The 57671-nt window shown below is 64.8% G+C and carries 48 protein-coding genes, 3 tRNA genes and 1 pseudogene (1 of these 52 running past the window's edge); 29 read left to right on the top strand and 23 right to left on the bottom strand.

All coding sequences use genetic code 11. The features are described 5' to 3' along the window. Positions 1-1099: the 5' portion of a phosphomannomutase/phosphoglucomutase gene (locus J7E80_RS07065; protein ID WP_215050774.1), read on the bottom strand. Its footprint begins 320 nt before the window's first position; the window shows 1099 of its 1419 coding nt (coding positions 1-1099); its start codon is at positions 1097-1099; the stop codon falls past the left edge of the window. 112 nt (positions 1100-1211) lie between these two features. On the opposite strand from J7E80_RS07065, the gene J7E80_RS07060 reads away from it, so the two are divergent. Further along, a complete protein-coding gene (locus tag J7E80_RS07060) occupies positions 1212-3413 on the top strand; it encodes an ATP-dependent DNA helicase RecQ (protein WP_215050773.1) in 2202 nt (733 codons plus the stop codon). Here the strand turns inward: J7E80_RS07060 and J7E80_RS07055 are convergent. The 4 genes from J7E80_RS07055 to J7E80_RS07040 form a co-directional block, all read right to left on the bottom strand. After that, complete coding sequence (locus tag J7E80_RS07055; RefSeq protein WP_396020730.1) at positions 3358-4764, bottom strand: MFS transporter; 1407 nt, start codon at positions 4762-4764, stop codon at positions 3358-3360. The two genes, J7E80_RS07060 and J7E80_RS07055, sit on opposite strands and share 56 nt — an antisense overlap. A 134-nt stretch (positions 4765-4898) precedes the next feature. Next, positions 4899-6527: an NAD(P)/FAD-dependent oxidoreductase gene (locus tag J7E80_RS07050; protein WP_215050771.1), complete on the bottom strand. Its 1629-nt coding sequence runs from the start codon at positions 6525-6527 to the stop codon at positions 4899-4901. A 163-nt stretch (positions 6528-6690) separates the two neighbouring features. Next, positions 6691-6778, bottom strand: a tRNA-Ser gene (locus tag J7E80_RS07045). Positions 6779-6916: 138 nt separating this feature from the next. Further along, positions 6917-9265 (bottom strand): prolyl oligopeptidase family protein, encoded by a 2349-nt coding sequence (locus J7E80_RS07040; protein ID WP_215050770.1) that lies wholly within the window; start codon positions 9263-9265, stop codon positions 6917-6919. A 60-nt stretch (positions 9266-9325) separates the two neighbouring features. Between J7E80_RS07040 and J7E80_RS07035 the strand changes: the two genes are divergently transcribed. Next, positions 9326-11308, top strand: a complete 1983-nt coding sequence (locus J7E80_RS07035; RefSeq protein WP_215050769.1) for an FAD/NAD(P)-binding domain-containing protein — start codon at positions 9326-9328, stop codon at positions 11306-11308. Positions 11309-11421: 113 nt separating this feature from the next. Here the strand turns inward: J7E80_RS07035 and J7E80_RS07030 are convergent. From J7E80_RS07030 to J7E80_RS07020, 4 genes and pseudogenes are all read right to left on the bottom strand, one after another. Beyond that, a pseudogene (locus J7E80_RS07030) lies at positions 11422-13674 on the bottom strand (5'-nucleotidase C-terminal domain-containing protein); the annotation flags it as partial. Positions 13675-13996: 322 nt separating this feature from the next. Beyond that, positions 13997-14812, bottom strand: a complete 816-nt coding sequence (locus J7E80_RS07025) for a VOC family protein (RefSeq protein ID WP_215050768.1) — start codon at positions 14810-14812, stop codon at positions 13997-13999. Between the two features lie 103 nt (positions 14813-14915). Next, positions 14916-15047, bottom strand: a complete 132-nt coding sequence (locus tag J7E80_RS24220) for a hypothetical protein (RefSeq protein ID WP_285291825.1) — start codon at positions 15045-15047, stop codon at positions 14916-14918. A gap of 273 nt (positions 15048-15320) precedes the next feature. Beyond that, positions 15321-15408 (bottom strand) — tRNA-Ser (locus J7E80_RS07020). Between the two features lie 114 nt (positions 15409-15522). Here J7E80_RS07020 and J7E80_RS07015 point away from each other — a divergent pair. The 8 genes from J7E80_RS07015 to J7E80_RS06980 all read left to right on the top strand — a co-directional run bounded on the left by J7E80_RS07015 (position 15523) and on the right by J7E80_RS06980 (position 22134). Next, entirely contained in the window at positions 15523-16506 is a 984-nt protein-coding gene (locus J7E80_RS07015) for an NAD(P)H-quinone oxidoreductase (protein ID WP_215050767.1), read from the top strand. After that, positions 16506-17042, top strand: a complete 537-nt coding sequence (locus J7E80_RS07010; protein WP_215050766.1) for a PadR family transcriptional regulator — start codon at positions 16506-16508, stop codon at positions 17040-17042. The genes J7E80_RS07015 and J7E80_RS07010 overlap by 1 nt, the downstream gene beginning before the upstream one ends. Before the next feature lie 145 nt (positions 17043-17187). Beyond that, positions 17188-19488, top strand: coding sequence for a carbon starvation CstA family protein (locus J7E80_RS07005; protein WP_215050765.1), 2301 nt, complete (start codon positions 17188-17190; stop codon positions 19486-19488). A gap of 13 nt (positions 19489-19501) precedes the next feature. Continuing rightward, positions 19502-19693 (top strand): YbdD/YjiX family protein, encoded by a 192-nt coding sequence (locus tag J7E80_RS07000; RefSeq protein WP_215050764.1) that lies wholly within the window; start codon positions 19502-19504, stop codon positions 19691-19693. A gap of 2 nt (positions 19694-19695) precedes the next feature. Then, on the top strand, positions 19696-19938 hold the full coding sequence (locus tag J7E80_RS06995; protein ID WP_215050763.1) for a hypothetical protein: 243 nt from the start codon (positions 19696-19698) through the stop codon (positions 19936-19938). Positions 19939-20012: 74 nt separating this feature from the next. Beyond that, positions 20013-20690 (top strand): bacterial proteasome activator family protein, encoded by a 678-nt coding sequence (locus J7E80_RS06990; protein WP_215050762.1) that lies wholly within the window; start codon positions 20013-20015, stop codon positions 20688-20690. Positions 20691-20697: 7 nt separating this feature from the next. Beyond that, a complete protein-coding gene (locus J7E80_RS06985; RefSeq protein ID WP_215050761.1) occupies positions 20698-21141 on the top strand; it encodes a hypothetical protein in 444 nt (147 codons plus the stop codon). 147 nt (positions 21142-21288) lie between these two features. Then, positions 21289-22134 carry an aldo/keto reductase gene (locus J7E80_RS06980; RefSeq protein ID WP_215050760.1) on the top strand — a complete coding sequence of 282 codons (846 nt, stop codon included), beginning with the start codon at positions 21289-21291 and terminating at the stop codon, positions 22132-22134. A 249-nt stretch (positions 22135-22383) separates the two neighbouring features. Here J7E80_RS06980 and J7E80_RS06975 read toward each other — a convergent pair whose 3' ends face one another. Both J7E80_RS06975 and J7E80_RS06970 read right to left on the bottom strand, forming a co-directional pair. After that, a complete protein-coding gene (locus tag J7E80_RS06975; RefSeq protein WP_215050759.1) occupies positions 22384-22563 on the bottom strand; it encodes a hypothetical protein in 180 nt (59 codons plus the stop codon). Between the two features lie 39 nt (positions 22564-22602). Further along, on the bottom strand, positions 22603-23631 hold the full coding sequence (locus J7E80_RS06970) for a hypothetical protein (RefSeq protein ID WP_215050758.1): 1029 nt from the start codon (positions 23629-23631) through the stop codon (positions 22603-22605). A gap of 351 nt (positions 23632-23982) precedes the next feature. On the opposite strand from J7E80_RS06970, the gene J7E80_RS06965 reads away from it, so the two are divergent. Beyond that, positions 23983-24285, top strand: coding sequence for a hypothetical protein (locus J7E80_RS06965; protein ID WP_215050757.1), 303 nt, complete (start codon positions 23983-23985; stop codon positions 24283-24285). A gap of 271 nt (positions 24286-24556) precedes the next feature. Here the strand turns inward: J7E80_RS06965 and J7E80_RS06960 are convergent, their stop codons facing one another. Continuing rightward, positions 24557-24931 carry a response regulator transcription factor gene (locus J7E80_RS06960; protein ID WP_215050756.1) on the bottom strand — a complete coding sequence of 125 codons (375 nt, stop codon included), beginning with the start codon at positions 24929-24931 and terminating at the stop codon, positions 24557-24559. Between the two features lie 168 nt (positions 24932-25099). After that, complete coding sequence (locus J7E80_RS06955) at positions 25100-25249, bottom strand: hypothetical protein (RefSeq protein ID WP_215050878.1); 150 nt, start codon at positions 25247-25249, stop codon at positions 25100-25102. A 463-nt stretch (positions 25250-25712) separates the two neighbouring features. Here J7E80_RS06955 and J7E80_RS06950 point away from each other — a divergent pair, with 463 nt between their 5' ends. Next, entirely contained in the window at positions 25713-25976 is a 264-nt protein-coding gene (locus tag J7E80_RS06950; RefSeq protein WP_215050755.1) for a GlsB/YeaQ/YmgE family stress response membrane protein, read from the top strand. 227 nt (positions 25977-26203) lie between these two features. Here J7E80_RS06950 and J7E80_RS06945 read toward each other — a convergent pair whose 3' ends face one another. The 5 genes from J7E80_RS06945 to tmk all read right to left on the bottom strand — a co-directional run bounded on the left by J7E80_RS06945 (position 26204) and on the right by tmk (position 30399). Further along, the gene (locus tag J7E80_RS06945; RefSeq protein ID WP_251036589.1) at positions 26204-26524 is read right to left on the bottom strand and encodes a GNAT family N-acetyltransferase; all 321 of its coding nucleotides are present in this window, start codon (positions 26522-26524) and stop codon (positions 26204-26206) included. Positions 26525-26749: 225 nt separating this feature from the next. After that, positions 26750-26822 (bottom strand) — tRNA-Thr (locus J7E80_RS06940). A 139-nt stretch (positions 26823-26961) separates the two neighbouring features. Next, complete coding sequence (locus tag J7E80_RS06935) at positions 26962-28536, bottom strand: alpha/beta hydrolase (protein WP_215050869.1); 1575 nt, start codon at positions 28534-28536, stop codon at positions 26962-26964. Between the two features lie 67 nt (positions 28537-28603). Further along, positions 28604-29746, bottom strand: a complete 1143-nt coding sequence (locus tag J7E80_RS06930; protein WP_215050754.1) for a DNA polymerase III subunit delta' — start codon at positions 29744-29746, stop codon at positions 28604-28606. Continuing rightward, the gene (gene tmk / locus J7E80_RS06925; protein ID WP_215050753.1) at positions 29743-30399 is read right to left on the bottom strand and encodes a dTMP kinase; all 657 of its coding nucleotides are present in this window, start codon (positions 30397-30399) and stop codon (positions 29743-29745) included. Before tmk ends, J7E80_RS06930 begins: the two co-directional genes overlap by 4 nt. 91 nt (positions 30400-30490) lie before the next feature. On the opposite strand from tmk, the gene J7E80_RS06920 reads away from it, so the two are divergent. Both J7E80_RS06920 and J7E80_RS06915 read left to right on the top strand, forming a co-directional pair. Further along, positions 30491-31675, top strand: coding sequence for a PLP-dependent aspartate aminotransferase family protein (locus J7E80_RS06920; protein WP_215050752.1), 1185 nt, complete (start codon positions 30491-30493; stop codon positions 31673-31675). A gap of 9 nt (positions 31676-31684) precedes the next feature. Continuing rightward, positions 31685-32041 (top strand): DUF2516 family protein, encoded by a 357-nt coding sequence (locus J7E80_RS06915; RefSeq protein WP_215050751.1) that lies wholly within the window; start codon positions 31685-31687, stop codon positions 32039-32041. Positions 32042-32060: 19 nt separating this feature from the next. Here J7E80_RS06915 and J7E80_RS06910 read toward each other — a convergent pair whose 3' ends face one another. Continuing rightward, a complete protein-coding gene (locus J7E80_RS06910; RefSeq protein WP_215050750.1) occupies positions 32061-32894 on the bottom strand; it encodes a class I SAM-dependent methyltransferase in 834 nt (277 codons plus the stop codon). Positions 32895-32964: 70 nt separating this feature from the next. Here J7E80_RS06910 and J7E80_RS06905 point away from each other — a divergent pair, with 70 nt between their 5' ends. Next, on the top strand, positions 32965-33711 hold the full coding sequence (locus J7E80_RS06905; protein WP_215050749.1) for a phosphoglyceromutase: 747 nt from the start codon (positions 32965-32967) through the stop codon (positions 33709-33711). Between the two features lie 66 nt (positions 33712-33777). On the opposite strand, the gene phoU is transcribed toward J7E80_RS06905, so the two are convergent. Continuing rightward, positions 33778-34443, bottom strand: a complete 666-nt coding sequence (phoU, locus tag J7E80_RS06900) for a phosphate signaling complex protein PhoU (protein ID WP_215050748.1) — start codon at positions 34441-34443, stop codon at positions 33778-33780. Positions 34444-34647: 204 nt separating this feature from the next. Here phoU and J7E80_RS06895 point away from each other — a divergent pair, with 204 nt between their 5' ends. Both J7E80_RS06895 and J7E80_RS06890 read left to right on the top strand, forming a co-directional pair. After that, a complete protein-coding gene (locus J7E80_RS06895) occupies positions 34648-35829 on the top strand; it encodes a cell wall metabolism sensor histidine kinase WalK (RefSeq protein WP_215050868.1) in 1182 nt (393 codons plus the stop codon). Then, entirely contained in the window at positions 35826-36506 is a 681-nt protein-coding gene (locus tag J7E80_RS06890) for a response regulator transcription factor (protein WP_215050747.1), read from the top strand. The genes J7E80_RS06895 and J7E80_RS06890 overlap by 4 nt, the downstream gene beginning before the upstream one ends. Positions 36507-36750: 244 nt before the next feature. Here J7E80_RS06890 and J7E80_RS06885 read toward each other — a convergent pair whose 3' ends face one another. After that, on the bottom strand, positions 36751-37314 hold the full coding sequence (locus tag J7E80_RS06885) for a hypothetical protein (RefSeq protein ID WP_311380774.1): 564 nt from the start codon (positions 37312-37314) through the stop codon (positions 36751-36753). A 313-nt stretch (positions 37315-37627) separates the two neighbouring features. Between J7E80_RS06885 and J7E80_RS06880 the strand changes: the two genes are divergently transcribed. The 6 genes from J7E80_RS06880 (at position 37628) to rlmB (ending at position 42536) form a co-directional block, all read left to right on the top strand. After that, positions 37628-38110 carry a CarD family transcriptional regulator gene (locus J7E80_RS06880; RefSeq protein ID WP_026266570.1) on the top strand — a complete coding sequence of 161 codons (483 nt, stop codon included), beginning with the start codon at positions 37628-37630 and terminating at the stop codon, positions 38108-38110. Between the two features lie 120 nt (positions 38111-38230). Next, entirely contained in the window at positions 38231-39013 is a 783-nt protein-coding gene (ispD, locus tag J7E80_RS06875; RefSeq protein ID WP_215050746.1) for a 2-C-methyl-D-erythritol 4-phosphate cytidylyltransferase, read from the top strand. A gap of 38 nt (positions 39014-39051) precedes the next feature. Next, positions 39052-39537, top strand: coding sequence for a 2-C-methyl-D-erythritol 2,4-cyclodiphosphate synthase (gene ispF / locus J7E80_RS06870; protein WP_215050745.1), 486 nt, complete (start codon positions 39052-39054; stop codon positions 39535-39537). An 89-nt stretch (positions 39538-39626) separates the two neighbouring features. Then, a complete protein-coding gene (locus J7E80_RS06865) occupies positions 39627-39953 on the top strand; it encodes a hypothetical protein (protein ID WP_215050744.1) in 327 nt (108 codons plus the stop codon). A gap of 32 nt (positions 39954-39985) precedes the next feature. Further along, complete coding sequence (cysS, locus tag J7E80_RS06860) at positions 39986-41440, top strand: cysteine--tRNA ligase (RefSeq protein ID WP_215050743.1); 1455 nt, start codon at positions 39986-39988, stop codon at positions 41438-41440. 103 nt (positions 41441-41543) lie between these two features. Then, positions 41544-42536, top strand: a complete 993-nt coding sequence (gene rlmB / locus J7E80_RS06855; protein WP_215050742.1) for a 23S rRNA (guanosine(2251)-2'-O)-methyltransferase RlmB — start codon at positions 41544-41546, stop codon at positions 42534-42536. Between the two features lie 421 nt (positions 42537-42957). Here rlmB and J7E80_RS06850 read toward each other — a convergent pair whose 3' ends face one another. After that, positions 42958-43767, bottom strand: a complete 810-nt coding sequence (locus J7E80_RS06850) for a carbon-nitrogen hydrolase family protein (protein WP_215050741.1) — start codon at positions 43765-43767, stop codon at positions 42958-42960. A gap of 116 nt (positions 43768-43883) precedes the next feature. Here J7E80_RS06850 and glgX point away from each other — a divergent pair, with 116 nt between their 5' ends. Genes glgX through J7E80_RS06835 form a run of 3 tightly spaced genes read left to right on the top strand, consistent with a single transcriptional unit; the run spans position 43884 to position 46875 of the window. Beyond that, positions 43884-46001, top strand: coding sequence for a glycogen debranching protein GlgX (gene glgX, locus J7E80_RS06845; RefSeq protein ID WP_215050740.1), 2118 nt, complete (start codon positions 43884-43886; stop codon positions 45999-46001). 42 nt (positions 46002-46043) lie between these two features. After that, positions 46044-46514, top strand: a complete 471-nt coding sequence (locus J7E80_RS06840; protein ID WP_215050739.1) for a ribonuclease domain-containing protein — start codon at positions 46044-46046, stop codon at positions 46512-46514. Between the two features lie 4 nt (positions 46515-46518). Beyond that, positions 46519-46875: a barstar family protein gene (locus J7E80_RS06835; protein ID WP_215050738.1), complete on the top strand. Its 357-nt coding sequence runs from the start codon at positions 46519-46521 to the stop codon at positions 46873-46875. A 12-nt stretch (positions 46876-46887) separates the two neighbouring features. Here the strand turns inward: J7E80_RS06835 and glgP are convergent, their stop codons facing one another. Continuing rightward, positions 46888-49506, bottom strand: coding sequence for an alpha-glucan family phosphorylase (gene glgP / locus J7E80_RS06830; RefSeq protein ID WP_215050737.1), 2619 nt, complete (start codon positions 49504-49506; stop codon positions 46888-46890). A gap of 188 nt (positions 49507-49694) precedes the next feature. On the opposite strand from glgP, the gene J7E80_RS06825 reads away from it, so the two are divergent. Genes J7E80_RS06825 through J7E80_RS06815 form a run of 3 tightly spaced genes read left to right on the top strand, consistent with a single transcriptional unit; the run spans position 49695 to position 57273 of the window. Beyond that, a complete protein-coding gene (locus J7E80_RS06825; RefSeq protein WP_215050736.1) occupies positions 49695-51710 on the top strand; it encodes an alpha-1,4-glucan--maltose-1-phosphate maltosyltransferase in 2016 nt (671 codons plus the stop codon). A gap of 6 nt (positions 51711-51716) precedes the next feature. Further along, the gene (gene treS / locus J7E80_RS06820; protein WP_215050735.1) at positions 51717-53513 is read left to right on the top strand and encodes a maltose alpha-D-glucosyltransferase; all 1797 of its coding nucleotides are present in this window, start codon (positions 51717-51719) and stop codon (positions 53511-53513) included. A 1-nt stretch (position 53514) separates the two neighbouring features. Beyond that, on the top strand, positions 53515-57273 hold the full coding sequence (locus tag J7E80_RS06815) for a 1,4-alpha-glucan branching enzyme (RefSeq protein WP_215050734.1): 3759 nt from the start codon (positions 53515-53517) through the stop codon (positions 57271-57273). The last annotated feature ends 398 nt before the right edge of the window (positions 57274-57671 follow it).

Raw genomic sequence — 57671 nt, 5'->3', positions numbered from 1 at the left:
CGTGCATCGCGGCAAGCATGCCAGTATCTGCATTCCAGAAGTCACGGAAGTAGAAATGGGCGGAGTGCTCGCCGCCGAACACCGCGCCTTCCTTGGCCATGACTGCCTTGATGAAGGAATGGCCGACGCGGGTGCGGACCGCGCGGCCGCCGTCCTGCGCCACGAGCTCGGGGACAGCACGCGACGTCAGCAGATTGTGGATGATGGTGGGCGTTTCCTCACCCTGGGTTTTGGCGCGCGCGATCTCGCGGCGGGCCACCATGCCGGTGATGGCCGACGGCGATACTGCGTCGCCGTTTTCGTCGATGACGAAGCAGCGGTCCGCGTCGCCGTCGAATGCCAACCCGATATCTGCCCCGTGTTCGACGACGGCGGCCTGGAGGTCGCGCAGGTTTTCCGGCTCCAGGGGGTTGGCCGGGTGGTTCGGGAAGGAGCCGTCCAGCTCAAAGTACAGCGGGATGATGTCAAAAGGCAGCTTCGGCAGCAGTGCGTCACCGAGGACTGCGGGGGTGGTGAGTCCGGCCATGCCGTTGCCGGCGTCGACCACTACCTTCAGCGGGCGGGAACCGGAGAGGTCCACGAGTTTGCGCAGGTACTCGGCGTAGCCCTTGAGGACGTCCTGGACGCCGATCTGGCCGCGCGTTGCGGCGGCGGGGATGGATCCGGCATTGAGGTACTCTTCCGCGAGGGCCTGGACCTCTTTGAGTCCTGATTCCGAGGAGATGGGCACGGCGCCGGCCTTGGCCATCTTGATGCCGTTGTATTCGGCAGGGTTGTGGCTGGCGGTGAAGGTGGCGCCGGCCGCGTTGAGGGCGCCGCAGGCGTAGTAGAGCTCGTCCGTGGAGATCAGGTCCAGCAGCTGGACGTTGGCGCCGCGGGTGGCGGCGCCGTTGGCGAACGCCTTGCTGAACTCGGGGGAGGAGGGACGCATGTCGCCTCCGACCAGGACCGTTTGGCCTTCCAGCTCCAGCACGTCGACGAACGCGGCCCCCACGGCTTCGACGATTTCAGCCGTGATGGACTCGCCGACGATGCCGCGGACGTCATACGCCTTGAATGAGGCTGAAAGGTCAAAAATATTGGTCTGGTTGCTAGTCACGGGATTTATCTTACGTTGAAGCGCCAAATGGCTTGGGGAGGAGAAGTCACGCATTCTCCACATGGCGGGGCCGGTGCTTTGGAGTGTCAGAGGCGGCTGGGATACTGAATCAATGGCCACTAACCAGCACGCCGCAGTTCGTCCGTCCGTATCCAGCACCCAAACCGGCACTGAAACGGCGGTTTCGGGGAGCAGGGGCCAGGCCCTCGAGGTGCTGCAGGAGCTGGTGGGCCACCCCGCGGCTGACTTCCATGACGGCCAGTTCGAAGCCATCGAGGCCCTGGTCGATGGCGGCCGGCGGGCGCTCGTGGTGCAGCGGACAGGCTGGGGGAAGTCAGCGGTCTACTTCGTGGCGTCCTTGCTGCTCAGGCGGCGCGGCGCAGGGCCCACCCTCATAGTTTCGCCGCTCCTGGCACTGATGCGGGACCAGGTGGCTGCCGCCGCCCGTGCAGGGGTCCGGGCGGTCGCCATTAATTCCGCCAACCAGCTCGAGTGGGACACAGTGCGTGAGCAGCTCGCCGCGGACGAGGTGGATGTCCTGCTGGTTTCGCCTGAGCGGCTGACCAACCCTTCATTCCGGGAAAACCAGCTGCCCGAGCTGATCCGCCGCACCGGGCTCCTGGTCATTGACGAAGCCCACTGCATTTCGGACTGGGGACATGATTTCCGTCCTGACTACCGGCGGATCGCGGATCTCATCACCCAGCTTCCGGACACCGTTCCCGTTCTGGCCACCACGGCAACGGCCAACTCCCGGGTGGTCCACGACATCGAAGAACAGTTGGGTGCTGCCGTGCTCACCATCCGCGGCGCCTTGGGCAGGGAATCACTGCGGCTCGGCGTGCTCACGTTGCCCGATTCCCGTGAGCGGCTCGGCTGGCTGCTGACGCACCTGGCGGATTTACCCGGCAGCGGAATCATCTACACCCTGACGGTTTCGGCCGCCGAGGACACCGCCCGCCTGCTGGCCGAGGCAGGCCACGAGGTGCTGGCGTATACCGGCCGCACTGACCCCGCCGACCGTGAACGCGCTGAAAAGCTGCTCAAGGACAACGAAGTCAAGGCGCTTGTCGCCACTTCCGCGCTGGGCATGGGCTTCGACAAGCCGGATCTCGGCTTCGTGGTCCACCTCGGTGCGCCCTCCTCGCCGGTGGCGTACTACCAACAGGTGGGCCGTGCAGGCCGTGGCGCCGCCAATGCAGACGTCCTGCTGCTTCCCGGCGCCGAGGACCGCGACATCTGGCAGTACTTTGCCACGGCCTCCATGCCTTCGGAGGAGAAGGCCGCCGCAGTGCTGTCCGCGCTGGCGGAGGCCGGGACGGCAGTATCAACGGTGGCACTGGAAGCGCGGGTGGACTTGCGCAGGACTCCGCTGGAACTGCTGCTGAAGGTTCTTGCCGTCGATGGCGCTGTGGAGCGCGTGGGCGGAGGCTGGCGCTCCACCGGAATGCCCTGGACTTACGACGCCGAACGCTACCGCCGCATCGCGGAAGCCCGGGTGGACGAGCAGGATTCCATGGTCATCTACCAGGACACGGCCGGATGCCGGATGGAGTACATCACGTCAGTGCTGGATGACGAGACTGCCTCCGCCTGCGGGCGGTGCGACAACTGTGCAGGCCGGTGGTTCCCCGCGGTTATCGCGTCCTCGGCCACGGAGGCTGCCGGGCAAACGTTGAGCCGTGCCGGGATAGTGCTGGAGCCGCGGCTGCAGTGGCCGAGCGGAATGGACCGGCTGGGTGTGCCAGTCAAGGGAAAGATCAAGCCGGACGAAAACCTGGCCGACGGCCGAGTGCTGGCCCGCCTGACTGATCTGGGCTGGGGCGGGGCGCTGCGGGAGCTCTTCGCGGCGGGCGCGCCGGACCGCTCTGTGGATCCTGGAATGCTGCAGGCCTGCGTCCAGATGCTGCGCGAGTGGAGCGCCGGTGACGCACGCGTCCCGGGCTGGAGCGGGGCGGGCCGGCCGGCGGCAATCGTCAGCATGCCGTCGCGCGGCAAACCGGCCCTGGTGGAATCACTCGCGCGCGGCATCTCCGAGATCGGCCGCATCCCGTACCTGGGCCCGCTGGACATGGACCACGGCGGGCCCACCGGCGGCCGCGGCGGCAACAGCGCTTACCGCCTCGCCGGGGTATGGGACCGGCTGGTGGTGGGACCCGAGCTGGAGGCGGCCATGGCTGGCCTGGGCGGCCAGAGCGTGATGCTTATTGACGACCTCGTGGACAGCCGCTGGACCGTCACCGTGGCGGGCAGGGCCCTCAGGCGGGCCGGCGCCGGGGCCGTTCTGCCGCTGGCGCTCGCCCAGGCCGGCTGACCTCGGCGCCGGCATGCCGGTGCAGCGTCAGGCTGTCGGCTGTGCTGAGGAGCATCAGCAGGGCGATGGCGAGGAAGGCGCCGCGGTAGGCGGCCACGCCGTCCCCGTCCGGTCCGGCGCCGAGCAAGCCGCCTAACCCGGTGCCCAGCAGCGGGGCCGAGTCGAACATGCGGAGGAGGAGGGCGCCCACGGCGATCCCCGCTCCGGTGGCGAGCTGGACGAGGGTGGCCGAGACGGCGTTCGCCGAGGCCAGCTGTCCAGGCACGATGTCCGCGTACTGGACGGAGGCGTAGGCGGAGAACCCGATCGAGCGGAACGCTCCGCTGCAGGCGAGGAGCGCAAAGATCAGCGGCTCGGGCGTTTCCGGAGTGAGCAGGGCGCACAGCACGAAGGTCACTGCCGAGGCCAGGGAGGCGAAGACGAGGACAGGCTTGAACCCGAAGCGCCTGATCAGCGGCGTGGTCGCAGGCTTGATGCCGATGTTCCCGATGAACACCCCCGCCACCATGATGCCTGCATGCAGGGGACTCCAGCCGAAGCCCTCCTGGAACATCAGCGGGAGGAGGAAGGGCACGGCGCTGATCGTCAGCCGGTAGATGAAGCCGCCGGTGTTGGTCGCCCGGAACGTCCGCGTGGAAAAGACGGTCAGATCGAACAGCGGATTGGCTGCCCGGAGCATCCACAGGACTGCTGCAGCCAGGGCTGCCGCTCCGGCCGTTACGCTCAGCATGGTCCAGGGACCCTCCGGGTGGACGGTGGCCAGCTCCAGGCCCACCACCAGGGCGCCTACACTGAGGGTGGTGAGGACTAGCCCCAGCCAGTCGAGCCGGCGCTCCCGGTCACCCGACACCCGCGGCACGAGGCGGAGGGCGGCCAGGAAGGCCGCGGCACCAAGGGGCAGGTTGACCAGGAAAATCCAGTGCCAGGACAGGTACGTCGCCAACGCCCCGCCAATCATCGGGGCGAGCACCGGGGCCAGCAAGCCGGGCCACACGAGGTAGGCCGTGGCCCGCAGCAGCTCCGATTTGGGCGTCCCGCGGAGCACCACGAGCGTGCCAACGGGAACCATCATGGCGCCGCCGGCACCCTGCAGGATGCGGCTCAAGGTCAGCATCGTCAGGTCCTGGCTCACGGCGCAGAGCAGGGAAGCCGCTGTAAACAGTGCAATGGCGAGGCAAAAGATGCGGCGTGCTCCGACCCGTTCGGCGAGCCAGCCGCTGAGCGGGATACCCATGGCTACCGTCATCAGGTAGGCGGTCATGGTGATGTTGACCGCCGCGGCCCCCACGCCGAAGTCTGCGGCAATGCTGGGGATGGCTGTTGTCAGCACCGTCCCGTCCAGGAACTCCATGAAGAAGGTCGCGGCCACGAGCAGTGCCAGCCGGGGGTTCCACGGATGGGCCGCAGGGGCCTGACGGGGCGGTGGAGAGCCGCCTATGGGGTTGCCTTTCGGTACCTCCCGCCCTGGGTCGTTGGTCGCTCGGCTCATGCGTCCCGTGCCAGTTCTGCGTCCCGTGCCAGTTCCAGCACCGCCATGGCGGCATTGTGTCCTCCAATGGCGCTGACGGCTCCGCCACGGCGCGCACCGGAGCCGCACAGCAGAATGCGTTCGTCTCGGGTGGCTACGCCCCAGCGGAGGGCAGCGCTGTCCAAGGGCGTCCCGTCCTCGACGAACGGCCAGTCGAGGCCGCCGTGGAAGATATTGCCGCGGGGCATGCCGACGGCCCGCTGGATGTCCAACGTTGTCTTGGTTTCGATACAGCGGCTGCCGTCCGGTGCCGTCATGATGAGCGGTTCGATGGGCTCGGCGAGGACCGAATTCAGGGACCTCAGCACGGCCGCTTGGAGCTCAGCACGCCGGTCGTCGTTGTTCTCCTCTGTGATGAGGCGGTTCGGGACGTGCAGGCCGAAAACCGTCAGTGTGTGCGCTCCTGCGGCCTGGAGCTGCGGCGATAAGATACTGGGATCCGTCAGGGAGTGGCAGTAGATCTCGCAGGGCAGAGGCTCGGGGATGAATCCGGATTCTGCTGTCCGATAGGCCTGGTCCAACTGGTTCCACGTCTCATTGATATGGAACGTCCCGCCGAATGCGGACTCCGGGCTAACGGCCTTATCCAGGAGGCGCGGCAGTCTCGTGAGCAGCAGGTTCACCTTGACCTGCGCACCTTCGCGGAGGTGGTTCGGATTTGACGGTCCGGTGCCCGAACCGACGGACGGCGCCCGCAGCCGTTCCAGCACGGCCGGGGCAACGTTGGCGAGCACCCAGCTTGCCGTCGCCGCATGGTCTGCGCCCGCGTGGCGGTAACTCACGCATCCGGCAGGGTCGATCGCCGTCACTTCCGCGCCGGTGAGGAGGGCGGCGCCTGCATCGCGGGCGGCACGCTCCAGTTCTCCCGATACTGTCCCCATGCCGCCGATCGGCACGTCCCAGTTGCCAGTGCCCCCGCCGAGCAGGTGGTACAGGAAGCAGATGTTCTGCTGCAAGTCTTCCCCGCCCGCCTCCGCGAACGTGCCGATCAGCGCATCGGTCAGCACCACGCCGCGCACCAGGTCATGCTGCAGGGCGCCGGCAATGGCTTCGCCAATTGGCCGCTCCATCACGGCGTCCCACGCCTCTGACGCCCCGGCGGCCGCCGCCAGCCGCCGTGCCTCCGATCTCGTCGGTAACGGGGAGATCATGGTGGGCCACAGCGCTTCGGTGAGCTTGCGGCAGCTGGCATAGAACCTGCCGAAAGCTTCCGCTTCACCCATGGGGGCGCCGATGGCGGCGAATGAGGCTGCGGTGGACGCACCGTCGCCGTTGTCGATCAGGAGGCCACGCCCCGGGTGTGACGGGTCCGGTGTGTAGGAGGAATAACGACGGCGGGCCAGCCGGATCCGGAGCCCGAGGTCGTCGATGACCTGCTGGGGCAGGAGGCTGACCAGATACGAGTACCGTGACAGGCGGGCCCCGACGCCCTCGAAGGCCTGGGCTGAAACGGCGGCACCGCCGGTGTGATGGAGTTTTTCCAGCACCAGCACGCGGTGGCCTGCCTGCGCCAAGTAGGCCGCCGCCGCCAGGCCGTTGTGTCCGCCGCCTACGACTATGGAGTCGTATGCCTCGTTGCCAGTCATGCGATTATCCTGCCACTGGGGAGGGCAGGCTGCGCGATGAGTCCGCTTCCCGGACGGAATGCCCACACAAATCCCGGGAAGGCACAACCCGGGTCGGCACAACCCTTGCCTCAAAGGACCACAGACACGCAAAAGGCCCCGGTCCAAGGACCGGGGCCAAAAGCGGAGACGGGGGGATTTGAACCCCCGGTGGAGTTGTGCCCCACACTTCATTAGCAGTGAAGCCCATTCGGCCGCTCTGGCACGTCTCCAATTGCTATTCCTAGCCCACCAAGGATACGCAGAACGGGCCATTCAGTGCAAAACGAGGTCAGGCCGGCGCCCGGGCATGCCCCGTCCGGCGCCCCCCATGCCATTCCGGGACAGCCCAGCCTCAGGCCAGCCCCGGGTCAGTCAGCCCCGCCCGCCAGCGACGTCCAGAGAAAGTGCTGGCTGCGGCTCTGCAGTGCAGCAGACTGCCTGTTGTCAGAGGCTCCCGCGTGCCCGCCTTCGAGGGCCTCGTGGAACCAGACGTTGGGGATGCCCATGGCCTGCATGCGCGCGGCCATCTTACGTGCCTGCACGGGGCCCACCCTGTCGTCCGACGTTGCGGTCCAGATGAAGGTTTCCGGGTAGTCCACCTCATCCTTCAGCAGATGGTACGGCGAGAAGGTTCTGATGAATTCCCAGTGCTCGGGGACGTCCGGGTCTCCATATTCGGCGATCCACGAATGGCCGGCGGAGAGCCTGGTGTACCGGCGCATGTCCAGCAGGGGCACGCCGCAGGAGACCGCGCCGAAGAGCTCGGGGTACCGCGTCAGCATGTTGCCCACGAGGAGTCCGCCGTTGGAGCCGCCCACGCAGCCGAGGCGCTCCCGGCTCGTCACACCGCGGGAGATGAGGTCCTTGGCGACCGCGGCGAAGTCCTCATAGGCGCGGTGCCGCTTATCCTGCAGGGCCGCCCTGTGCCAGGACGGGCCGTATTCTCCGCCGCCGCGGATATTGGCCACGACGTACACGCCGCCGCGGCTGTGCGGTCCAGCTCCGTCGATGCCGGCCGATTCCGCCGTGCGCCGCTCAAGCCAGGCCCGGCCCACCGCGCCGCTGTAGGCAGGGGTACGGGAGACCTCGAAGCCGCCATACCCTGACAGCTGGGTGGGGTTCTGGCCGTCGAGCACGAGGTTGCGCGCCGCGATCTGGAAGTAGGGCACGCGGGTGCCGTCCTCGGACACCGCAAAGTGCTGCTGCACCTCATAGCCGTTATCGTTGAAGAACGACGGCGACCGCTTGATGACCGCATGACTGCTCACCACGCCTGCGTCCCGGCTTTCTTCCACGTTGCCGCTGCCGGTGTCGGTGCCGCTTCCGGTCACTTGGCGTACACGGGTCGGGTTTTCGCGGGTGAGCGTTCCGCGCATCAGGGTTGTGGGGGTGGTGAAGCCGGTGGCGACGAGCCAGAAATCGTCACCGGCTCCCTTGGGGCTGCCGGGAGAGCGGTGGTCGCCATCAGAGCCGCCTTCGGCTTCGTCCTCGTCGTCCACGGCGAAAGCGTTGACGTCGTGGAGGGGCGGGCAGGCATCCAGCTGGGAGGACGCCCACGCCCCGGTGCCAAGTCCGGTCCCTGCCCCGATATTTAAGGCGGGCTGCGAAGGATCCAGCACCCGGATTTCCGACGAAACATCACACAGCAGATTCAGCAGCAGGAAGGTCCGCGTCCAGCTCCACGACTGCAGAGAGGTGTGGGCATCCGGCGTAAAGAGGACGGTCAGCCCGCGCTCGCCATTAGTGAAGCGGTCAAAGTCCGCCGCGAGCAGCGAACCGGCCGGGTAGCTCGTTCCGTCCACGGTCCACTCGCCCTGGGGCCGGAAGAGCAGCCATTCCCGGTGTGCGCTGAGGTTGACGTCCGTGGGTACGTCGATGGACGTCCACGTCCCGTCCTGCAGCACCGACGTTGTCCGGTTGAAGAAGTCGATCCAGTCAACGGCGAGTGTCCGCTCGAATCCAGGAGTGGAGTCGTGGGCCACGATCGCCATCATGTGGTCCTTGGGGATCTCGAAGATCCGGGGCGCGTCGGCCAGGGACTGGCCCCGGTGCAGCCGCACCGCCGTGCGTGCGTAGGAGGACGCGGTCTGAGGCAGCTCCTCCGCCGTACTGGCAACCAGCAGCGTGTCCGCATCCAGCCACGACACGTTGCCCTTCGCCGTCGGAAGGTCAAAGCCCCCTGTGACGGGGTCAACGAAACGGCGGGTCTCGACGTCGAACTCGCGGTAACGGTTGGCGTCGCCGCCGTCGGGGGAGAGGGCCAGCAGGGCCAGCCGGTAGGGCTGGCCGGGTTCCGGCCGGAGGAAGTTCGCCCCGTGGAAGACCCATTCCTCCCCCTCCGCCGCGGCAAGGGCGTCCACATCCAGCAGCACGTCCCATTCCGGAGCATCGCTGCAGTAGCTCTCCCACGTGGTCCGGCGCCACAGGCCCTTCGGGTTCTGCCGGTCCTTCCAGAAGTTGTAGTACCAGGCGCCGCGCTTGGTCACCATGGCGATCTTGTCCGTGGAGTCCAGCACCTCGAGGATCTCCCCCTCGAGGCGGGCGTAGTCCGCGTCCTCCAGCAGGTCCTCCGTCCGGGCGTTCTGCTCACGGACCCAGGCCAGCTGTTCCTCGCCGTAGATGTCCTCCAGCCAGATGTTTTCGTCGGTGGGCTCGGGCGCGGTTGCAGGGAGAACGGCGCCGGAGGCGAATGCAGCATCGGCTGCGGTGGTGGTCATGCTTCATCCAAACAACATCCCGGCTCAGCTAGCAAGTCACATGCCGATACTCTGGATGCCGTGGTCACATCGCAAAGCATCCGGACGGCACTGATAGGCGCCGGTCCGAGGGGTACCAGCGTGCTGGAGCGGCTGCTCGCCAACTGGGCCGCCGTCACCCCGTCCGGAACTGCTTCGTCCGGAACTGCTTCGTCCGGTTCTGGCCCGGCCAACCCGAAGACCCGCCTGCACATCGATGTCATCGATCCTTATCCGGCGGGTCCGGGCCACGTGTGGCAGCCCGGGCAGTCGCGGCTGTACCTGATGAACACCCAGTCGTTTTACCCCACACTCATCCCTGAGGACCCCCGGCTTGCCGCCCCGCTGGCCGGCACAACGTTCGATCGCTGGCGGACCCGCCAGCAGCACGATCCCCTCCCTGTCCTGACTGACGACGAGCGCGCGGAACTAGCGGTCCTCGAGCCCGGCGACTTCCCCAGCCGCCCCTTGTACGGGCGGTACCTCCGCTCCACCCTTGAAGACCTGCTTGCCGTCCTGCCCAACGGCGTCACAGTGGACTTCCACGAAACGTCGGCCACCGCCGTGCGCCCCTCACCGGACGGAACGTTCGACGTCGAACTGGCCGGCAGCGCGACGCTCACCGCAGACTCCGTGGTGTTCGCGCTGGGCCACCTGGACTCCCGGCTCAGCCCGGAGCAGCGGCAACTGCAGGCAGCTGCCACCCAGTTTGGGCTCCGCTACTTTCCACCGGCCATTCCTGCCGACGTCGACTGGACGGCCGTTCCGGCGCAGGAACCGGTGCTTGTCCGCGGGATGGGCTTGAACTTCTTCGACGTGATGGGCCAGCTCACGGAGGGACGGGGCGGCAAGTTCGTGGACGCGGGGGACAGGCTTGAATATCGCCCATCGGGCCAGGAACCGTTGATCATCGCGGCGTCCCGGCGCGGCACGCCGTACCGCTCCAAGGCCACGCTTGAAGGCTATTACCCGGCCTCGGTGAAGCTGCGGTATTTCACCGAGGCGGCCCTGCGGCGCTTTACCTCGGCCGGCATCGTTCCGGCCTTCGACCACGACCTGTGGCCCCTCCTGCACCGTGACGCCCTGTGGGCCTACTACTCCACGCTGATGCGCGCCGAGCCCGGTGCCGTGAGGGATCCGGGAAAGTTTCTCAAGGAACTGGATGAGGCGCTGCACCCGCACGCCCACACCACCGCCAACTGGGAAGAGACGGCCAAGGCCACCATTGAAGCCCATGTCCGGCCGGACAGCAGGCTGGACCTGCTGCGCCTCGCGGCGCCGCTGTCGGGACGGTCATTCAACACCCGTGCTGAACTGGACGCCGCCGTCGTTGACTATCTCCTGGATGATGCCCGCCGTTCAGCCCTTGGCGAGGACGACCCCGTCAAGATGGCCATCGGCGCTCTGCACCACGGCCGTGCCTTGCTGAAAACAGCGGTGGCCGACGGCGGCATCACCGACGAATCGTGGGTCGCCGGGCTGCGCGGGTGGTTTGAGTCGTTCGTGGAGGGCCTCGCCAGCGGTCCGCCTGCGCTCCGGGCCGAGCAGTTGGCGGCGCTGGCCCGCGCCGGCGTGGTCAGTTTCGTCGGGCCGGATCCCAAGTTCGGGCTCGACCGAAAGTCCGGGTTTTTTACCGCCGCCTCGCCGTGGGTGGACGACGCTCCCGCGAAGGCCCGCACCCTCGTCGAGGCGCTTGCTCCGGCCAACCGGGTGACCATCAGCGCGTCACCGCTGATGGAGCAGCTCCTCGCCGACGGGCTGGTACGGCCGCGGATGATGATGTCGGTGGAAGGAACCCCAGTGCAGTCCTCGGGGCTGGACGTCAGCCCGCACCCGTACCGGCCGGTGGCGGCCAACGGAGTGACTGCCGAGCGGCTCTTCGTGCTGGGGCTTCAGCTCTCGGCCACCCAGTGGGGGACGGCGATTGCCGCCGAAGCCGTGCAGAAGGCAGGCCCGGTCTACGCAAGCGGGCAGCGCACCCTGCGGGATGCTGATGAGATTGCCCGCGCCGTCCTGGGTCTCTGATTCGACCCTCCTGCAGTTTCTGCCGCCTTTCCCGCGACCCTCCCGCAGTTTCTGCCGCCTGTCCGTCAACCCTCCCGCAGTTTCTGCCGCCTGTCCGTCACCCCTCCCGCAGCTTAAGCGGAGAATCCCCCCGCCCCCGCGGGGAGCATACTCTGTGGGGTTTGGGAGTTAGCCCCCAAGCAGTTCCGATACTCCGTCCAGGCGATGGCGTACCTGATCCAGCCCGCGAGGTCGTACCATGCCGTGGGCGGGACCGGTGGGGTGCAGACCGGCCGCACAGGCCCGCTTGCTGCGACTGTAATCGCGGTTTTGACCACCGTTCCCGACTCCACCGCCGTGAGTGTCAGCGTTCCCGCTCCCGGGGAAACTTTGGCGGGAACCGTGAGATTCACGGTGGCCGCTCCGCCGGAGACCGGAACCGTGCCCAGCGCGGCAGCCGTGCCGGCGGCGTCGGTGAATACCGCGTCCAACGACCTGTTGACTGGGCTGCCCAGCGAGGTGAGGTCCAGCTTGGAGACGGTCAGTGTCATGGCGTCGCCGCGCTTGAGCTCGGCTGCCGTGCTGTTGACCAGGGCCACTGTGCGGCGGGCGAAGTCCGGCGAGACCGGATTGTGCTCCTGAAGGTACTTGATCCAGGCGTCCCGGTCCACGAGTCCCGAGTCCTCCGTGCCGGTACCCTCCTTGAAGATCCGGAAGTTGTCACCGCCGGTGGCAAGAAAGCTGAACGTGCCGATCCGGTAGGACTTCGCCGGATCCATGAAGGCCCCGTTCACGCGGACAGAGGTGATGCGGTCGCCGGCGGGGCGGGCTGCGTCGTAGGTGTAGTTGACGTTCTTGGACAGCCCCAGCTGCTGGTAGGGGCGGCTGGGAACGGTGCCGTCCGGATTGGTCTGCCATTGCTGTTCCAGCAGCGTCTTGAACTGTGCGCCGGTCAGGGACGTGGTCCACAGGTTGTTCACGAACGGCAAAACAGAATTGGCCTCGGCATAAGTGATGGTTCCGTCGGGTGCGAAGTACAGCTCATTCCGCAGCCCGCCGGGATTCACGACGCCGATTTCGGCGCCGCCAGCATCCGGCGCCTTGAGTGCGTCCACGAGGGAGTCCGCCACCAGGTTGCCCAGGGTGGACTCACCGGCGCGGTCGTCCCTCTTGGCCGGCGTTGTCTCGGTGGCGGGCGTGAACGCCGTCGTGATATCCGCCGTCACCCTGCCTACCGGCTCGTTGCCGATCTCAGCGGCGGCCGCGAGAGCCTTCGTCACGATGTCATCGACGGCGGCGACCCGGGGGTACAGGGCGATCAGCTCCGCGGCTGCGTCCGTGGTGCGTTTGACGTTTGCGGCGTTGTACCCGGTGACCCTCTTGGTTGCAGTGTCGATGGTCAACTGGATCTGGCCGATGTTCTCGCCGTAGTTGCCCGTCTGGACGATAGGCCGGGTTTTGCCTGGGACCCCGGGAACAGGGGCGTCCCAGGCGTACTCCTTGTGGGTATGGCCGGTGAAGATGGCGTCCACGTCGGCGGAGGTTTCGGTGACCAGCTTGGCGAAGGGGCCGCCGGCGGCGACTTCCTGTTCCAGGGTGCCGCCTTCGGGCGTACCCGAACCGGCGCCGTCGTGGTTTTCCGCAATGATGACGTCCGCAAGGCCGTCCGCCTTGATCCTGGCCGCGACGCGGTTGATGGCATCAACGGGATCCCCGAAATCGAGTTCCGTGATCCCCGCGGGCGTGACGAGGGTGGGCACTTCCTCGGTCACGGTACCGATCACGGCCACCTTGATGCCGTTCATCTCCAGGACGGTGAACTCCGGAAGGACGGGGTCGGTGGTGCCCTTCCTGTACACGTTGGCCCCCAGGTACGGGAACCTGGTGCCCGCGGCGATGCGGTCCCGCAGGTCGGCCCAGCCGCCGTCGAACTCGTGGTTGCCCACTGCGGACGCCTTGACCTCGAGTGCGTTCAGGACGTCGATGGTGGGCTGGTCCTTCGCGACGGCAGAGGCGAACAGCGAGGCACCGATGTTGTCTCCGGCGGAGAGGAAGGCCGTGGCCCCCGGAGCGGCTGCGGCGCGCAGCTTCTCGACTGTGCCGGCGAACAGGACGGTGTTCGTATCGATGCGGCCGTGGAAATCGTTGATGCCCAGGAAGTTCAGGTCAATGGTGGCCGGTGTCTCGGGTGCCGCCGGAAGATTGAGCCCAACTACGACGGGGTCATGGTCGCTGGCCCGGTACTGGTCGGGCGCATAGTAGTTGGTCACACTGCTGTTATACCTGCTGTATTCCAAAGCGACGGATTCCACCGAATTGATGTTCCAGATGTCGGCGCCCGCCACTGCCGAGTCCGCAGCGGGGGACGCCATGACGTGGTCAAGCGAGCTCCACTGACAAAGCTGCGCCCAGCGTGAATTTTCAAGGTTTGGGGTACATCCGCCCTGACTTTCACCTAGGTGTCCCGGTAAGGGACCCAATCGAATGTGTCCGGGTCGTGCCAGCAGACAGACCGGACAGCTTCTCTTGAGGCAGTTCCGGCCCATCAGAACAGGGCCGGATGAACACGGGGTGATGGGGCGTGCATTCGGCGGAACGCGCCCCAGCGGAACGGTCTGCCTCCGGCCAGCAGAAAGACTGCCGGCCAGTAGCTTGAGTGGAAGCTACTGGCCGGCATATTTTTCGGAGTATCTGCGATACGGAATGGCCTCAGGCCTCAGCGGGCTGCCCGGCTTCAGGCCTGGGCGCCCTGGCCGTGTCCGCGATGATCTTGAACATGGCCCCGGTGGGATCAGTCAGAGTCGCCAGCCGCCCAAAGGGTGTGTCGTCGGGTCCGTCGACGAGGCTGGCGCCCATGCTAACGGCTTTGTCGATGGCTGCGTCGGCATCTTCCACGGCGAAATACACCTCCCACTTGGACGGGACTTCAGCAGGGAGATAGGACGAGGCATCCATGATGCCGGCCTTCGCCTCCCGGCCCGCGCCGAGCGTCGTGTAGCGGAACTCCGGCGTGTCGCTCATGACGTCCGTGTCCCACCCGAAGACCTCTTGGTAGAACTTCACCGCGGTGTCGTACTCCTTGGTGTGAAGCTCGTGCCAGGCAGCGGTGCCGGGTTCGGCCACCAGCTCGTAGCCGCGCATTTCGCGGGGCTGCCAGACGCCGACAGCAGCGCCCGAGGGATCGCCGAAGAATGCCATGTGGCCTTGCTCGGGGACGTCCATGGGCTCCATGTACACCTGGCCGCCGTTGGCAGTGACAGCCGCGGCTGTGGCTGTCACGTCGTCCGTGCGCAGGTAGGTGGACCACGTGTCCGGCATGGTGGCCTGGTCCTCCTGCTTCTGCATGATTCCCGCGACCTTCTTGCCGTTCTTGTGTGCGGTGATGTAGCCGGCGTATTTTTCCTGGTCGCCGGTCTGGAAGTCCCAGCCGAACAGTTCGCCGTAGAACTGCTTGGCGGTATCGGTGCTGGAGGTCATCAGGTCAATCCAGCAGGGTGCTCCGGGCGTGATGTCAGGGGTAGGCATAGTCAGCTCCTGGTGTGGGCTGCGGAATGAATCCGCAGTTCAAGGGATGTGGAGACAGCACCGACCCTATGCCTGGGCTATGACAGTTTCAATGGTTCCGCGTTCAGAGCCGGTCTGAATACGACGTGGTGGGCTCGTTGTCGTCGTCGGCTTCAACCCACTCAATGAAGTCCTTGAGCGACATGCACCAGTAGTAGTCCGAGTACCTCAGTCGCTGCTTCTCGGCCTTGCTCACGACGGCGACCTCCCCCCAATAGCGTCGGCTGATGCGGATTGATGCCCGTCCACGAAATCCGCGGCATGAGCACCGTTTTGGTTCCTTCAAGTGAACGCCCCCGAGGGCCCTCTTCGCATGAGTGGTGCGTACTCGATTTTTCCGGCGCCAGGTACTCGCAACTACTTGTTTTGACGTGCTGCGTACCGGCTATACCTGCTCATGAAAAAGACCGGTTGAGCCGCTCTCTCGATTGGCTCAACCGGTCCCTGACCATGCGCACAGGGCGCCACGCGGAAGGTAAGAGATTCGAACTCTTGGTACGGGGTTACCGCACACTGGTTTTCAAGACCAGCTCCTTCGGCCGCTCGGACAACCTTCCCTGACTAGTAGTGTTTCATAGGCAGCTGGCTGCAACAAAAACCGAAAAATGGCGGTTGCTGCCAGTGCACATTATTTTTGGGGCAGGAATCAGCAAGGAAATCGGGAGTTCTCCATGAAAGCCGTCTACATCTCGGAGCCGGGCGGGCCGGAAGTGCTGGAAGTCCGCGACGTTCCGGCTCCGGTTCCCGGCCAGGGCGAAGTCCTGATCGACGTCGTGGCCGCGGGCCTGAACCGGGCAGACGTACACCAGAGGAAGGGCTTTTATCCGCCGCCTCGAGGTGCATCGGAAATTCCCGGGCTGGAGGTTTCGGGGCGCATCGCCGGATTCGGGCCGGGCGTCACCAAGCCGTTTTCCGTCGGCGACAAGGTGGTGGCACTGCTCGCCGGCGGAGGCTATGCCGAGCAGGTGACGGTCCGCTCGGAGCAGGTGCTGAGGGTTCCCGACGGCGTTGATCTGGTCACCGCTGCTGCCCTTCCGGAAGTTGCGGCAACCGTGTACTCGAACCTCATCATGACTGCGCAGCTACAGCCCGGCGAGACGGTCCTGATCCACGGAGCCACCGGCGGTATCGGCACCATGGCCATCCAGTTCGCAAAGGCGTTCGGCGCGACGGTTGCCACCACTGCGGGCACCGACGAGAAAGTGAGCACCGCCAAAGCCTTCCTGGGGGCGGACATTGCCATCAACTATGCGGAGGAGAACTTTGCTGAGAGCCTCCGGGCCCAGAACGGCGGCAGGGGCGCGGACGTGATCCTGGATGTCGTGGGTGCGAAATACCTGCAGCAGAACGTAGATGCCCTCGACGAGTACGGCCGGCTCATCGTCATCGGGCTGCAGGGCGGCGCCAAGGGTGAACTGGACCTGGGACAGCTGCTGCGGAAACGTGCAGCGGTGGTTGCGACGGCGCTGCGGCCCAGGCCCGCTGAAGAGAAGGGCGTCATCATGGCGGCTGTCCGGGATGCCATCTGGCCCCTGATCGCCGACGGGCGGATCCACCCCCTCGTGGCGAAGACGTTTCCGCTGGACCAGGTCCAGACGGCCCACGAATACTTCGACTCCGGCGAGCACGTGGGCAAGATCCTGCTGGTGATGTAGTGTCCATCCGGCACAGCATTCTTGCCCTGCTTCAGGACCGCCCACGGTACGGGTACCAGCTCAGAAGCGAGTTCCAGGAGCGAACGGGTTCCACCTGGCCGCTGAACATCGGTCAGGTCTACACCACGCTTGACCGGCTGGAACGCGACGGCCTGGTTCGGAAGGACGGCGGCGACGGCGACCGTCATGTCGTCTACAGCATCACGGACGCCGGATCAGAGCAGGTGCAGGGATGGTTTTCAGCGCCCGTGGAGCGCAGCAGCCCGCCCCGGAACGAGCTCGCCATCAAGCTGTCGCTGGCTCTTACGCTGCCGGGCGTTGACATGACGGACGTCATCCGGGCGCAGCGTGCCGCGTCCCTGGCAGCGCTGCAGGACTACACCAAGTCCCGGCGGGAGACGTCCGCCAGCCAGCGCAGCTCCGACCTCGCCTGGTTGGTGGTGCTGGACTCATTGATCTTCCAGACGGAGGCGGAGATCCGCTGGCTCGATCTCTGCGAGGCCCGCATGGCACAACTGGGTCACCCGGGGCGCTAACCACAGGGCGCACACCGCTGACCGCTGACTTGCGACCGCTCGGCGCTTGGGCCCGCGGCACACCGCAGTTGTCCGTCTCGATTTCGGAACGCGTTGGTAGGGTGCGCTGGGGGAACTCCCACATTGTTTATCTCAAGGAGGAGACATGGCCAGCATGCCTGGTGGCAGGGCTCGGACGGCGGATGAGGATCTGGATCTGACACCGGATCCTTTGCTGCCTCCGACAGCCGTGGACGACGCCGTCCGCGAAACGGAAGAGAGCAGATGGACCCCCACGAAGATCGCGATCTGGGCAGCAATAGCGCTGCTGGGCGGCGTGGCCTGGTTCATGCTCGCGATCATCCGGGGTGAAACGGTCAACGCGATCTGGTTCGTCTTTGCCTCGGTCTGTACATATCTGATCGGCTACCGCTTCTACTCGAAGGTGATCGAACGGTACATCACGCGGCCGAACGACCGCCGCGCCACCCCGGCCGAATATAAGGCGGACGGCAAGGACTATGTCCGTACCGACCGCAACGTGCTGTTCGGCCACCACTTCGCAGCCATCGCCGGAGCCGGTCCCCTCGTCGGTCCCGTCATCGCAGCCCAGATGGGATACCTGCCGGGCACTATCTGGATCATCATCGGCGTCGTCCTTGCCGGAGCAGTCCAGGACTACCTCGTCCTGTTCTTCTCCATGCGGCGCGGCGGCCGTTCATTGGGCCAGATGGCCCGTGAAGAACTCGGCGTGATCGGCGGCACCGCCGCCCTGGTCGCCACGCTGCTCATCATGATCATCATCGTTGCCATCCTCGCGCTCGTCGTCGTCAATGCCCTCGGCGAAAGCCCGTGGGGCGTGTTTTCCGTGGGCATGACCATTCCGATCGCGCTCTTCATGGGCGTGTATCTGAGGTTTCTCCGGCCCGGCAAGGTGATGGAGGTTTCCCTCATCGGTTTTGTCCTGCTCATGGCTGCCATCATCGGCGGGGGCCTCGTGGCGGATACCGAATGGGGTGCGGCGTTCTTCCACCTGGACAAGGTCACCATCGCGTGGGGCCTCATTGTCTACGGCTTCATCGCCGCGATCCTGCCTGTGTGGCTGCTCCTCGCTCCGCGCGACTACCTGTCGACGTTCATGAAGATCGGCGTCATCGTCATGTTGGCCCTGGCCATCATCGTGGTCCGCCCCGAAATCACCGTTCCGGCGTTCAGTGAGTTCGCCAGCCGGGATAACGGGCCGGTGTTTCCCGGGGCGCTGTTCCCGTTCCTCTTCGTCACGATTGCCTGCGGGGCTCTGTCCGGCTTCCACGCCCTCATCTCGTCCGGCACCACGCCCAAGCTCATCGAAAAGGAACGCCAGACCCGCCTCATCGGATACGGCGGCATGCTGATGGAATCCTTCGTGGCCATCATGGCCCTCGTGGCAGCCATCTCCATTGACCGCGGACTGTACTTCGCCATGAACTCACCGGCTGCCCTGACGGGTGGAACGGTGGAAACCGCGGCTGCCTGGGTGAACAGCCTGGGGCTCCAGGGCGTAAACCTCTCACCTGAGCTCTTGTCGCAGACGGCAGCCAACGTCGGTGAAGAAAGCATTGTTTCCCGCACGGGTGGTGCGCCCACACTGGCCGTGGGGCTTGCCCACATCATGCAGCAGTTCATCGGCGGAACAGCCCTGATGGCCTTCTGGTACCACTTCGCCATCATGTTCGAGGCGCTGTTTATCCTGACCGCCGTGGACGCCGGCACCCGCGTTGCCCGCTTCATGCTGCAGGACTCCATCGGAAACTTCGTTCCGAAGTTCAAGGAAGCGTCCTGGCGGCCCGGGGCATGGCTGTGCACAGCGATCATGGTCGCGGCATGGGGTGCCGTGCTGCTGATGGGCGTCACCGACCCGCTGGGCGGCATCAACACGCTGTTCCCGCTGTTCGGCATCGCCAACCAACTGCTCGCCGCCATCGCACTGTCGGTCTGCCTGGCCATCGCGGCCAAACGTGGCTCCTTCAAGTACCTCTGGATCGTGGCCCTGCCGCTGGGCTTCGCGGCCGTGGTCACCATCACCGCAAGCTTCCAGAAGATTTTCTCCCCGGTGCCCGCCGTGGGCTACTTCGCCAACAACGCGGCCTTCTCCAAGGCTCTTGCGGACGGCAAGACGGAATTCGGAACGGCCAAGACTGTTGCAGCCATGGAAGCCGTGGTCCGCAACACCATGATCCAAGGGTGGCTGTCGGTGATCTTCGTCGTGCTGAGCATCATCGTCATCGTGACGGCGATGATCGCCACCGTGAAGGCTTTCCAAAATGAGGCGGCCGGCGTTGCCCATACTGACCACGAAGACCCGGCCGTACCGTCCAGGAGCTATGCCCCGGCGGGCCTGATACCCACGGCCGCCGAACGTGAGCTCATGGCAGAGTGGAACAGGCTCCCTGCCGAGCTGCAGCTTGAAAAGTCGGCACATCACTGATGCGGGGCCGGCCATGAGTGCGATAGCCGAAGGGTTCCGGGGGTTCGCCCGCTATCTTGGCGGAGTGATGGGCGCGGACGCCTACCAGAAATACCTGGAGCACCACGTCGCCTCCGGGCACCTCGGGCCGCCCATGACCGAACGCGAGTTTTGGCGCGACCGGACTGACCGCCAGGACAGCAACCCGCAGGGCAGGTGCTGCTGACATTGCCCCGACCGTCCGCAGGAATTCCGATCCGCCCGATCGGACCGAAGGACGCCACCACGCTGAACGCGCTGGCGGAGACGGACAACATCTTCGACGACGATCCCGCAGTGGCGCCGTCGGGTGCAGTAACGCCCGACGGCGCCCGCGACTTCCCGGCGGACCCTACAGTCCCCTTCTGGCTGGCCGCGGGTTCCGGCGAATACTTGTGCGGTCGGTTTCTACCGGAAATGCGGTTTCGCTAAGGACGAAGGCGAAATCTGGTCAAGGAGCTTCATTGACTGGACTCCGCGTTCCGGGCTCGTGAGAGTATGAACGCATGAGCGATCCGAACGACACTCAAACCGGCCCGGCGGGAGCACCGGGCGACGGTTCCCAGACAGAGCCCAGTAACGGGGACGACACGCCCGTGGAGGGTACAACCCTTGACGTTGAACCGCTCCCGACTGATGGGGCCAAGCCTTCGGAACCGTCCAAGCGCCAGGGGAGCACGCTCCAGGACCTGGTGGATGAGCCCGCCAAGGTGATGCGCATCGGCACCATGATCCGTCAGTTGCTGGAAGAGGTGAAGTCGGCACCGCTGGACGACGCCGCACGCGGCAGACTGGCCGAGATCCATGAGCGCTCCATCAAGGAACTCGAGGACGGACTGGCCCCGGAGCTCGTGGAGGAGCTTGAACGTATCAGCCTGCCCTTCCCGGACGACGCCACGCCGTCGGACGCTGAACTTCGGATTGCCCAGGCCCAGCTGGTCGGCTGGCTGGAAGGCCTGTTCCACGGCATCCAGACCGCCATCGCAGCCCAGCACGCGGCCCGGGAACATGCCATGGCCCAGCTGCAGATGCGGCAGCTGCCTCCCGGAACTGTCATTGCTCCAGGCGTGGTGATCGGGGAGAACGGCGAACCGCAGCGGGCCAAGGCCCCGCAGCCAAGCTCCGATCCGCTGAAGCCGGGCCGGCCGGAAGAGTCCGACCACGGCCCGGGCCAGTACCTGTAGGTCCGGCTTGGGGTTTTTTACTGCCGCCAGGCAAGGGCGGAGAGACGACGCCGAACTGGGCAAAGGGCTGTGGCGCCGCGCGCACGACCGCTTCCATCGGGGCCTTGACCGTTTCCATCAGGTGCTGGAGGGCGTGGAGGACGAGCAGCTTTATGCCGAACTCGTCGAAATAGCGAACCGGCTGGCGGAACTGTCCGGCCGCGTCCGGGAGGTCTGCGTGGAGGCGCAGCGGCGTTCCCCGAGCGAGGGGCTGGACATCCCGCACGCGCTGTCCGGCGTTCACCGTGCCCTGTCTAAGGCGGGCAATTCGTTAGCGGCCACGGCGGAGGCGGCGGCCATGCTTCGACTGGCTGTCGGTCCCATACCGGTAGGCGCAGCATCAGTGTGGCGGCGGGCAGAGTCCGTCTTCGAGCAGGTGGCCGACGCCGAACGCCTTCTCGCCGAATCCTGACCCGCGCTGCGGCATTGCGTGCAGCCGCCGTTCCTTCCCGCCGCTGTCCCTGGGTCCACAAAAATTCCCCGACCCGGGGCATTACGCGCCTAGCTTAGCTGCCGGCCATTCGCTGCGTTTCGGGGGGATCGTTGGCAGGATGGTGAAATGACTTCTTCACCGACACTGACATTCAATGACGGCAACACCATTCCCCAGCTCGGCTACGGGGTTTGGCAGGTTGAAGACGACGTGGCCGAAAAGGTCGTTTTCCAAGCGTTCCAGGCAGGCTTCCGCCACATCGACACCGCCAAGATCTATGGCAACGAGTCGGGCGTGGGGCGTGCCATCGCAAGCTCCGGGCTGTCTCCGGAGGAACTTTTCATCACCACCAAGCTGTGGAACTCCGATCAGGGCTTCGAATCGACGCTGACGGCGTTCGAGGAGTCCATGGAGCGCCTCGGCCTCGAAACGCTGGACCTGTACCTGATCCACTGGCTCCAGCCGAAGCAGGACAAGTACGTGGACACCTGGAAGGCCTTGGTTGAGCTGCAGAAGCGCGGCCGGGTCAAGTCCATCGGTGTTTCCAACTTCACCGCTGAGGGCGTGCAGCGCCTCATCGACGAGACCGGAGTGGTGCCTGCCATTAACCAGGTGGAACTGCACCCCTTCTTCAACCAGGCGGAGCTCCGGGAGTTCAACAAGTCCAAGGGCATTCTGACTCAGGCCTGGTCCCCGCTGGGCCAGGGCGGCGAGCTCCTTGGGGACGGCACCATTACCGCCATTGCGGACAAGCACGGCGCAACGCCGGCGCAGGTCGTCATCGCCTGGCACCTGGCCATCGGCAACGTGGTCATCCCCAAGTCCGTGACGGAATCCCGGATCCGGGAGAATTTCGAGGCCCTGAACATCACGCTGGATGCCACCGACCTCGAAGCAGTCAACGGCCTGGACCGCACGGCAGCCGGAACAGGACGCATCGGCCCGGACCCGGCAGTCTCCGACTTCGCCTGACCTGCCGTCTCGGCTGACCTGGCCACTCGCCTGCTCACCGCCGCGCCTGATCTGTCGTCGCCCTGACCTGGCGTCGCGCACCCGCAGGCCTATCGCGTAGACCCGCAGAGCAGACCTGCAGACAAGTCGCGGAGGCCACGCCCTGCTGACCTGATCAGCTTCGCCGTCTCAGTAGATGCTTCAGTAGATCTGCTTCAGCGCAGCTGACTTAGGCAGGGCGGGGCTTTGCCATCTGCGGAGCAGCCACAGTCAGGCAGCCAACTGGTCCTGATGGACGGCCACAGCATCAACAATGGCCCAGTCGTGCTCGCCAGAGAGGCAACGGCTGGCAAACCGTTCGGCGTCGGCGGCCGTATCAAAGACTTCGGTGCGAATCCGCCCGCAGTCGGCTTCGAAGTACGTAACGTGGAATTCCTGGTTCATTTCCATGACTCCATGGTGCAACCGGGGTCTGACATTATTTGTTTTTCAGTCCGGTGTGTTGCGCAGCCTGAGCACGCGTTCCTTCGCCAGCATGGCGGTCCGCTGGCTCTTGTCAGCTGCCCTGGCCGCCTGCTTTGCTTCGGCGGCTGCCGTTTCACGATCCTTCCGGAGGGTGTTCAACGAGTCCTCCAACGCCGTTAGTAGTTGTCTGGTCTCGCGCACCTCGGCCGCCAGACGGGTGAATTCAGCTGTCGCTTCCTCAAGTGCTTCTTCCCGCTCCTGGGCTTCCCTGGCGGCTGTTGCCGCGGATTCCTCCGCCTCGGCAAGCGCTGCCAAGGCCTTGTCCAGGAGCGAGGGGGAGGTCGGGCGGGGCGTCGGGCGGACCGCCTGCAGCCGGGGCTTCTCTGACGTCTCCGGCGGCTGGCGGCGTGTGGCCTTCACACCGGTCTGGATAGTGCCAGCGCGCCCGGCCTTGGCCGGCGGCGCCGTACTTAGCGGCGTAGCCGGCCGATCCGCACTAATGCGCGTGGCGCGCGGGGCCGCGGGCACTGCGCCGAGGGCGGTAGGCACTGCGACGGCTCCGTCGAGATCCACGGTGTCCACGCCGTCGGCCGTCAGAACCCGCAGGAGCCGCCCGCTCTGGACGGCCACGGCCGCGGCGGCATCGGCGGTGGCTGCCCGCAGGGTTTCCTCCACCTCGGACGCCACCGGCCCGCTGATGGGCCGGCCCTGCTTCTCAGCGGCGAGACGGGCTGCGTCGAGCGCCCCGGCGAGAAGCTTGCGCCGCTCGCGGGACAGCTCCCGCAGGGCGGCCGCATCCAGCGCGGCCTGCGCGCCCTGCATTGTCTCTCCGAGGTTTCGGAGCTCTTGCAGCGCCTCGGGTTGGTGATGTGCCAGCATATTGATCGCCCAGGCAGCTACCGATGGCTTGGGGAGTGCCTTGATGGCTTGGGCGAGGGGCCGGTTGGACTCCGCTGCCGCCGTCTTAGCGGCTGCGGTGCGGGCATTTACGAATTCGTCGAAGGGCAGCGCGTACAGGCGTCCTGCGACGTCGGCCAGTTCCTGCTCCTCCATGCCAGCCATCTTAGGACTGCAGGGAGAGGAAAGCCCCGAAGGCAGGTGCAGCACCCATCGGTCGGCATGGCCTTGCGAAACAATTCGGGGGCAAACTTGAAACTAAGCTTACTTACGATTAGGTTGGACGGATGAGGAGCGGCGCACGGTCAGCGTGTGGAGACTCTTCGCAGGGCCGCTAAAAGGGGGCCCGCAGCCCAGGAGAAAATCCTGATGCCCATCAGGCGCGAGCTGCAAGCAACCAAAAAGAGATGCAGGAAGACTGCGCCCCGAACCTGGCGCGGCCATGCCAACTTGGGTTGAATCGAGTCGGCGGAGCGTCCTTCTGCGTCTCAATCGAGGGAGCGAACCATGTCAGTAATGAAAAAAGCCACCACAGCAGTTGCCGGATCCCTGTTCCTTGTGGGAATGGCCGCAGGACCTTCGATGGCCGCGGACAACACCACCATCAACGACGGCCTCGTCAATGTCACTGTCGGGGATGTGACCATCCTGGAAGACGTGAACGTTGCCGTTGCTGCTGACGTCACCGCCCAGATTTGTGGCGTTGACCTTGGGCCCGTCGCCGTACTGGGAGAGGCCGTTGACGCTACGGGCACGAAATCTGTTGTCTGCCTGGATAACGATGGCCCGATTGCCGTCACCCAGAACTGACACAGCCCGGCCAAAAATAAGCCAACCGGCAAAGGGCGGCAATTCGCCAGTGGAAGGCAGCAGGGCCCTGCTCTGCTGCCTCCCGGTTGACATTCACCGTTGGTCAATCGCGCAGATTGAATCACGGTGGTTGGCCATTTCGCTTTGATTCGCTGGACGGTCGGTGATTGTGGTGAAGTGCGTAGCTGTCAAGCACCGCTGACGACGTTGTCCCTGAATGACCGAATTTGCGCATCAGATGCCCTGGTGGGCCCCGCTCGCCCGGTCAGTCCTAACGCTTCGTGTTCAATCCCCGCAGGGCTTCTTCGACGTGGGCTTTCAGATCCCGGGGATGGAAGGGCTTGATCATGACCGCGTTGGCACCCGCAGAGAGCAGCATTTCGGACAACTCTTCATGTCCAGTGAGCATGAGGATGTAGGCATCACTGAAGCCCCTGATTCTACCGATCACTTCCAGGCCGCTGATGTCGGGAAGCCCGAAGTCCAAGAGGACGATATTGGGGGAATGCTCCCGGACGGCTGTCACACCGCCGGCACCCGTTTCGGCGAGCCGGACGTCGAGTCCAGCGGTGTCCAGTATTGCGTGAATGAGTCGGCCGATGTCCAGGTCGTCTTCAATCACCACAGCCGTCCCCATATTCGGCATCACACATCTCCTTCAGGGCAGCCCCAGTGCTGCCCTTCGAATGGAACTCTATCAAGCCGGTGACTGCGGGCAGCTACAGCCGCGGACTGAGGAGGCTCACGCCCGCTGATGCCGAGCCTCCGGTTGGCTGATGTGCTGTGGGTTTAAGCCCTGTGTCTGCAGAGACGCCTAGGAAGCTGCGTCGCTGCTGCCGCTGATTGAAAAGCCCCCGTCCAAGTCGCAGTCATCAACGGCGATGTAGGCGGTGAAGTCCGCAAGTGACATGAAGCAGTAGAAGTCGCTGTAGCGGTACTTTGATTTTTCTGTTCGCGTTGCCACTTTGACTACCTTCTCTTTCACTGCCGGTGGTTTCACTGCCTGTTGAGTCGATAGTGCGTTGCTCTGATCAAGGTTTGCGGCAGGTAGCTGCAGCGTTCATGCAGGACTTGGGCATACTTTGCACATCATTCGCACATGGACGAAATCGCCCGGTCAGCGCCCAGCAAAGTCAGGCCAGCACCGTCAGACCCCAGCTTTCCTGATCCATGCCGGTGGCGGCGAACACGCTCCGCGGCCAATGGCATGCAGGTACCGGATCGAAACGTGGAAGAGAACGCGGTAGCCGTGAGAAGTGGCCGTCCCAGCAGTTGGGGCTGGCCAAATCCTGCCCTCCCAGCCTCACGGGCGATTTGGCCCACTCCGGGTGCCTTGCCGGACAGTAGGCCCGCTGATTGACTCCTTAATATGGCCGGTGGGTCCGGCGTCGAATAATCAGTCGAATAATCACTGGAAAGGAAGCGTCATGGGATTTCTCGCATTTCTCCTGCTCGGCCTGATTGCGGGAGCCATCGCAAAAGCCATCCTTCCCGGAAGCCAAGGCGGCGGCTGGCTGGTCACCCTCGCGGTGGGTGTCATCGGCGCATTCCTGGGCGGATGGATCGGTTCGGTGATGTTCGGCGGCGGCCTCGGCGACTTCTTCGACCTCAGAACCTGGATCCTGTCTATCTTGGGGGCAGTCATCGTGCTCCTGATTTTCGGCGCCATTAACCGCAGAAGCCGCGTCTGACCTCCGGTTCCTGACTGGACAGTCCCTTTGGGCCAGTATCTGGACCAAGAAGATCAGTAGCCTTATTATTAACGTGCGTGGCGGAGCCTTTGGGCGTCCGTGCAGGCAGCCCAATTGGGGGAGGCCTCGAACGCAGTCGGCGGCGGCCCGCACCGGTAGCCCGGGATGTGGGCCGCCGCCGACACCTTCAGCCCCGAAGCGGGATGACGCCCGCGTGGATCCAGTTCTTAGAGCGGGCGCATCATCCTGTAGTTGGCCATCTCCATGCCGCGTATGACAGGGTGCTGCTCGGTGACCACGGTGAACCCGTGCTTTTCGAAGAACGGTCGTGCTGTGATGCTCGCGTTGGTGTAGAGTTCCGATGCGCTGGCCGCGACTGCGATGTCGTGGAGATGCGCCAGAAGGGCGCCGGCGACACCGCACCGACCGAACCTGGGCGCGACAAACATCATATCGATGTAACCATCGTCGCCGACGCCGGAGAAGCCAGCGACCTCGGCGCCGTTGTGGCCACGTAGGTATTGAGCGACTTCCTCGCGGAGTTCCATTGGTTGATATCGCGTTCATCTGACCGCGCCCATGCAGCGATCTGCTCCGCTGAGTAATGCATCGAAGCAGCCTCCGTCACCGCCGCCAGGAACACGTTCAGAGTCGCCCGGGCATCGGTTTCGGCGTAGGGACGGTCCTCCATCCTTCGGATGGAGGACCAGAGCTTAACCAGCAAAAAACCCCGCACCATCGTCGAAATCAACGACAATACGGGGTTCTTCCCGAGCTTCCTATCAGAATCGAACTGATGACCTTTTCATTACGAGTGAAACGCTCTACCGACTGAGCTAAGGAAGCACCGCACCAATCAACCGGGAAAACCCGGCCGGTTCATGCAAGAGTCAACTCTAATCGAGTCCCTGTGCCCGGGTCAAAATGACATGACACTGGGGCCCGAATTGACCCAAACGCGGTCCAATCCGGCGGAACAGGAAGGTCAGCAGACGGTGTTGTCTGCAGGTTCCTTGCCGTCCACGAGGTAGTTGTCCACCGCATTGCTGATGCAGGTGTTGGCCCGGCCGTAGGCGGTGTGACCTTCACCTTTCCAGGTCAGCAGGGAGGCGTTGCCAAGCTGCTTCCGGAGGGAGCTTGCCCACTCCACGGGGGTGGCGGGATCACCGGTGGTGCCCACCACCACGATTGGGGAGGAACCGCTGTACTCAACCGGGGCCGGCGTCCGGGCGCTCTTGTAGGGCCAGTTCGCGCAGTTAGCGGCGCCGTAGGCGAAGAAGGACCCGAGGGTCGGGGACGCTTCGCGCAGTTCCTGCTCTTCGGCCCGCATGGCGGCAGGATCGCTGTTCATGGGGTAGTCGAGGCAGTTGATGGCGCTGAAAGCCAGGGCCGTGTTCGACGTGTACTTGCCGTTCGCCCCCCGGTCTGCGCCCAGATCCGCCAGACGCAGCATCAGGCTGACGTCGCCCTTCATTGCGGCGTCCAGCGCTTGGGTCAGGGCGGGCCAGCTTTCGTTGGCATACAACGGAACGATGAGGCCGCTGGCGAAGGTATTGCCGCCCACGATCCTGCCGTCCTTGGCGGAGCGCGGATTCGCGACCACAGATTGGATGGTGTCGTTGACCTGCTGCACACCGTCCTCCACCGTGCCGCTGAGCGGGCAGCCCTCCTGCTTGAGGCAATGCCCGACGTAGGAACGCAACGCCTTTTCGAAGGCCTTCGCCTGGCCCATGGTGAGTTCTTCAACGCTGAGGGACGGGTCCACGGCTCCGTCGAGAACCACGCGGCCCACGTTGTCGGGGAACAGGGCGGCGTACGTGGAGCCCAGGAAGGTTCCGTAGGAGAAACCCATGTAATTGAGCTTGGAATCATTCAATACGGCGCGAAGGACATCAAGGTCCTTGGCTGCGCTGACAGTATCGATATGACCCAGTACCGGTCCCGTCAGTTCGTCACACTTCGCCGCTGTCGTCTTGTTGTCGGCGATGAGCGTGGCGAGCCCGGCGTCGGTCTGAGGAGTGTAAATCTTGGCCCGGGCCTCATCTCGTTCCCTATCCGTCAAACAGGTGACGGGCGCCGAGCGCTTGACGCCTCGGGGGTCAAAGCCCACAAGGTCGAAGTTGGCGCGTACCTTTTCAGAGAAATGGCCGTTCCCGGCGTCCCTGACGAAGTCATAACCGGACGCGCCGGGCCCGCCCGGGTTGATCAGCAGGCTGCCCTGCTTTTTATTACCCTTGCTGGCGATCTTCAGGGCGGCGATTTCAATCGTTTTGCCGTCCGGCTTCGCATAGTCCAGGGGTACCTTGATCTTGGCGCACTGCATCTTGTCCTCACACGGCGCCCAGACGACCTGCTGGGTGTAAAAATCCTCCAGCCCTTCCGGGGCACCTGCTGCGATGGACGGATCCGCCTGTCCCGTTGAACTCCCCGCGGAACCGCCGTCCTTGGACAGCCCCAGGAGGCTGCACGATGTCAGCAGCAGGACCACCACCATGGCTGCGGCAGCCCGCACTGCAGCCGCGAGCGAGCGCGATCGCACAGTCAGGGGAGGTGTGGACATCATGCGGTTCTCCTTGGGGCAGAGGCGGTTGCCATCGTCGGGCAAGGTCGGACAGTGGTACGGAAATCTAGATCAAGCCGGCGGCCATGGCCTCGATGGTCAGAAGCGGTGCGACGTTGGTGGTGGTGATGCGTTTCCGCGCCTTGTTGATGGCATCCATCCTGGCAAGCGTGACTTCAGCGCTCGAGCGGCCCGCAAACTCCTCCAGCTCACTCCTCAGCTCAACGTTGACCAGTTCCACCGAGTTCCCCATCTGGATGATCAGCACATCCCGGTAGAAGGACAGGAGATCAGTGAGCGTCCGGTCCAAGGAATCTGTCACGGAGCGCTTCGCACGCCGCTTCTGGTCATCCTCAAGCTGTTTCACCTGGCTTCGCATGGCAGGCGGCAGCGTTCCGGTCTCGGGCGCACCCAGCGTGGCCAATAGTGCGGCCTTCTCGGCGGCGTCCCGCTCCTCGTTGGAGCTGTTGGCCTCCTCGGTGGCGATCTTGACAAGTTTATCAGCCATCATCACAGCGGCTGTAATGCCCCGGAGGCCCAGCGGGAAGCGGACGGTCTCCAGTCTGCGTTGCCTGGCCTCTACGTCGCGCGCCAAGCGGCGGGCAATTCCGACGTGGCTTTGTGCCGCGCGGGCCGCCCGGTCGGCCACGGCCGGGTCCACGCCGTCGCGCTTTACCAGCAGGGCCGCGACGTCGGCGGCAGGCGGCAGCCGCAGCGCCACTGCCCGGCAGCGCGACCGGATGGTCACCAGGACATCCGCGGGGGAGGGGGCGCACAACATCCAGATGGTCCTCGGAGTGGGTTCTTCGATGGCCTTCAGCAGCACGTTCGTGGTGCGTTCCGCCATGCGGTCGGCGTCCTCCACCACGATGATTCGCCAACGACCCGACGACGGGCGGTTGCCGGCCGTGGAAACAAGTTCCCGGGCCTCCTCGATGGTGATCGTCACTTTTTCGGTGCGGACGAATGCGACGTCGGCATGGGTTTCACCGAGGATGGTCCTGCAGGCGTGACACTCGCCGCAGCCACGCAGGGAAACGTCGTCCTGATCGCAGTTCAGCGCGGCGGCAAAGGCCTTGGCGGCATTCGACCGGCCGGAACCGGGCGGGCCGGTGAACAGCCACGCGTGGCTGAGCCCGTCGCCCAAGGCAGCCTGTCGCAGCTGGGCGACTACGGCGGACTGGCCCTGAAGGTCATCCCATACCGTCATTGCGGGCTCCTGCCGGCCGAGGCCAGAAGCTGGTCAACACGCTCCAGGATGCGGGCGGCAAGCTCGTCAACCGACGACTGTGCCTCCAGCACCAGATACCTGTCCGGCCGTGCCGCAGCCAGATCCAGGAAAGCCTGACGGATCCGGGCGTGGAATTCGTCCGCCTCCGATTCCAGCCGGTCCTCTCCTGTATCACCGGCCGTGCGACGGCTGCGGCCGTCGGCGGGATGGACATCCAGGAGCACCGTCAGGTCCGGCTGCAGCCCCGATGTGGCCCATTCGTTGATGCTCCGGACGGCATCGGTTCCGAGATCCCTGCCGGCCCCCTGATAGGCGACCGATGAATCGATGTAGCGGTCCGTCAGGACCACGTCGCCGCGCTCCAGTGCCGGCCGGATAACCTGGCTGGCGTGGGCGGCGCGGGATGCTGCGAAGATCAGCGCTTCCGTGTGGGCGTCGATGTGGCCATGGCCGTGATCGAGCACCAGGGAGCGCAGTTTCTCGCCAATCGGCGTTCCGCCCGGCTCCCTGGTTCGCAGTACGGTCAGGCCGCGTGATTCAAGCGCCCCGGCGAGCCGTGCGGCCTGGGTGGACTTGCCGGCGCCGTCACCGCCTTCGAAGGCGATGAAAAGCCCGGGACTTTGATTATTCACCTATCCAGCCTACCGACAATCACCGACAGGATGCCGCCCGCGCCCGGCACCGCTTTTCCGCCCCGGCACGACGCCAAAGTACGCTTTATTCATGACTCTTTCCCAACAGCATGCCGCATCCCTTTCGGCTGAGACGGTGGTTGTCGCCGCCGGCCGTCCGCCGCGTGAACGGGATGAGCCTGTGAACCCGCCGATCGTGCTGTCCTCCACCTATTTCGGCACAGGCGCCCTCGATGACGGCGACCGGGGCTACGGTCGCTACTCCAACCCCACCTGGGATCCGTTCGAGGAGGCCCTGGGGCAGCTTGAAGGTGCCGCGCTGCCGGGCCTTCTCTACGCATCGGGACTGGCCGCAGTCAGCTCCGCGCTGTCGCTCATCCCCGCCGGGGGAGTGCTGGTGATGCCGTCCCACAGCTATTCCGGTTCCCTGGTGATGGCGTCAGAGCTCGCCCAAAAGGGCTTCCTGGAGCTCCGCACGGTGGACATTGCTGATACCGACGCCGTCATAGCGCAGCTCGCCCCCGCAGATGGAAAGCCCGCAGCCATGCTTTGGCTCGAGAGCCCGACGAACCCCATGCTCGGTATCGCCGACATCCGCGCCCTGACCCAGGCAGCCCACGACGCCGGTGCGATCGTCGTCACGGACAACACCTTTTCCACGCCGCTGGTGCAGCAGCCGCTTCGCCTGGGATCCGACGTCGTTCTCCACTCCGTAACCAAATACCTGGCCGGGCATTCCGATGTTGTGCTGGGCGCCCTGGTCACCTCCAAGCCGGAACTGCGGGAAACGCTGCTCCATCACCGCATCATCCACGGCGGAATTGCCGGCCCCTTCGAGGCCTGGCTGGCGCTGCGCGGGCTGCGCACGCTCGCGCTGCGGATCGAACGGTCGCAGGCCTCCGCGGCTGTGCTCGCCGAAAGGCTCAGTGCGCATCCGCGCGTTGAAAGCATCCGCTATCCGGGCCTTCCCACCGACCCCGGACACGACCGGGCCAAGTCCCAGATGTCCGGCTTCGGTTCCATTCTCTGCATCCAGGTTGCCCCCGCCGGAGATCTCAGCCCCGCCGACGCCGCGGACAAACTGGTCCGTGCCCTGCAGCTGTGGCTGCCGGCCACTTCGCTGGGCGGGGTGGAATCACTGATTGAACGACGACGCCGGCACGCGGCTGAGCCGGTCAGCGTTCCTGAGAACCTGGTCAGGTTGAGCGTCGGAATCGAGAATGTCGAGGACCTTTGGACGGATTTGCAGCGGGCATTGGACGGTTTGGACAGTTAGGCTGGGTTGGTGGACGGAAGAGTACTGATCTTTTATGTGGAGAATGCGGTTTACTACATCCTGGGACTGGTGGCGCTGGCCCTGGAAGTGTGGGCCTTCTTCGACTGCGTCCGCCACAGGGCCAACGCTTTTGAGGCTGTAGGCAAAAAGACCAAGACCTTCTGGCTGGCGCTGACCGGCGCCGCGCTGGCCATCGGCGCACTGTCCGTGCTGGGCGGCGGATCAGGCGGACTGCTGGGCCCGTTGGGCCTCTTCGGCCTGGTGGCGGTGGTCGCTGCATGCGTGTACCTGGCGGACGTCCGCCCGGCCGTGAAAGACGCAGGCCGCGGCGGCAGCCGCAACAGGGGCCCCTACGGCCCCTGGTAGTCCCCACCAGCACCAGGACCTAATCCAGCGGTTCCACCGCCTCCCAGCCGACCGTGAGTTCCCCGAGCCGCCAGCGTGACGGCCCGTCCTGAACCGGCCACCCGCCGTCGAGCAGTGCCCTGCACATGGCCGTCCAGCGCTGCCGGTTTCCGAACGGTGCCAGGGGCGCCGACTCCAGCCAGGCTTTGTCCATCGCCTGCAGCAGGCCGTGGATCCGCTCGCCCGGAACGTTCCGGTGGATAAGCGCTTTGGGCAGACGTTCGGCAATGTCCGAGGGCAGGTCGAAACTGCCAAACCGCACGGACATGCTCAGGGTGAGCGGGCGCAGGGAATCCAGCGCGATCCAGGTGACGCGGCGGCCGATTTCGTCGCAGGTCCCGTCGATGAAGAGCCCACCGGGCGCTAGCCTGTCCTGCACCAGCCGCCAGATTCGCTGGACGTCGGATTCCTCGTACTGTCGGAGAACGTTGAACGCGCGGACCAGGACCGGGTTTCCCGGCACGGGGAGTTCGAACCCGCCCAGAAGAAAGCTGAGGCCGGGGCGCTCCAGCGGCTTGGCCACCCGCACCCGCTCGGGCTCGATCTCGATGCCGAACACACGGACACCGGGCCGGACAGCGGCGAGCCTTTCGAAAAGCTCGACGGCGGTGGCCGGGGAGGCCCCATAGCCCAGGTCGACCACCAGCGGGTCAGCCGCGGACCGGAGCCGCCAAGCCTGCGGCCCGGCCAGCCAGCGGTCCAGGCGGCGCATGCGGTTGGGGTTGGTGGTACCCCGGGTGACGTTGCCCACCGGCCTGCCTCGTTTGCCCGGGTTGCCGGGGTTTGTCGTCACCCGCTCTGCTTTCTGCACCACCGCCCCAGACTATCCTGCGGCAAATGTAACGCTCGGCGTCGGCGGCCTTTGCTCGGCTAGGATGAAAATCATGACTTACAAGCTGATTCTGCTGCGCCACGGCCACAGCGAATGGAACGCCAAGAACCTGTTCACCGGCTGGGTGGATGTTGACCTCAACGACCAGGGCCGCACGGAGGCAGTCCGCGGGGGTGAGCTCCTGGTTGAGCACGACGTGCTCCCGGACATCCTTTACACCTCGCTGCTGAAGCGCGCGATCAACACCGCAAACATTGCCCTCGACAAGGCCGACCGCGGCTGGATCCCGGTCAAGCGCGACTGGCGCCTCAACGAGCGCCACTACGGCGCCCTGCAGGGCAAGGACAAGGCACAGACCCTGGCCGAGTACGGCGAGGATCAGTTCATGGAGTGGCGCCGCTCCTACGACACCCCGCCGCCGCCCCTGGACGACAACAGCGAATTCTCTCAGGCGCACGATCCCCGTTATGCGGACCTTGGCGCTGCCCTTCCGCGCACCGAGTGCCTCAAAGACGTCCTTGTCCGCCTGCTGCCGTACTGGGAATCGGACATCAAGGAGGACCTCAAGGCCGGCAAGACGGTCCTCGTCACTGCCCACGGAAACTCACTGCGTGCGCTGGTCAAGCACCTTGACGGCATCAGCGACGAAGCCATCGCCGGCCTGAACATCCCCACCGGCATCCCTCTGGTCTACGACCTGGACGAGGACTTCCAGCCCATCAAGCCGGGCGGAACCTACCTCGACCCCGAGGCTGCCGCCGAAGCCATCATGGCCGTGGCAAACCAGGGCAAAAGGTAGCGAAAACAAACGACGGCGGCCGGTCACCTGACCGGCCGCCGTCGTTTGCTGGTTAAGGCGGGAAACTCAGCCATGCTCCATGCTGCTGTTCGGGTGCCAGGCGCCGGTGACGAGGTATGTGACTTTCTGGGCCACGGAGACGCCGTGATCGGCAAAGCGCTCGAAGTAGCGGCTGGCCAGGGCCACATCCACCGTAGTGGCGGGAGACTCATGCCAGTCACTGCGGGCGATGGCCTTGAAGACACTGAGGTGCAGGTCGTTGACCACCGAGTTGGCTTTGAGGATGTCGCGGGCAACTTCGAGGTCCCGGGTTTCCAGCAGCTGTGTGAGCTTGTTCGCGATCTCGATGTCCTGTTCCGCGAAGCTCTTGAACGTCTCCGTGAGGGAGGCCGGGATCACCGTGGAGGGGAAGCGGAGACGCGCCAGTTGCGCGATGTGGCGGGCAAGGTCGCCCATGCGTTCGAGCGACGCGCTCATTCGCAGCGAACCCACGATCATGCGGAGATCGCTGGCGACGGGGCCCTGAAGCGCAAGGATGTCGATGGCGCGTTCGTCGAGACTGTTCTGCAGGAAGTCGATCCGGGCATCCGCCGCGATGACATCCTGCGCCAGATCGACGTCGGCAACCTCGAAGGACGTCGTTGCCTTGACGATCGCTTCGCTCACCAGCTTTGAAATCTCGATGAGGTCTTCGCCCACTTGGGCGAGCTCTTCCTGAAAAACCTTACGCACGTGGGCGTCCTTTCTTGGAAACTCCGCCCGCTGCAGCGGCGGTCAGAATCTCGTGTCACCGTTCCGGCAGTCCAGCTCGTCACTCTTCCAGTGCTGGGTGAACTGTTACGCATCTCTAGATGAACGTTAGCTGAATCCGTCCGGTTATGGTCCCAGCTCGTCTTTTCGGTCTTTTCGAAAGCATAAGCTGGAGCCGTGGATCCAATGCTCATCGGTGTCATCGCCGGCCTGCTCGGCCTGTCGTTCGGCGTCTTTGGCGTGCTCGCGTTCAGGGTCAGCGAGCAGCAGCGCAAACTGGTGGACGTTGAAGATGACGAGCCAGCACTGCCGCCGGGATCCGCCGAGGTCCTTGCCGTCATCGGCAAGGCGTTTGTGGTCGTGGACGCCATCGACGGCGTCGTCCGCGCAAGTCCAGCCGCCTATGCCTATGGCCTCGTCCGGGGCCACACCGTGGTGCACCGGGAGCTGCTGGACATGACGGCGAATGTACGCCGCGACGGGGTGATCCTGGAGAAGCAGCTCGAGCTGCCGCGGGGTCCGCTGGGGCAGGGGACCATCATCGTCCAGGTACGGGCGGCCATGCTTGGCGAGGAATACATCCTCCTGCTGGCCGACGACCGCACCGAGATTACGCGCACAGAAGAGATTCGCAACGACTTCGTGGCCAACGTGTCCCATGAACTGAAAACGCCGGTGGGTGCGATATCCCTGCTGGCGGAGGCATTGGAATCGTCCGCTGACGACGAAGGGGCGGTCAGGCGGTTCGCAGCACGCATGCATAAGGAATCGGCCCGGCTCGCCGCCTTGGTGCAGGACATCATCGAATTGTCACGCCTGCAGGCCACCAACGTAGCGCAGCAGGGCCGTGCCGTGGACATCAACGATGTGATCACGGAAGCGGTGGACCGTTCGCAGCTGCCGGCGGAGAGCAAGAACATCCAGATCGTGATTGGAGGCCGCGTCGATGCGAAGGTCTACGGCGACCAGGACCTCCTCGTGACGGCCCTGCGCAACCTGATCGACAACGCCATCCGCTATTCCCCGGAAAACACCAGGGTAGGGATCGGGGTGCGAGCGAAGGAAGGCCTGATCTCGATCTCCGTGACCGACCAGGGTGAAGGCCTTTCAGCTGAGGACCAGGAACGGGTGTTTGAACGTTTTTACCGCGTGGATACGGCACGCTCGCGGCATACCGGAGGTACCGGTCTGGGGCTGAGTATCGTCAAGCACGTCATTTCCAACCATGGCGGGGAAGTCACACTGTGGTCCCAGCCGGGCCAGGGATCGACCTTCACCCTCCGGCTGCCGGAGATGGAAGGGCAACCGCAGGATGCCAAAGAACCGAAGGACGCCTCCCACGTCCAAGAGCGAGGAGCTACCGCTTGAGCAGGATTCTTATTGTTGAGGACGAGGAATCGTTCAGCGATCCCCTGTCGTATCTGCTGGGCAAGGAAGGGTTCGAGGTCGAGGTCGTTGACAACGGACTGGACGCGATCACTGAATTTGACCGCAACGGGGCCGACCTGGTGCTGCTCGACCTGCAGCTGCCCGGCCTGTCCGGTACAGAGGTCTGCCGTCAGCTGCGCCAGCGCTCCAGCGTCCCCGTGATCATGCTGACCGCCAAGGACTCCGAGGTCGACAAGGTCGTGGGCCTCGAACTGGGTGCCGACGACTACGTCACCAAGCCATACTCGTCGCGTGAGCTGGTGGCCAGGGTCCGGGCAGTCCTGCGGCGCCAGGGCGAGCCCGAGGAACTTGTTTCCTCCACCGTCCAGGCCGGGCCGGTGCGCATGGACATCGAACGCCACGTCGTCAGCGTCAGCGGCGAGCAGGTGCCGCTCCCCTTGAAGGAATTTGAACTTCTCGAGATGCTGCTGCGGAATTCCGGCCGCGTGCTGACCCGGGGGCAGCTGATCGACCGCGTCTGGGGGTCCGACTACGTGGGTGACACGAAGACCCTGGACGTCCACGTCAAACGGCTGCGCAGCAAGATCGAACCCGACCCGTCCGTGCCAAGGTACCTGGTAACGGTCCGCGGGCTGGGCTACAAGTTCGAACCCTAGACGGGGCTCGAACCTTAGCCGGGGCTCGAACCTTAGCCGGGGCTCAAACCCGGAGGGCGCTTGGACGCGGCAACTGTCCCGGGTAGCGCCACTGTCCCGGATCCGCAATGATCCCGGACAGGCCGCAGGCTAGCTGCAGCCAACGAAAAAAGGAGGGGATCCCGCGGGATCCCCTCCTTTTCGCTCCGCCAGCTGTGCCGTTGTCGGCTTGCCGTCGTCAGCGGGACGCGTCGTCAGCGGGACGTCAGTGGGCGGCTTCGGTGTGCGCCGGGGTCTCGGTGGAGGCGCCGGTTTCGCTCGGCGTCGGGGTGGGGCTGCCGCCGGGAAGGTACGGCGCGTATTCCGGGAGCGTGGCGTCCACAACGGGTACCTTCACGGTCTTTCCGACGTTGGTTCCGTCTTCGGTGACCTTGATGTCCACGAGGGAACCAGGCTTCCCGCCGGCTGTGCTCAGCGTGGCCGGATCCGTCGAATCATTGAGCAGCGTGTAGGAGTTCTTCTTCACCGACACCTCGGTCTTGGACCCTTCGGCCCCGCTGAGGGTGACTTTGACGTCCTTGGAGGAGGAGTTGTAGATGGCGCCGATCACGCGGCCAGGCTGGTTCTCATCCGAGGCGACAATCAGCATGTTGCGCAGTTCCACGGGTCCAACGTCGGAGCGCGTTCCGTCCGAGGCGGCGTACTGCTTGGAGGTCTGCTGGGCGTTAATGTAGCCGCAGCCCGTCAGGGCAAGCAGTCCGACGCTCAGGGCGGCAGCCGCCATTGCCAACTTGCCGCGCTGGCCCCGGTTCATCGCAGTGAAACGCACGTCACGCACTCCTAGAAAGTCTTGAAACAGTTTTCAGCCCATAGCCTATCGGCAAAGAGGGCCAAACGAGGATTCGGCCGGTACACAATAGCGCCCGCTTCAGGCCCTCCGGCCAGTGGCAACACGCTGCCTGACTACCAGTGCGTAGCGCTTGTCGGGGGGTGGGTCATGCACTATTATCCGCGTTCGTCAAGGGGTCTGGGGCGCTGATTCGGCCCATTTTCCGCGTATTCTCGCGGTTCCCGGCCCCGATTCATGCCAGTCGTATGCCTTAATCGTGATAAACTGGTCTGCGGGAAAGGGGAAAGTCCACATGGTTTTTGAGGTCGGCGAGACAGTAGTTTACCCTCACCACGGTGCAGCAAAAATTGAAGAAATCAAGATGCGCACTGTCAAGGGCGAAGAGAAGATGTATCTCAAGCTCAAGGTGGCTCAGGGTGATCTGACCATTGAAGTTCCAGCAGAGAACGTTGACCTCGTTGGGGTACGCGACGTAGTGGGCAAGGAAGGTTTGGAGCACGTATTCGATGTGCTCCGTGCCGAGTTCACTGAAGAGCCCACCAACTGGTCGCGTCGTTACAAGGCAAATCTGGAGAAGCTTGCTTCCGGTGACGTCATCAAGGTTGCAGAGGTCGTCCGCGACCTGTGGCGCCGTGATCACGATCGGGGCCTTTCCGCAGGTGAGAAGCGAATGCTGGCCAAGGCACGGCAGATTCTGATTTCAGAGTTGGCTTTGGCTGAAAAGACCGACGAAGAGAAGGCTGCAAGCGTTCTTGACGAGGTCCTGGCTTCCTGAGAATTGAACCCCGGTGGCAGAAAGTGCCGCCGGGGTTTCTTTTTGCCCAAAATCGGGCCGGATGGCAGCCGGATTGGGCAATCCGGCCGGGGCAGCCGGCCGGGACGTAGGCTAGACCGCATGAACGATGCACGCACGCGCCCCATCACCGCTGTCATCCTGGTCGCCGCCGGATCCGGGCAGCGGCTTGGCTACGGCATGCCCAAGGCGGCCGTGCCGCTCGGCGGCGAACCCATCCTCCTGCACGCCCTCCGCGGCGTCGTCGCCTCCGGCGTCGCAAGCCAGGTCTGCGTGGCGCTGCCTGCGGGAGACGACGGACTGAGAAAGCTCCTGGACGACTTCAGGCTGGAGCTGGCTGACGGCGGCCCGCTCCTGACAACGGTCGACGGCGGAGCCACCAGGGCGGATTCCGTCCGGTCCGCGCTGGCGGCCCTGGAGGACGGAACGGAAGCGGTGCTCGTCCACGATGCCGCCCGTGCCCTGACTCCCGAGTCGGTCTTCCACCGGGTGGCACACGCACTGGCCGCGGGAGCCGCGGCCGTCATCCCGGTCATCCCTGTGGTGGACACCGTCAAAATGGTCACCGCCACCGAGGGCGGCGATTCCAACATCGCGCCGGAGATTGTCACAGGAACCGTCTCCCGGCAGGAGCTGCGGTCGGTCCAGACCCCGCAGGGGTTCAGCGTGCCCACCTTGCAGGCTGCCCACCAGGCCGCCACTGACTTTGATGAGAGCGAAGCTGCAGCCATCACGGACGACGCCATGCTGGTGGAGCTTCTTGGCGTGCCCGTTCACGCCGTGCGGGGTGCAAGCCAGTCGTTGAAAATCACCACGCCGCTCGACCTCATCATCGCCGAAGGCCTCCTTGAGGGTCCCCTCGGCATGCGCTGGGTGGAGGGCTGAAGGGCGTGCGTGCAGAAGACCCGCAGGGAGCAGCCAGAATGATCCTGCCCCGCACCGGAATCGGCTTTGATGTTCATGCATTCGCCCCGGAATCTGACCCGCAGCCGTTGTGGCTGGGCGGGCTGTTCTGGGAAGGAGAGCGGGGGCTGACCGGTCATTCCGACGGCGATGCCGTGGCCCACGCGGCCGCCGACGCCCTCTTCTCCGCCTGCGGGATCGGTGACCTCGGGACGCATTTCGGCACGGATCGCCCGGAATTTGCCGGGGCATCCGGGGTCACCCTGCTGGCGGAAGCGGCGCGGATCGTCCGTGCCGCGGGCTTTGAGATCGGCAACGTCGCTGTGCAGTTCGTGGCCAACCGGCCGAAGTTCGGTCCCCGCCGTGTTGAGTCACAGCGCGTCCTGAGTGAGGCCGCCGGTGCTCCGGTCAGTGTCACGGCCACCACAAGCGACGGGCTCGGTTTCACCGGCCGCGGGGAGGGCATCTCGGCCGTGGCTACCGCCCTCGTCTATCCGGCTTCCTAGCAGTATCCCCTACGCTGGAATACTGGAATAGAGGACCGGCCGCCCAAGCCAGCCGGAACCACCCGTACCGCCACATCAGGAGACCCCTCGTGAAAAAGCTGCTGCCCGCCGTCGTGATCGCCTGCCTGTTTCTCACCGGCTGCGCCGGGACGCCCAGGATGAGCGTCGCCGAGAGCTGCACTTTCCTTCAGGGCGACACCTTCAAGCCGACCGGAAATCAGCAGCAGCAGGCGGACCAGATCGCCAAGCACTACCAGGAGATTGCCGACAAGGTGGCCCCGGAGCTCGCCGATCCGATCCAGAAGATGGCCAACGTCATGAAGCAGGTGGCCGGCACATCACTGGGCGCCAAGAGCCCGGAGCAGCTTGAAGAGCTCAAAAAGCAGAACAACAAGGTCGGCGACGTCTGTAAGTAAGCGCCGCCAGCGGCATCGGCTAATCTGGAGCGGTGACCCTGCGCTTCTACGACACTGCATCCGCCGAAGTCCGCGACTTCGTTCCCCTGGTACCCGGTAAAGCGAGCCTGTACTACTGCGGCGCCACCGTGCAGGGAATGCCGCATGTCGGGCATATCCGCTCTGCCATAGCCTTCGACCAGCTGACCCGCTGGCTGCAGTACCGGGGTCTGCGCGTCACCGTGGTCCGGAACATCACCGACATTGATGACAAGATCCTGGCCAAGTCCGCCGCGTCCTTCGAGGCCGACTTCGAGCAGGAACCGGACAGCGTCCGGGAAGAGGAATGGTGGGCCTTGGCCTACCGCTACGAGCAGGAATTCCTCAAGGCCTACGACACCCTCGGCGTTTCCCGCCCCACCTATGAACCCCGCGCCACCGGCCACATCCCGGAAATGCACGCCCTGATCCAGCAGCTGATCGACCGCGGCCACGCCTATCCCGCCCTGGACGGCTCAGGGGACGTCTACTTTGATGTGCGGTCCTGGAACAAGTACGGCGCACTGACCCGGCAAAAAATCGACGACATGCAGGGTGCAACGGATGCCGACCCGCGTGGCAAGAAGGACCCGCGGGACTTCGCGCTGTGGAAGGGCCACAAGGAAGGCGAGCCGACGACGGCCAGCTGGGTTTCGCCGTGGGGCGCCGGCCGCCCGGGCTGGCACCTCGAATGCTCTGCCATGGTCACCAAGTACCTCGGCACCGACTTCGACTTCCACGGCGGCGGCCTGGACCTGCGCTTCCCGCACCACGAGAACGAGATGGCCCAGTCACAGGCCGCGGGCCACGGCTTCGCGAACTTCTGGATGCACAACGGCATGGTCACGTACCAGGGCGAGAAGATGTCCAAGTCCGTCGGCAACACCGTGAGCCCGGCAGAGATGCTCGAGCTCGCTCCGCCGCGGGTGGTCCGCTATTACCTGGGGCAGGCACAGTATCGCTCGGTGCTGGACTACCAGCCGACGTCCCTGCAGGAGGCCACTGCCGCCGTCGAACGCATTGACGGGTTCATTGCGCGCGCTGTCCGCGCGCTCTCGGTGGACGGCGCTTTGCTTGTTGGCGGCAGCGCGTCGGTACCGGACGCCTTCGCCATTGCTATGGATGACGACCTCAATGTCCCGCAGGCACTCGCGGTGCTGCACGACACCGTCCGGACGGGAAACTCGGCGCTGGTCGCCGGCGACCTCAAGGTGGCCAGGGAGTCCCTTGCCAGCGTCATCAACATGCTCCAGGTCCTGGGAATCAATGACGCCGCGCAGCCGGCCGTCGACGACCAGGCCACTACGGCACTCGGCGTGCTCGTCGAGGCGCAGCTCGCTGCCCGGGCTCAGGCCAGGGCGAGCAAGGACTGGGCCGCCTCGGATGCCATCAGGGACACCCTGGCCGCCGCCGGGATCCTGGTCGAAGACACCGCAGATGGAGCCAGTTGGAGCCTGCAGCGGGGCTGACGCCTTCCGCCCGGACCGGGCCGCGCACCGCCGTCGTTCTCGATTTAACTTGTGTCAGTAGACTGGAGTTCAGACTTACTCAACACAACCAAGGGTGGAACTCATGGCCAACAACGGTCGCCCGGGCGCAGTACGCAAGATGAAGAAGGGCCCCACCACCGGAACCGGTGGCCACGGCCGCAAGGCCCTCGAAGGCAAGGGGCCAACCCCCAAAGCCGAGGATCGCCCCTACCACAAGGCGTACAAGAACAAGCAGCTCGCCGAGCGCTCCGAGGCCAAGCGCGGCAGCGGCGGCCGCAGCGCCGGCGCACGCTCGGGCCCCAAGGGCCGAGCCACGGAAGAAGTGGTCACCGGCCGCAACTCGGTGGTCGAGGCCCTCCGCGCCGGGATTCCGGCCAAGGCCCTCCACGTGGCCATCCGCATTGAGATGGACGACCGGGTCAAGGAGTCGCTCAAGCTGGCGGCCGAACGCGGCATCCCGCTGCTGGAAACAGGCAAGCCCGAGCTGGACCGCATGACGGATGACGCCGTGCACCAGGGCCTCGTGCTGCAGATCCCGCCGTACGAGTACCAGGACGCCTACGACCTCGCGGAACAAACTGTGGATCGCTGGAAGAAGGGGCACGTCGCGAACGCACCCCTCTTCGTCGCCCTCGACGGCATCACGGATCCCCGCAACCTGGGCGCGATCATCCGCTCGGTGTCGGCCTTCAGCGGCCACGGCGTCATCGTCCCCGAGCGCCGGTCCGTCGGCGTCACCGCCGCCGCATGGAAGACCAGTGCCGGGGCAGCCGTCCGCGTCCCCGTGGCCCGCGCCGCCAATCTGAACAGCGCCCTCAAGCAGTTCAAGAACATGGGCATCTTCGTCCTGGGGCTCGACGGCGACGGCGACGTTTCGCTGCCGGACCTCACCCTGGCCACGGAGCCGGTCTGCATCGTCGTGGGATCCGAGGGCAAGGGTCTCAGCCGCCTCGTCCGCGAGAACTGCGACCAGATCGTCTCGATCCCGATCGACTCCGCCATGGAATCGCTCAACGCCTCCATGGCCGTCGGCATCTCCCTGTACGAAGTCTCCCGCCAGCGCGCGGCCAAGTAGACCCCGCGGTCCGGGTGGCGGCACAACCGCCATCCTCCGCGTGCTGCTCGGTCGCGCTTTGAGGCCTGCTTCCAGACGCACAGGAACTGCCAACGCTCCCTCACGTTTCGCTCGGTAAATTGAGACGCTCCCTCACGTTTCGCTCGGTAAATTGAGACGCTCCCTCACGTTTCGCTCGGTAAATTGAGACGCTCCCTCACGTTTCGCTCGGTAAATTGAGACGCTCCCTCACGTTTCGCTCGATAAATTGAGACGCTCCCTCAGTTTTCGCAGGGATCCGCCGAATGCTCCCGCACATCATGTGAGGGAGCGTTAGGCTTAAATACGCGAAACGTGAGGGAGCGTTAGGCTTAAATACGCGAAACGTGAGGGAACGTTCTGCTTAATTAGGCGAAACCTGAGGGAGCGTCCTCAACCGGGGTTAGAATTCGCGGCGGTTAACAAGGACGGGGAGCTTCGTTCGGGCTACCTTGACGACGGCAGGATCCAGGTCGGCGAACAAAAGGCCGGGATCGCCGTCGAGCTCTTCCAGGACCTCGCCGAAAGGCGAGACGACGACGGAATGCCCCACTCCGGTAGGGGCGGCGCCGCGGGGCTCGATGCCCTGCGTGGCGGGGTCTCCCTGGCCACATGCGAGCACATATGTGGTGGTGTCCACGGCGCGCGCGCGGGCCAGCAGCTTCCACTGGTCCACCTTGCCTGGACCGGAACCCCAGGAGGCGCAGATGATGTTGGCTACTGCACCGCGGTCGGCATTGGCGGTGAAGAGGGCGGGGAAACGGATGTCGTAGCAGGTGGCCAGGCCGAAAGTGATGCCGCCGGTGTCGAACGTTACAGGCCCAGTTCCGGCGTCAACAGTGTCCGACTCGAGGAAGCCGAAGGCGTCAAAGAGATGCACCTTGTCATAGCTCGCTTCCGTTCCGGGTCCGGTGACGAGCAGCGTGTTCCGGACCTTTCGGTGCCCTTCGGGGGATGGTTCCCCGGGAGTGAACATGCCGGCCACGATCACGATCCCCAATTCGGCGGCAATGGAGCGGACCCGCGCTGCCCAAGGTCCGTCGAGGGGTTCGGCAATATCGATGAGGGAGTTCCCGAACGCGCGCAGCGTCGCCTCCGGAAACACGACGAGCTCAGCACCGCCGTCTTTGGCACGGCGGGCGAACTCCTCGACCAGCACGAGGTTGCGTTCCACATCACGGCCGCTGATGATCTGAGCCAATGCAATCTTCACAATTACCTCCACCTCGGTGCGTTCTTTTACCAGGCAGCAGCGCCGCCATTTTGCCCGCGAAACGTCACACGCCGGAATAGATCGGGTTTTTCAACGTGACGGTTAAGCTTTAATCGATGGTAATGCCCTTAGTAGATTCAGCCTCGACCGTGGACGCCTCCCAAGCGTTCCCCCTCGGCGTCAGCCCTGTCCGCTCCGGATCTGCGGCAGACGGCTCGCATAAGGGGCGTGCCAATGTGGCGGTCTACGCCCCGGGCGTTCTCACCCTGGAAATTGCCTACCAGGCGCCCGGCGGCAACTGGCGGCTCCACGCCCTACCCAACGTCAGCAATGGCGTCCACTACGGCCTCGTCGAGGGATTCCCCGTCGGCTCGCGCTACGGCTTCCGCGCCGCTCCGGAAGGCGAGGTCCTCCCGCTCTCAGTTCCCACCGTGAATTTTGACGACGCCGACGGCGGCCGGCAGCGGCTGCTCCTCGATCCGTATGGGCGCGCGGTGGACCAGCGCAACGGTTTCCTGACCAGTATCAGAATGTCCACAGACTTCGACTGGGGCGCCGACGAACGTCTGCATACCCCTTGGCGCAACACCATCATCTACGAGACGCACGTGCGTGGGCAGAGCATGCTGCACCCGGACATTCCGAAGCCGTTGCGGGGCACGTACGCCGGCATGGCCCACCCCGCAATGATTGAGCATCTGACCGGACTCGGCATCACGGCCGTGCAGCTGCTGCCGGTGCATTTCCACCTCGACGAGCCGCATCTTCAAAACCTGGGCCTCACCAACTACTGGGGTTACAACACGGCGGCCTTCTTTGCCCCGCACCCGGGGTACGCAACGGAGTCCGCCCAGGCGTCCGGGCCGCAGGCTGTGCAGGACGAATTCAAGGGCATGGTCAAGCTTCTGCACGCCGCCGGAATCGAAGTCATCCTTGACGTGGTCTACAACCACACCGCCGAAGGCGGACCCGACGGACACACTGTCTGTTTCCGCGGCCTGGGGGAGCGGAAGTATTACCGCACGGATGGCAACGGCAGATACATCGACACCACCGGCTGCGGGAATTCGCTCAACTTTGGCGAGCCCCGCGTGGTCCAGTTGGTGTTGGATTCGCTTCGGTACTGGGTGGATGAATTCCACATCGACGGTTTCCGCTTCGACCTGGCGGTGACGCTCTGCCGGAACGCGGCCAACGAGTTTGACCCGAACCACCCGTTCCTTGTCGGCGTGGCGGCGGATCCGGTGCTTTCGAAGGTCAAGCTGATTGCCGAACCGTGGGACGTGGGATACGGCGGCTGGCAAACAGGTCGCTTCCCGGGTGGCTGGGTGGACTGGAACGACCACTACCGCGACGCCCTGCGGTCATTCTGGCTTACCGACCGCGCGTCCATTGATGCCGGCGGACAGGGCGGCTCCGTGGCCCGGCTCGCAGATGCCATGTCCGGTTCCGCGAGCCTTTTCGAACGGTCCGGCCGCTCCCGGCTAGCCTCTCTGAACTTCATCACGGCCCATGACGGATTCACCATGGCCGACCTTGTGTCCTACGACCGCAAGCACAATGAGGCTAACGGGGAGCAGAACCGGGACGGCCACGGCGACAACCGCAGCTACAACCACGGTCTCGAAGGCCCGACCGAGGACGAAGGCATCCTTGCCCAGCGCGCGCAGACGCGGCGGAACCTGATGGCTTCGCTCATGATCTCGCTGGGGGTTCCGATGATTACCGCGGGCGATGAACTTGGCCGCAGCCAGCAGGGCAACAACAACGCCTATTGCCAGGACAACGCTCTCACCTGGATCGACTGGACCAGCACGCCTGAATCGCACGCCATGCTCCGCAGCACCAAACGAGTCATTCGGCTCCGCAAGGAGTTCCTTGCAGCCCAGCCGCATGACTATCCCGGGCGGGACGCCCAGTCGTATCTGTACTGGTATGACCAGAATGGCGAACCGATGACCATGGAGCGGTGGAACGATCCGCGGCACCGCGTGGTGCAGCTGCTGTTGGGCTCCGACGACGCGCAGGTGGCGGGCCTGATTGTTGTCAACGGCGGGCGCGACGACATCAAGGTCACTCTTCCCCAGGCCATTAACGACGACGGCACAGGCTCGCGGGTGTTCGAACTGCGCCTCACCACCTCCGACCTCCACGACAGCCGCCAGGGCGTCCAGGTGGCCCCTGGTGAGCGGGATATCGTGCAGGCCAACACCATCAACATCTACCGCACCTAGAATCAGCCTGATGGTTGGTCAGTGACTGGGAAAAGAATAAACATGCGCAGGTGGCTGACTGCGGTGGTGCTGATGGCGCTGCTCGGCGTGGCGCTTGTGGTCTCCAACGGGTTTCAGCCCCGGACCGGCGATCCCGCCCCCGCAGCGTCCGGGACTCCGGCACCCTCCGGTAGTCCGGTGCCCTCAGGTACTCCGGTGCCGTCCGTCAGCGGCGTCCCCAACCCCTCCGGCCTGGCCACCGTGAGGGAGTCCCAACTCCCGGCCGAAGGGCGCCGGACCCTTGCCCTCATCCGCCAGGGCGGACCGTTTCCTTATGAGCGCGACGGCGCGAACTTCGGAAACTTTGAACGCATGCTGCCGCGGAAGTCCGGCGGATACTACAAGGAGTACACGGTCCCCACTCCCGGCGAGTCCGATCGGGGGGCCCGCAGGATCGTGGCCGGCAAGGCTGGTGAAAAGTACTACACACCGGACCACTACGAGTCGTTCAAGTTCATAGCAGAGGGCAAATAGCGCGATGAAAATCTATTCCGCAGACACCTGTACCCTTGACGAGCTGCGTGATCAGGTCGCTGAAGCCGGCCGCCGCAGCCTGGTGGTCCCCGCCGCGGACTCCAAGAAAGAGGTGCTGGCCAGATTCGGCGAGGTCCTGGCGTTTCCGGAGCACTACGGCGTCAACCTGGACGCCCTCAATGACTCACTGCACGACTTCGCCGACGCCATTGCCGACAACGGCCAGGAACCCCTGACGGTCATCTGGCAGGTCCCGGCCGTCTTCCGTAGCGACAGGTCGTTCGGCATCATCTGCGAAATCCTCCAGGACGCGGAAAGCTACGCCGGCCAGGATCTCCGTGTCATCGCTGTCTTCCTCTAGCCACGCGGGTGACTAGGCGTTGACGATGAGCCCCAGCTCGGCCTTGGACGACAGTGCGTCGTGCTTGGGCAGCACCCGCACCGTGTAGCCGAAGGACCCGGAGCGATCGATCACGATTGAGCCGGTGAACAGGTAGCGGCCATTGCCGAGCTCGTCCTTCGGCTCGAGCTCCACCAGCGTGACGTTGGCGAGTTCGTCGGTTTCCTCGGCCTGTCCGTACGCCACCTCCACTGAAACGTCTTGGGGCGTCAGGTTGTGCAGCCCCACGTAGGCATTGACCTGGAGAGTGTCCCCGATCTGCGGTTCTTCGGACACGCCCAGGGAGTCCACGTGCTCCACGTGGAGCTGGGGCCACGCCGCGCGGATCTTGGAGGTCCAGGCTGCGAGATCTTTGGCCTGGGCAAAGGAGTCCTCAACAGCGTGCCGGCCGGCAACCGCAGCAGGCCGGTACAGGATGTTGACGTAGTCCTGGAGCATCCGTTCGGCGGATACTGCAGGTCCCAGGTGGGCGAGCGTGTGCTTGATCATGGACACCCAGTGGGTGGGAACCTTCTCCCTCCCCGACGAGGACGGCCCGGCTGCCCCGGCCGCTTCGGACACGGTTGTGCCGTAGAAGCGCGGCGCAACCTGCGTCTCGAGCAGTTCATACAGCGCCGCTGCCTCGATGTCGTCGCGTTCCTCCGCCGATGCGCCGTTGTTGGCGGTCGGAATCGCCCAGCCGTTCTCGCCGTCGTACATCTCGTCCCACCAGCCGTCGAGAACGGAAAGGTTGAGGGATCCGTTGATGGCGGCTTTCATGCCTGACGTGCCGCACGCTTCAAGCGGGCGCAGCGGGTTGTTGAGCCAGACGTCGCAGCCCGGGAAAAGCGTGCGGGCCATCGCGATGTCGTAGTTCGGCAGGAAGACGATGCGGTGGCGGACCTTCGGGTCATCCGTGAAGCGCACCAGGTCCTGGATCATCTTCTTGCCGGCATCGTCTGCCGGGTGCGACTTGCCGGCAATCACCAGCTGGATGGGGTGCTCCTTGTGCAGCAGCAGGGCCTTGAGCCGCTCCGGTTCCCGCAGCATCAGCGTCAGCCGCTTGTAGGTGGGCACACGCCGGGCGAAACCGATGGTCAGGATATCCGGGTCGAGCACTGAATCGGTCCAGCCGAGCTCGGCATCGGCGGCGCCGCGCTTTTTCCACGCCGCGCGCAACCGACGGCGCACGTCTTCGACGAGCGAGGCGCGCATTTCGCGCCGGAGCGCCCAGACTTCGGCGTCGCTGACGTTGTAGGCGAGGTCCCAGCGGCCCATGGCTTCCGCTTCCGCCCCGAACCGCTCACGGGCGAGCTTGGAAATCCTGGAGTCAACCCAGGTGGGCACGTGCACGCCGTTCGTCACGGACGTGATCGGCACCTCGGAGTGGTCGAAGCCGGGCCAGAGCGCGGAGAACATGCCGCGGGACACTTCACCGTGGAGCTTGGCCACGCCGTTGGCACGCTGGGCAAGCCGGAGACCCATGACAGCCATGTTGAAGACAAACGGGTTGCCGTCGGTGAAGTTTTCCCGGCCCAGGTCAAGAATCCGGGAGATGGGAACGTCCGGCGCGAGACCCGCTTCGAAGAAATGCTGGATCTGGGCGGTTTCAAAGCGGTCGATGCCTGCCGGAACCGGCGTGTGCGTGGTGAAAACGGTGGAGGCCCGTCCAGCGGCCAGGGCCTCATCGAAGGTGAGAGCTTCGTCGCCGGCCATCAGCTCCTGGATCCGCTCGATCCCGAGAAAACCGGCGTGGCCTTCATTTGTATGGAACACCTCCGGCGCAGTGGTCCCCGTGAGCCGCTGGTAGACGCGCAGCGCTTTCACGCCGCCCATGCCCAGGAGAAGCTCCTGCTGCAGCCGGTGGTCCCCGCCGCCGCCGTACAGGCGGTCCGTGATGCCGCGGGCGGCGTCGTCGTTGCCGGGAACGTCGGAATCCAACAGCAGCAGCGGGACACGTCCGACGTCGGCACGCCAGATGTGCGCCAGAAGGCGCCGCCCGTTGGGCAGCGGCAGCGAGATCTGGATGGCCTTACCGTTTCCGTCCGGCGAAGGCTCCCGAAGGAGCGTCAGGGGCAGGCCGTCCGGGTCAATCACCGGATAGGTTTCCTGCTGCCAGGCATCGCGGGACAGGGACTGTTTGAAGTAGCCGGCCTGGTACAGCAGGCCCACGCCGATGAGGGGAACGCCGAGGTCCGAAGCGGCCTTCAGGTGGTCGCCGGCGAGGATTCCCAGGCCGCCCGAGTACTGCGGCAGTACCTCCGTGATGCCGAATTCGGGGGAGAAGTAAGCGATGGAGGCCGGCGCATCGTCGCCCAGGCTCTGGTACCAGCGCGGCTCTTCCAGGTACCGGTCCAGGTCCTCGGCGGCGGCGCGCACGCGGGCTACGACATCCTGGTCCGTCGCAAGCCGGTGCATCTCCTCACGGCCCACCAGACCGAGGAAACTGACCGGATCGTTGCCGCTTTGGGCCCATACCCTGGGGTTGAGTCCCTCGAAAAGTTCCCTGGTGGGGCGGTGCCACGACCATCGCAGGTTGGTGGCCAGCCGGGCAAGCGGCCGGATCGGCTCGGGAAGAACGGTTCGGACGGTAAATCTGCGGATTGCCTTCACCTGCGTCACACTAACCGACAAGATGAACCGCTGGAACCGCTTTCGATTACATTCCGGTAAATGACGAATCAGTTCATTAATTAGGTATGCACGCTTAGCAATGACCTCCATTTCTCGCTAGTGTCGACCCTGTGACGACTAACACGCGAACCAGTGCCCCCTCCAAGCAAACGCCGAAAGTTTCGATCATGGACGGCCTTCGATTCGGCCGCTTCCCGATCACGAACGTTCAGCCGGTCGTGGAAGGGGGGAAGTACCCCGCCAAGGCGCTCCCGGGCGAAGGAATCGTGGTCAGCGCACAGGCTTTCCGCGAGGGTCATGACCAGTTGGGTGTCAGCGCCGTCCTCCTGGATCCGAAGGGCAAGGAACGCCAGCGCGTGCGCCTGCAGCCTCCGCGCGGGGACCGCGGCAAGGGCACCGACCTGTGGGAAGGCATATTGAGCCCCACCTCAACGGGAAACTGGTCCTTCGTGATCGAGGCCTGGCACGACCGTTACGGCACCTGGCACCACAACGCCGAGGTCAAGGTGGAGGCGGGCATCGACGTCGAACTGATGCTTGACGAGGGAGCCGCGCTGCTGTCGCAGGCGGCAGAAGAACCCTTCCGCAACTCCGCCGACCGGAACACGCTCCGGGCCGCCGTCGTGAATCTTTCCGACACCACCAAGTCCGCCGAAGAGCGGCTGGCTGCCGGCTTCAGCCCTGAAATTACCGAGATTGTCGGCCGGGAACCGATCCGCGAACTGGTCACTGTATCTGAACAGTTCCCGCTGCTGGTGGAGCGCGATCTCGCCGGCCGCGGTGCCTGGTACGAGTTCTTCCCCCGTTCCGAGGGCGCCGTGAAGAACCACGAGACCGGCGCCTGGACCTCCGGCAACTTCCAGACCGCGGCCAAACGGCTGGAGGCCGTCGCGGACATGGGCTTCGACGTCATCTACATGCCTCCGATCCACCCCATCGGGGTGCAGCACCGTAAGGGCCCCAACAACACCCTGATCGCCGGCCCGAACGACCCCGGCTCACCGTGGGCCATCGGCGCCAAAGAAGGCGGCCATGACGCCATTCATCCGGATCTCGGCACCTTCGAGGACTTCGACGCCTTCGTCTCCCGTGCCACCGAACTGGGCCTCGAAGTCGCGCTCGACCTGGCACTGCAGGCCGCGCCGGACCACCCCTGGGTCACGTCCCACCCGGAATGGTTCACCACACGCGTGGACGGCAGCATCGCCTACGCCGAGAACCCTCCGAAGAAGTACCAGGACATCTACCCCCTGAACTTTGACAACGATCCCGAAGGCCTGTCCAAGGAGATCCTGCGCATCGTCCAGCTCTGGGTCAGCCACGGCGTGAAGATCTTCCGGGTGGACAATCCGCATACCAAACCCGTGTGGTTCTGGGAATGGCTGATTGGCAAGGTCAACAAGAAGAACCCGGAAGTCGTCTTCCTGGCCGAGGCCTTTACCCGCCCCGCCATGATGCATGCGCTGGGCAGGGCGGGCTTCCAGCAGTCCTACACGTACTTCACCTGGCGGAACACCAAGAAGGAACTGGAGCAGTACTTCCAGGAGGTCAGCCATGTCTCGTCGGCCTTCTTCCGGCCGAACTTCTTCGTCAACACCCCGGACATTCTGACTGAATACCTGCAGTACGGCGGCCCGGCGGCGTTCAAGATCCGTGCCGCGCTCGCGTCCACCGCCGTGCCGCTGTGGGGCGTGTACGCCGGGTTCGAGCTGTACGAACATGTTGCCCGGCCCGGGGCCGAAGAGTACATCGACAATGAGAAGTTCGAATACAAGGCCCGGGACTGGGACGCTGCTGCTGCGTCCGGCCGGACCCTTGCCCCGTACCTGACCAGGCTCAACGAGATCCGCAAGGCACATCCGGCGCTGGGGGACCTGCAGAACCTGACCCTGCACCACAGCACGGATGACGCCACGATCGTGTACTCCAAGCACAAGACGCTCCCGGACGGCACGAAGGACACCGTGATCGTGGTGGTCAATGTGGATCCGCACAGCACCAGGGAAAGCACCGTGTCGCTTGATCTCGCCGCACTGGAGCTTGATCCCTCAGACCTCACACCTAACGGCGGCTTCAGGGTGGATGATGTGATCTCGGGCGAGTCGTGGGAGTGGGGCGAATACAACTACGTCAGACTCGATGCACATGTTGAACCTGCCCACATTCTGACCATCCGGAGGTAGCCTGAAGTGAGTTTCAGCCCGCAGAACCCGTCTCATCACTTCACGCCGAAGAGCACATTCGAGCTGAATGCGCCGGGGTTGCAACATGACCCGCTGTGGTACAGGAAGGCGGTGTTCTATGAAGTGCTGGTCCGGGGCTTTGCGGATGCCAACGCCGATGGGTCAGGCGATTTCCACGGACTGATCGACAAACTCGACTACCTGCAGTGGCTGGGCGTGGACTGCCTCTGGCTTCCGCCGTTCTTCCAGTCGCCGCTCCGGGACGGCGGCTACGACATCTCTGACTACAACTCCGTGCTGGACGAGTTTGGAACGATCAGCGACTTCAAGCGGCTCGTTGCCGAGGCCCACGCCCGCGGCGTCCGTGTCATCATCGACCTGCCGCTGAACCATACCTCGGACCAGCACCCCTGGTTCCAGGAGTCACGGAAGGACCCGGACGGTCCCTTCGGCGACTTCTACGTCTGGAGCGACACGGACGAAAAGTACCAGGATGCCCGCATCATCTTCGTGGACACGGAAGAGTCCAACTGGACCTTTGATCCCATCCGGCGCCAGTTCTTCTGGCACCGGTTCTTCAGCCACCAGCCCGACCTCAACTTCGAGAACCCGAAGGTCATCGACGCACTGTTCGATGTCGTGCGGTTCTGGCTGGACCAGGGAATCGACGGCTTCCGGGCCGACGCCATCCCCTACCTCTATGAGGAAGAGGGCACGAACTGCGAAAACCTGCCCGCCACCCACGAGTTCCTCCGCAAGCTGCGGAAGATGGTGGATGAAAGCTACCCGGGCAGGGTCATCATCGCGGAGGCCAACCAGCCGCCCAACGAAGTAGTGGAGTACTTCGGAACCGAGGAAGAGCCGGAATGCCACATGGCCTTCCACTTCCCGATCATGCCGCGGCTGTACTATGCGTTGCGTGACCAGAAGGCAGCGCCCATCATCGAGACGATGCACGACACTCCGGAGATTCCGGAGGGCGCCCAATGGGGCACCTTCCTGCGGAACCACGATGAGCTGACCCTGGAAATGGTCACCGCCGACGAACGCGCGGCGATGCTCGGGTGGTACGCGCCGGATCCCCGCATGCGGGCAAACATCGGTATCCGACGCCGATTGGCACCGCTGCTGGACAACTCCAGAGCCGAGATTGAATTGATCAATGCCTTGCTGCTGTCGCTGCCGGGCAGTCCATTCCTCTATTACGGGGACGAGATCGGCATGGGCGACAACATCTGGCTGGAGGACCGCGACGCTGTCCGCACGCCCATGCAGTGGAACCCGGACCGTAATGCCGGCTTCTCCAATGCCGATCCCGGCAAGCTGTACCTTCCAGTGATCCAGTCGCTCGTCTACAACTACAGCATGGCCAACGTGGAAGCCGAGGCCGCGCACTCGGGGTCGCTGCTCCGCTGGACCAGGCAGATCCTCAGCGTCCGGCGCAACCATGCTGCGTTCGGGCTCGGTGCGTTCAAGCATGTGGAAGCCGACCACGAAGTGGTCCTGGCCTACCTACGTGAACTTGCGGAAGGCAATGCGGCAGGCGAACCGGCCGAATCCATTCTCTGCGTCTTCAACCTCTCCCAGCACCCGGTGTCGACCACACTTCGGATGCCGCAGTTTGCCGGCCGCGGCCTCCGCGACGTCTTCGGCGGCCAGCCGTTCCCCGGGGTCGGCGACGACGGGAGCCTGACGCTGACCCTCGGCAGCCACGACTTCTTCTGGCTGCGCGTGCGGTCTGCGGCCTCCAACCCGACGTCACCGGTCACCCAAGCGATGCCGATCCTGTCCATTGAGGGGTGACATGAGCCAATCAACTTTGACCCCGACACTCGAACAGCTGCTCCGCCAGTGGCTCCCGCACCAGCGGTGGTTCCCCGTGAAATCAGCGGCATTCTCGTTGGCTCCCGTGGGCGGCTTTATCCTCAACGACACCTCGGATGAGGTGGGCCTTGAGGTGTTCCTCGCTTCCGTCGTGTCCGAAACGGCCGACGGCGGCCGCCGCACCGATGTTGTACAGGTGCCGCTCAGCTACCGCAGCGAACCGCTGACCGGCGCTGAGCGCGCGCTCATCGGTGAAAGCGACCACGCAGAGCTGGGACACCGCTGGATCTACGACGGCGTCCACGACCCCGTGTTCATCGCGGAATGGCTTGAGCTCATGCGGACCGAGGGGGTCGCCGCGGCCGGCATGGCCACCGGTCACCTTTCCGGTGCCGGCAAACCGCTTCCGCATGCCGGCGGCACGGTCCGCGTCCTGTCCGGAGAACAGTCCAACACGTCCGTGATTGTTGATGACGGCGTGTCGGCGGTCATCGTGAAATTCTTCCGTGTGCTTTCGGCCGGCCGCAATCCGGAGGTGGAAGTCGGGGCTGCCCTTTCCGCCGCGCGGACATTTGAAGTTCCGGCCACCCTCGGCTGGGTCACCGGCGAATGGGTTCCGGAGCAAGCGGGGACAGCAGCCGCAGGATCCGGCCCGGACACTGCGGCCGCGCCGGCCCAGGGCGAACTGGCGGTGGCGCATGAGTTCCTGGCCGGAGGTCGGGATGCCTGGCGGCTGGCCGTGGATGCGGCCAAGGCGGGCACGGACTTCACGCACGAAGCCCACGCTCTGGGCCATGCCACGGCGACAGTCCATCGTCGGCTGGCCGAAACGCTGGGGGCTTCCGCCGAAGCCGTGCCCGGCGAGGTCATTGCTCCCGGGGTAGCCCAGCGGGTGCGGCAGGCCTGGACGGAAGCCGGTACCGCCGTCGGACCTTACGACGATGAACTGGAACGGCTCCTTGAGGACCTGAAGGGTGTCCCGGCCGGCGCGCTCCAGCGCATCCACGGGGACCTCCACCTTGGCCAGATCCTCCAGGTTCCGGGCTGGGAAGGCGGGCAGGACCGGTGGGCGATCCTTGACTTCGAGGGTGAGCCGCTGCGGCCCATCTCGGAACGGAACTTCCCGGATGTCCCGCTGAGGGATGTCGTGGGGATGCTGCGGTCCTTTGACTACGCCGCCGGTGCCGCGGAGCGCGAGACCAGCGCCGGCCGCGTGCCCGAATCATGGGTGGACGACTGCGCTGAGGCCTTCCTGGCCGGCTACTCGGAAGTCACTCCCGGCACCATAGACCGGAAGTCCCCGCTCTTTGTGGCATTGTGGCTGGACAAGGCGTTGTACGAAGTCGTGTATGAATTGCGCAATAGGCCGGACTGGCTGGCCATTCCCGTGAATGCGTCCAGGCGGCTCCTCAGCAGTAAAGGCCCCGGCGAACCCGCCGGAGCCGCAGCGGAAGGTAAGAAGATGACAGGCTCTGCACCTACAGATCGGCCCCAGGCCCCTCTCCATGTGGATGCGCATACGCTCTCACGAGTTGCGGCCGGAGAGCACCATGCTCCACACTCCGTGCTGGGTGCCCACCTGGATGACTACGGCCACGTAACCATCCGCACCGTCAAGCACCTGGCCGAGGCTGTCACGGTGGTGACCGCGGCCGGTTCGGTTCCGATGACCCACGAGTCCGACGGCGTCTGGGTTGCCGTGCTGGAGCCCCTGCAGGCCGGGCACGTGCCGGATTACCGCCTCGAGGTGACGTATGAAGGTGCGGAACCGGTGACGGTCGATGAACCCTACCGCTATCTCCCGACTGTGGGTGAAGTGGACCTGCACCTGATCGGTGAGGGACGCCACGAGAAGCTGTGGACAGTGCTTGGTGCTCACGTGCAGCACTACAAGTCCTCACTGGGCGACGTCGACGGCGTGTCCTTCGCCGTGTGGGCCCCGAATGCGGAAGCGGTGCGCGTCAAGGGTGACTTCAATTCCTGGGACGGTCGCGAAAACTCCCTACGTTCCCTGGGTTCCTCCGGTGTCTGGGAGCTGTTCGTTCCCGGCGTCGGGGCAGGCGCGTGCTACAAGTTCGAGATCAAGACCAAGGGCGGCTACTGGGTTGAGAAGGCCGACCCCCTGGCGTTTGGCACGGAAGTCCCGCCGCTGACCGCTTCCAGGGTCGTGGAGTCCCACTACCGGTTCGAGGACGCCGACTGGATGAAGGCCCGTGCCGAGCGGGATCCGCACAATTCGCCGATGAGCGTCTACGAGGTCCACCTGGGATCCTGGCGCCTGGGGCTCAGCTACCGCGAACTGGCCAAGGAACTCGTTGAGTATGTGAAGTGGCTCGGCTTCAGCCACGTCGAGTTCATGCCCGTGGCCGAACACCCCTTCGGCGGCTCCTGGGGCTACCAGGTCACCTCCTACTTCGCACCGACATCCCGCTTCGGGCACCCCGACGAGTTCCGCTACCTGGTGGATGCCCTCCACCAGGCGGGCATCGGGGTCCTCCTGGACTGGGTGCCGGCGCACTTCCCCAAGGACAACTGGGCACTGGCCGAATTCGACGGCCAGCCGCTGTACGAGCACGCCGACCCGAACCTGGGGGAGCACCCGGACTGGGGAACCCTGATCTTCGACTTCGGCCGCACCGAGGTCCGCAACTTCCTCGTGGCCAACGCGCTCTACTGGCTTGATGAATTCCACATCGACGGCCTGCGCGTGGACGCCGTCGCTTCCATGCTCTACCTGGACTATTCCCGTGAGCACGGCCAGTGGCAGCCGAACCGGTTTGGCGGCCGCGAAAACCTGGAGGCCATCTCCTTCCTTCAGGAAGCCAACGCCACGGTGTACAAGACCCACCCCGGCGCCGTCATGATCGCCGAAGAATCCACTGCATTCCCCGGAGTGACAGGTCCCACCAGCCACGGCGGCCTCGGCTTCGGGCTCAAGTGGAACATGGGCTGGATGCACGATTCGCTCAAGTACATCTCCGAGGATCCCGTCAACCGGAAGTGGCACCACGGGACGGTCACCTTCTCGATGGTCTACGCCTTCACTGAGAACTTCCTCCTGCCTATCAGCCATGACGAGGTTGTCCACGGCAAGGGGTCGATGCTCCGCAAGATGCCGGGCGACCGCTGGCAGCAACTGGCGAACCTGCGGGCATTCCTCGGTTACCAGTGGGCACACCCCGGCAAGCAGCTCATCTTCATGGGCACGGAATTCGGCCAGGAAGCCGAATGGTCCGAGCAGCACGGCCTTGACTGGTGGCTGGCGGACATCCCTGCACACCGCGGAGTGCAGATGCTGACGAAGGACCTGAACGAGCTGTACAAGTCCACGCCGGCACTGTACTCACGTGACAATGAGCCCGGCGGGTTCCAGTGGATCAACGGAGCCGATGCGGACCGCAACGTTCTGACCTTCGTCCGTTGGGACACCCAGGGAAACCCTGTGGTTGTTGCGGTCAACTTCTCGGGAGGCCCGCACAAGGACTACGCCCTCGGGGTGCCGTCCACCGGTACGTGGACTGAAGTGCTGAACACCGATGCCGCGGCCTACGGCGGCTCTGGTGTCCTCAACGACGGGAAGCTGATAGCGGAGGACGAAGCCATCGATGGCCAGCCCGCCACGTTGACCGTCACGCTGCCCCCGCTTGGTGTCGTGTACTTCAAACCTGCAGGCGACAGGGTTCCGGAGCTGCCGCGCCGTGCAGCCCAGACGGAACTGCCGGAGACCACGGTGAGCTGACTTCCCGGTGAGCTGACTGTCAGAGGCCCGGAATCCGCGTGATTCCGGGCCTCTTCTGCGCCTTCCGGCTGTGGTTGGCGGGGCGCCGAACTAGTGGTAGAGTTTATTTCCGCGCCGCTCCCCGGAGTCGGTCGGTGAAGAGATTCGGATGCTTCGGCAAGACTGGATCGGGACCGCCGATTTGACTAAACTAGAGGGAGCGGGTAAGTTTGAAAAGTTGCTCCGGAGCGATCCTGGACCGTTAGGGTTTGGGTGGTGCCGGGTGTGTCTGTTGTTTGAGAACTCAATAGTGTGCCAAGTTTGTTGATACCGATTTTTTATTGAATTGGTTGATTGTGCCGGGCTGTCCGCCCCTGTGGATGGTCTGGTGTTTTTGGCTGGTTTCAAATTTTGTGCAG

Source organism: Arthrobacter sp. ISL-28, assembly GCF_018613875.1.
GTDB lineage: Bacteria > Actinomycetota > Actinomycetes > Actinomycetales > Micrococcaceae > Arthrobacter.
This window is presented reverse-complemented; position numbering and strand designations above follow the sequence as displayed.

Coding starts and splice junctions, on each gene's coding strand:
- J7E80_RS07050 (WP_215050771.1), bottom strand. CDS start 6,527: ATGACTGGCAACGAGGCATACGACTCCATAGTCGTAGGCGGCGGACAC.
- J7E80_RS07040 (WP_215050770.1), bottom strand. CDS start 9,265: ATGACCACCACCGCAGCCGATGCTGCATTCGCCTCCGGCGCCGTTCTC.
- J7E80_RS06945 (WP_251036589.1), bottom strand. CDS start 26,524: ATGGAACTCCGCGAGGAAGTCGCTCAATACCTACGTGGCCACAACGGC.
- J7E80_RS06835 (WP_215050738.1), top strand. CDS start 46,519: ATGAAAATCTATTCCGCAGACACCTGTACCCTTGACGAGCTGCGTGAT.
- J7E80_RS06990 (WP_215050762.1), top strand. CDS start 20,013: ATGAGCGATCCGAACGACACTCAAACCGGCCCGGCGGGAGCACCGGGC.
- J7E80_RS06930 (WP_215050754.1), bottom strand. CDS start 29,746: ATGACGGTATGGGATGACCTTCAGGGCCAGTCCGCCGTAGTCGCCCAG.
- J7E80_RS06825 (WP_215050736.1), top strand. CDS start 49,695: ATGGACGGCCTTCGATTCGGCCGCTTCCCGATCACGAACGTTCAGCCG.
- J7E80_RS07005 (WP_215050765.1), top strand. CDS start 17,188: ATGGCCAGCATGCCTGGTGGCAGGGCTCGGACGGCGGATGAGGATCTG.
- J7E80_RS06950 (WP_215050755.1), top strand. CDS start 25,713: ATGGGATTTCTCGCATTTCTCCTGCTCGGCCTGATTGCGGGAGCCATC.
- J7E80_RS06965 (WP_215050757.1), top strand. CDS start 23,983: ATGTCAGTAATGAAAAAAGCCACCACAGCAGTTGCCGGATCCCTGTTC.
- J7E80_RS06840 (WP_215050739.1), top strand. CDS start 46,044: ATGCGCAGGTGGCTGACTGCGGTGGTGCTGATGGCGCTGCTCGGCGTG.
- ispD (WP_215050746.1), top strand. CDS start 38,231: ATGAACGATGCACGCACGCGCCCCATCACCGCTGTCATCCTGGTCGCC.
- J7E80_RS07025 (WP_215050768.1), bottom strand. CDS start 14,812: ATGCCTACCCCTGACATCACGCCCGGAGCACCCTGCTGGATTGACCTG.
- J7E80_RS07060 (WP_215050773.1), top strand. CDS start 1,212: ATGGCCACTAACCAGCACGCCGCAGTTCGTCCGTCCGTATCCAGCACC.
- J7E80_RS06880 (WP_026266570.1), top strand. CDS start 37,628: ATGGTTTTTGAGGTCGGCGAGACAGTAGTTTACCCTCACCACGGTGCA.
- J7E80_RS06815 (WP_215050734.1), top strand. CDS start 53,515: ATGAGCCAATCAACTTTGACCCCGACACTCGAACAGCTGCTCCGCCAG.
- J7E80_RS07015 (WP_215050767.1), top strand. CDS start 15,523: ATGAAAGCCGTCTACATCTCGGAGCCGGGCGGGCCGGAAGTGCTGGAA.
- J7E80_RS06975 (WP_215050759.1), bottom strand. CDS start 22,563: ATGGAAATGAACCAGGAATTCCACGTTACGTACTTCGAAGCCGACTGC.
- J7E80_RS07000 (WP_215050764.1), top strand. CDS start 19,502: ATGAGTGCGATAGCCGAAGGGTTCCGGGGGTTCGCCCGCTATCTTGGC.
- glgX (WP_215050740.1), top strand. CDS start 43,884: ATGGTAATGCCCTTAGTAGATTCAGCCTCGACCGTGGACGCCTCCCAA.
- J7E80_RS06960 (WP_215050756.1), bottom strand. CDS start 24,931: ATGCCGAATATGGGGACGGCTGTGGTGATTGAAGACGACCTGGACATC.
- J7E80_RS06935 (WP_215050869.1), bottom strand. CDS start 28,536: ATGTCCACACCTCCCCTGACTGTGCGATCGCGCTCGCTCGCGGCTGCA.
- J7E80_RS06980 (WP_215050760.1), top strand. CDS start 21,289: ATGACTTCTTCACCGACACTGACATTCAATGACGGCAACACCATTCCC.
- J7E80_RS06970 (WP_215050758.1), bottom strand. CDS start 23,631: ATGGAGGAGCAGGAACTGGCCGACGTCGCAGGACGCCTGTACGCGCTG.
- J7E80_RS06905 (WP_215050749.1), top strand. CDS start 32,965: ATGACTTACAAGCTGATTCTGCTGCGCCACGGCCACAGCGAATGGAAC.
- ispF (WP_215050745.1), top strand. CDS start 39,052: ATGATCCTGCCCCGCACCGGAATCGGCTTTGATGTTCATGCATTCGCC.
- J7E80_RS06920 (WP_215050752.1), top strand. CDS start 30,491: ATGACTCTTTCCCAACAGCATGCCGCATCCCTTTCGGCTGAGACGGTG.
- rlmB (WP_215050742.1), top strand. CDS start 41,544: ATGGCCAACAACGGTCGCCCGGGCGCAGTACGCAAGATGAAGAAGGGC.
- J7E80_RS07055 (WP_396020730.1), bottom strand. CDS start 4,764: ATGGAGTTCCTGGACGGGACGGTGCTGACAACAGCCATCCCCAGCATT.
- J7E80_RS06895 (WP_215050868.1), top strand. CDS start 34,648: ATGCTCATCGGTGTCATCGCCGGCCTGCTCGGCCTGTCGTTCGGCGTC.